Annotated in this window: 47 protein-coding genes (1 of these 47 running past the window's edge); 27 read left to right on the top strand and 20 right to left on the bottom strand. The window is 58.0% G+C overall.

Going from position 1 to position 57,671, the window contains the following annotated elements; translation table 11 throughout:
• Nucleotides 1–39, bottom strand: partial view of a PhoH family protein gene (locus ACIPY9_RS00975; RefSeq protein ID WP_400696359.1) — the start only. The gene continues 1,356 nt to the left of window position 1, outside the view; only the first 39 of its 1,395 coding nucleotides appear in the window; the start codon lies at nt 37–39; its stop codon lies off the left edge, out of view.
• Nucleotides 40–314: 275 nt separating this feature from the next.
• Nucleotides 315–1,511: a polysaccharide deacetylase family protein gene (locus ACIPY9_RS00970; RefSeq protein WP_400696358.1), complete on the bottom strand. Its 1,197-nt coding sequence runs from the start codon at nt 1,509–1,511 to the stop codon at nt 315–317.
• 169 nt (nt 1,512–1,680) lie between these two features.
• Here ACIPY9_RS00970 and yaaA point away from each other — a divergent pair, with 169 nt between their 5' ends.
• The 13 genes from yaaA to ACIPY9_RS00905 all read left to right on the top strand — a co-directional run bounded on the left by yaaA (nt 1,681) and on the right by ACIPY9_RS00905 (nt 19,696).
• The gene (gene yaaA / locus ACIPY9_RS00965) at nt 1,681–2,460 is read left to right on the top strand and encodes a peroxide stress protein YaaA (protein ID WP_400696356.1); all 780 of its coding nucleotides are present in this window, start codon (nt 1,681–1,683) and stop codon (nt 2,458–2,460) included.
• A gap of 793 nt (nt 2,461–3,253) precedes the next feature.
• Complete coding sequence (locus tag ACIPY9_RS00960; RefSeq protein WP_400696354.1) at nt 3,254–4,570, top strand: nucleotide sugar dehydrogenase; 1,317 nt, start codon at nt 3,254–3,256, stop codon at nt 4,568–4,570.
• Between the two features lie 101 nt (nt 4,571–4,671).
• Complete coding sequence (alg8, locus tag ACIPY9_RS00955; protein WP_400696352.1) at nt 4,672–6,153, top strand: mannuronan synthase; 1,482 nt, start codon at nt 4,672–4,674, stop codon at nt 6,151–6,153.
• A gap of 41 nt (nt 6,154–6,194) precedes the next feature.
• A complete protein-coding gene (locus tag ACIPY9_RS00950; protein ID WP_400696351.1) occupies nt 6,195–7,367 on the top strand; it encodes a PilZ domain-containing protein in 1,173 nt (390 codons plus the stop codon).
• Between the two features lie 2 nt (nt 7,368–7,369).
• Nucleotides 7,370–8,779 (top strand): alginate biosynthesis TPR repeat lipoprotein AlgK, encoded by a 1,410-nt coding sequence (gene algK, locus ACIPY9_RS00945; RefSeq protein WP_400696349.1) that lies wholly within the window; start codon nt 7,370–7,372, stop codon nt 8,777–8,779.
• Nucleotides 8,776–10,284: an alginate export family protein gene (locus tag ACIPY9_RS00940; RefSeq protein WP_400696347.1), complete on the top strand. Its 1,509-nt coding sequence runs from the start codon at nt 8,776–8,778 to the stop codon at nt 10,282–10,284. The genes algK and ACIPY9_RS00940 overlap by 4 nt, the downstream gene beginning before the upstream one ends.
• Before the next feature lie 27 nt (nt 10,285–10,311).
• Entirely contained in the window at nt 10,312–11,913 is a 1,602-nt protein-coding gene (gene algG, locus ACIPY9_RS00935) for a mannuronan 5-epimerase AlgG (protein WP_400696346.1), read from the top strand.
• Between the two features lie 14 nt (nt 11,914–11,927).
• Complete coding sequence (locus ACIPY9_RS00930; RefSeq protein ID WP_400696344.1) at nt 11,928–13,367, top strand: alginate biosynthesis protein AlgX; 1,440 nt, start codon at nt 11,928–11,930, stop codon at nt 13,365–13,367.
• An 8-nt stretch (nt 13,368–13,375) separates the two neighbouring features.
• Entirely contained in the window at nt 13,376–14,509 is a 1,134-nt protein-coding gene (locus ACIPY9_RS00925; protein ID WP_400696343.1) for a mannuronate-specific alginate lyase, read from the top strand.
• Between the two features lie 192 nt (nt 14,510–14,701).
• The gene (locus ACIPY9_RS00920) at nt 14,702–16,252 is read left to right on the top strand and encodes an MBOAT family O-acyltransferase (protein WP_400696341.1); all 1,551 of its coding nucleotides are present in this window, start codon (nt 14,702–14,704) and stop codon (nt 16,250–16,252) included.
• A 10-nt stretch (nt 16,253–16,262) separates the two neighbouring features.
• Complete coding sequence (locus ACIPY9_RS00915; RefSeq protein WP_400696340.1) at nt 16,263–17,438, top strand: alginate O-acetyltransferase; 1,176 nt, start codon at nt 16,263–16,265, stop codon at nt 17,436–17,438.
• Between the two features lie 14 nt (nt 17,439–17,452).
• Nucleotides 17,453–18,121 (top strand): alginate O-acetyltransferase AlgF, encoded by a 669-nt coding sequence (locus ACIPY9_RS00910; RefSeq protein WP_400696339.1) that lies wholly within the window; start codon nt 17,453–17,455, stop codon nt 18,119–18,121.
• A gap of 123 nt (nt 18,122–18,244) precedes the next feature.
• Nucleotides 18,245–19,696 (top strand): mannose-1-phosphate guanylyltransferase/mannose-6-phosphate isomerase, encoded by a 1,452-nt coding sequence (locus ACIPY9_RS00905; protein ID WP_400696338.1) that lies wholly within the window; start codon nt 18,245–18,247, stop codon nt 19,694–19,696.
• Between the two features lie 142 nt (nt 19,697–19,838).
• Here ACIPY9_RS00905 and ACIPY9_RS00900 read toward each other — a convergent pair whose 3' ends face one another.
• Nucleotides 19,839–22,646, bottom strand: a complete 2,808-nt coding sequence (locus ACIPY9_RS00900; RefSeq protein ID WP_400696336.1) for an RHS repeat-associated core domain-containing protein — start codon at nt 22,644–22,646, stop codon at nt 19,839–19,841.
• A 230-nt stretch (nt 22,647–22,876) separates the two neighbouring features.
• Entirely contained in the window at nt 22,877–25,654 is a 2,778-nt protein-coding gene (locus tag ACIPY9_RS00895) for an RHS repeat domain-containing protein (protein WP_400696334.1), read from the bottom strand.
• Between the two features lie 290 nt (nt 25,655–25,944).
• On the opposite strand from ACIPY9_RS00895, the gene ACIPY9_RS00890 reads away from it, so the two are divergent.
• Both ACIPY9_RS00890 and ACIPY9_RS00885 read left to right on the top strand, forming a co-directional pair.
• Nucleotides 25,945–26,409, top strand: a complete 465-nt coding sequence (locus ACIPY9_RS00890; protein WP_400696332.1) for a multidrug transporter — start codon at nt 25,945–25,947, stop codon at nt 26,407–26,409.
• A gap of 11 nt (nt 26,410–26,420) precedes the next feature.
• Nucleotides 26,421–27,233, top strand: coding sequence for an SDR family oxidoreductase (locus ACIPY9_RS00885; protein ID WP_400696330.1), 813 nt, complete (start codon nt 26,421–26,423; stop codon nt 27,231–27,233).
• 77 nt (nt 27,234–27,310) lie between these two features.
• Here ACIPY9_RS00885 and vapC read toward each other — a convergent pair whose 3' ends face one another.
• The 6 genes from vapC to ACIPY9_RS00855 all read right to left on the bottom strand — a co-directional run bounded on the left by vapC (nt 27,311) and on the right by ACIPY9_RS00855 (nt 32,781).
• Complete coding sequence (gene vapC / locus ACIPY9_RS00880) at nt 27,311–27,715, bottom strand: tRNA(fMet)-specific endonuclease VapC (RefSeq protein ID WP_400696329.1); 405 nt, start codon at nt 27,713–27,715, stop codon at nt 27,311–27,313.
• Nucleotides 27,715–27,945: a type II toxin-antitoxin system VapB family antitoxin gene (vapB, locus tag ACIPY9_RS00875; RefSeq protein ID WP_400696327.1), complete on the bottom strand. Its 231-nt coding sequence runs from the start codon at nt 27,943–27,945 to the stop codon at nt 27,715–27,717. The genes vapC and vapB overlap by 1 nt, the downstream gene beginning before the upstream one ends.
• 79 nt (nt 27,946–28,024) lie before the next feature.
• Entirely contained in the window at nt 28,025–28,885 is an 861-nt protein-coding gene (locus ACIPY9_RS00870) for an efflux RND transporter periplasmic adaptor subunit (RefSeq protein WP_400696325.1), read from the bottom strand.
• 23 nt (nt 28,886–28,908) lie between these two features.
• Nucleotides 28,909–29,109 (bottom strand): DUF1656 domain-containing protein, encoded by a 201-nt coding sequence (locus tag ACIPY9_RS00865; RefSeq protein WP_400696324.1) that lies wholly within the window; start codon nt 29,107–29,109, stop codon nt 28,909–28,911.
• Nucleotides 29,099–31,282 carry an FUSC family protein gene (locus ACIPY9_RS00860; protein WP_400696322.1) on the bottom strand — a complete coding sequence of 728 codons (2,184 nt, stop codon included), beginning with the start codon at nt 31,280–31,282 and terminating at the stop codon, nt 29,099–29,101. The genes ACIPY9_RS00865 and ACIPY9_RS00860 overlap by 11 nt, the downstream gene beginning before the upstream one ends.
• 65 nt (nt 31,283–31,347) lie before the next feature.
• Nucleotides 31,348–32,781, bottom strand: a complete 1,434-nt coding sequence (locus tag ACIPY9_RS00855; protein WP_400696320.1) for an efflux transporter outer membrane subunit — start codon at nt 32,779–32,781, stop codon at nt 31,348–31,350.
• Between the two features lie 184 nt (nt 32,782–32,965).
• On the opposite strand from ACIPY9_RS00855, the gene ACIPY9_RS00850 reads away from it, so the two are divergent.
• Both ACIPY9_RS00850 and ACIPY9_RS00845 read left to right on the top strand, forming a co-directional pair.
• Complete coding sequence (locus ACIPY9_RS00850; RefSeq protein WP_400696318.1) at nt 32,966–33,913, top strand: LysR family transcriptional regulator; 948 nt, start codon at nt 32,966–32,968, stop codon at nt 33,911–33,913.
• 89 nt (nt 33,914–34,002) lie between these two features.
• Complete coding sequence (locus ACIPY9_RS00845; RefSeq protein ID WP_400696317.1) at nt 34,003–34,977, top strand: 2-hydroxyacid dehydrogenase; 975 nt, start codon at nt 34,003–34,005, stop codon at nt 34,975–34,977.
• A gap of 106 nt (nt 34,978–35,083) precedes the next feature.
• Here the strand turns inward: ACIPY9_RS00845 and ACIPY9_RS00840 are convergent, their stop codons facing one another.
• Nucleotides 35,084–35,989 (bottom strand): DMT family transporter, encoded by a 906-nt coding sequence (locus ACIPY9_RS00840; protein WP_400696315.1) that lies wholly within the window; start codon nt 35,987–35,989, stop codon nt 35,084–35,086.
• A 133-nt stretch (nt 35,990–36,122) separates the two neighbouring features.
• Here ACIPY9_RS00840 and ACIPY9_RS00835 point away from each other — a divergent pair, with 133 nt between their 5' ends.
• Nucleotides 36,123–36,998 carry a helix-turn-helix domain-containing protein gene (locus ACIPY9_RS00835; protein ID WP_400696313.1) on the top strand — a complete coding sequence of 292 codons (876 nt, stop codon included), beginning with the start codon at nt 36,123–36,125 and terminating at the stop codon, nt 36,996–36,998.
• A 292-nt stretch (nt 36,999–37,290) separates the two neighbouring features.
• Here ACIPY9_RS00835 and ACIPY9_RS00830 read toward each other — a convergent pair whose 3' ends face one another.
• The 6 genes from ACIPY9_RS00830 to ACIPY9_RS00805 all read right to left on the bottom strand — a co-directional run bounded on the left by ACIPY9_RS00830 (nt 37,291) and on the right by ACIPY9_RS00805 (nt 43,677).
• Nucleotides 37,291–39,669 (bottom strand): TonB-dependent siderophore receptor, encoded by a 2,379-nt coding sequence (locus ACIPY9_RS00830; protein ID WP_400696312.1) that lies wholly within the window; start codon nt 39,667–39,669, stop codon nt 37,291–37,293.
• 168 nt (nt 39,670–39,837) lie between these two features.
• Nucleotides 39,838–40,821, bottom strand: a complete 984-nt coding sequence (locus ACIPY9_RS00825) for a FecR family protein (protein WP_400696310.1) — start codon at nt 40,819–40,821, stop codon at nt 39,838–39,840.
• The gene (locus ACIPY9_RS00820; protein WP_400696308.1) at nt 40,818–41,417 is read right to left on the bottom strand and encodes an RNA polymerase sigma factor; all 600 of its coding nucleotides are present in this window, start codon (nt 41,415–41,417) and stop codon (nt 40,818–40,820) included. Before ACIPY9_RS00820 ends, ACIPY9_RS00825 begins: the two co-directional genes overlap by 4 nt.
• 9 nt (nt 41,418–41,426) lie before the next feature.
• Complete coding sequence (locus ACIPY9_RS00815) at nt 41,427–41,759, bottom strand: DUF3325 domain-containing protein (RefSeq protein ID WP_400696306.1); 333 nt, start codon at nt 41,757–41,759, stop codon at nt 41,427–41,429.
• A complete protein-coding gene (locus ACIPY9_RS00810; protein ID WP_400696831.1) occupies nt 41,759–43,318 on the bottom strand; it encodes a PepSY-associated TM helix domain-containing protein in 1,560 nt (519 codons plus the stop codon). Before ACIPY9_RS00810 ends, ACIPY9_RS00815 begins: the two co-directional genes overlap by 1 nt.
• Nucleotides 43,319–43,338: 20 nt before the next feature.
• The gene (locus ACIPY9_RS00805; RefSeq protein WP_400696305.1) at nt 43,339–43,677 is read right to left on the bottom strand and encodes a DUF3649 domain-containing protein; all 339 of its coding nucleotides are present in this window, start codon (nt 43,675–43,677) and stop codon (nt 43,339–43,341) included.
• 200 nt (nt 43,678–43,877) lie between these two features.
• On the opposite strand from ACIPY9_RS00805, the gene ACIPY9_RS00800 reads away from it, so the two are divergent.
• The 4 genes from ACIPY9_RS00800 (at nt 43,878) to ACIPY9_RS00785 (ending at nt 48,649) form a co-directional block, all read left to right on the top strand.
• Nucleotides 43,878–44,381 carry a sigma-70 family RNA polymerase sigma factor gene (locus tag ACIPY9_RS00800; RefSeq protein ID WP_400696829.1) on the top strand — a complete coding sequence of 168 codons (504 nt, stop codon included), beginning with the start codon at nt 43,878–43,880 and terminating at the stop codon, nt 44,379–44,381.
• Between the two features lie 2 nt (nt 44,382–44,383).
• Nucleotides 44,384–45,355, top strand: a complete 972-nt coding sequence (locus ACIPY9_RS00795; RefSeq protein ID WP_400696303.1) for a FecR domain-containing protein — start codon at nt 44,384–44,386, stop codon at nt 45,353–45,355.
• Between the two features lie 223 nt (nt 45,356–45,578).
• A complete protein-coding gene (fecA, locus tag ACIPY9_RS00790) occupies nt 45,579–47,939 on the top strand; it encodes a TonB-dependent Fe(3+) dicitrate receptor FecA (RefSeq protein ID WP_400696301.1) in 2,361 nt (786 codons plus the stop codon).
• 281 nt (nt 47,940–48,220) lie between these two features.
• Nucleotides 48,221–48,649 (top strand): HPF/RaiA family ribosome-associated protein, encoded by a 429-nt coding sequence (locus ACIPY9_RS00785; RefSeq protein WP_400696299.1) that lies wholly within the window; start codon nt 48,221–48,223, stop codon nt 48,647–48,649.
• A gap of 67 nt (nt 48,650–48,716) precedes the next feature.
• On the opposite strand, the gene ACIPY9_RS00780 is transcribed toward ACIPY9_RS00785, so the two are convergent.
• Nucleotides 48,717–49,676 carry a FecR family protein gene (locus ACIPY9_RS00780; protein ID WP_400696298.1) on the bottom strand — a complete coding sequence of 320 codons (960 nt, stop codon included), beginning with the start codon at nt 49,674–49,676 and terminating at the stop codon, nt 48,717–48,719.
• Nucleotides 49,673–50,221 carry a sigma-70 family RNA polymerase sigma factor gene (locus tag ACIPY9_RS00775; RefSeq protein ID WP_400696297.1) on the bottom strand — a complete coding sequence of 183 codons (549 nt, stop codon included), beginning with the start codon at nt 50,219–50,221 and terminating at the stop codon, nt 49,673–49,675. Before ACIPY9_RS00775 ends, ACIPY9_RS00780 begins: the two co-directional genes overlap by 4 nt.
• A gap of 163 nt (nt 50,222–50,384) precedes the next feature.
• On the opposite strand from ACIPY9_RS00775, the gene ACIPY9_RS00770 reads away from it, so the two are divergent.
• From ACIPY9_RS00770 to ACIPY9_RS00755, 4 genes are all read left to right on the top strand, one after another.
• Entirely contained in the window at nt 50,385–50,726 is a 342-nt protein-coding gene (locus ACIPY9_RS00770) for a DUF3509 domain-containing protein (RefSeq protein WP_400696296.1), read from the top strand.
• Nucleotides 50,727–51,168: 442 nt separating this feature from the next.
• Nucleotides 51,169–51,381, top strand: coding sequence for a DUF6124 family protein (locus tag ACIPY9_RS00765; RefSeq protein WP_400696828.1), 213 nt, complete (start codon nt 51,169–51,171; stop codon nt 51,379–51,381).
• A gap of 450 nt (nt 51,382–51,831) precedes the next feature.
• Nucleotides 51,832–52,044, top strand: coding sequence for a DUF6124 family protein (locus tag ACIPY9_RS00760; protein WP_117167009.1), 213 nt, complete (start codon nt 51,832–51,834; stop codon nt 52,042–52,044).
• A 1,169-nt stretch (nt 52,045–53,213) separates the two neighbouring features.
• Nucleotides 53,214–56,342 (top strand): SIR2 family protein, encoded by a 3,129-nt coding sequence (locus ACIPY9_RS00755; RefSeq protein ID WP_400696294.1) that lies wholly within the window; start codon nt 53,214–53,216, stop codon nt 56,340–56,342.
• A gap of 225 nt (nt 56,343–56,567) precedes the next feature.
• On the opposite strand, the gene ACIPY9_RS00750 is transcribed toward ACIPY9_RS00755, so the two are convergent.
• Nucleotides 56,568–57,056, bottom strand: coding sequence for a phosphate-starvation-inducible protein PsiE (locus tag ACIPY9_RS00750; RefSeq protein ID WP_400696293.1), 489 nt, complete (start codon nt 57,054–57,056; stop codon nt 56,568–56,570).
• 258 nt (nt 57,057–57,314) lie between these two features.
• Between ACIPY9_RS00750 and ACIPY9_RS00745 the strand changes: the two genes are divergently transcribed.
• A complete protein-coding gene (locus ACIPY9_RS00745; RefSeq protein ID WP_400696292.1) occupies nt 57,315–57,572 on the top strand; it encodes a YebG family protein in 258 nt (85 codons plus the stop codon).
• The last annotated feature ends 99 nt before the right edge of the window (nt 57,573–57,671 follow it).

Raw genomic sequence — 57,671 nt, 5'->3', positions numbered from 1 at the left:
AGGCTGGTTAGTGGAAGGGTTGCGTCCGTGATCATCCATACTCGCTCACCTTTATAGAAGCCAGGCGGCGCAGAACACGACAAGGCTGCGCCACGAAAAGGCCGCCGGTATCTTCCCTTGAGGCAGGAAAGAAGGTTGCTCAAGATGGGTCGTTGAGGACGCCACCTGTGTTGCAGGTTTCGGCGGTCTGTTGTCGTAATACAGCAAAACCGATGACAGAAAAAAGCTCTTTGACAGTTTTTTGAAGTTTATTTCACAGTATGACGAATAGCGCTTGGCGAGCGCTCTCTGCACGTTTACAGTCCGAAGTCATCTCAAGGCGAATCAGCCTCGGGAACCTGCTCCTCTCCCTCCTCAATCACCGTCGGCTCCCCTTGTTCTTCGGGGTTTTCAGAGAGATTCCGGCAGTCATCCCAGATCAGCTCACTTTGCGCCGTCCTGGCCAGCAGCAACGGCAGCGCCGATTGCGCCTTGTTGCCCTGATCGTGAAACACCACCGTTCCCTTGCGCCAGAGCAGCATGAGCGTCAACACGCGATCCCCCACCTGCTCGGCAGACAGCCGTCCGGTGGCATCCTGGGCATCGATGTTCCACAACGACACACGCAGGTGCTGTGAACGGAAAAACTCACCGCTGTCGGCCCGACGGTGGCCATAGGGCGGACGGAACAGCGGGACGAAGTTATCCGGCAGAACCCGCTCCACCAGCCCGACACTGCGTTGCACCGAATCCTGCCAGTCGACCCAGTTGCTGTGCGAACGGTATTCCCACCCCTGCACACCCACGCATTGCTGGCGATAGAGGGCTTGCAGGCGGCTCGCCGAACTGCTTTCAAGGCGCGCCTGCAGGTTTTTGCCCAGCACGAAGAAGGTGGCCGTCATTTTCTGCTGGCGCATGAAATCGGCCAGCCAGTCCGTATTGCCATCCACCGGACCGGGACCGCTGTCGAAATTGAGCATGAACGTGCGATCAGGCATTTCATCGCCACTCATCTCATCGGAGTTGTAGCGTTCGATTTCACTGCTGGTCTGGGGGAACAGGGCCGCCATGTACAGCAGCTCAGTCAGGTAGCGCTCATGGAAGGCCGCGCTGGGGGCTGCCCAGGCCGCATAAAACGAGTCGTTCGAGACCTTGTACTCCTCGGCTCGCTGACGGAGCTGATCCATGTCTTCGACCAGCACACAGAAGTTGGCGTCCTCGTCGCAGCTTTTCTGCGCCGCCTGATAGTTCTCCAGCAACCGCTGCCACAAGCGATGGCGAACCACATTCAGTGACGACACATTGATATAGCGCAGTCCCAGCCGCTGCTTGAGCCCCTCCTCGCCCTGCGTCTCGCTGACAGACAAGGCATGGGCGAAAGCCAGAATCTCTGCGCGGGAGGCGACATCGAACAAGGCAGGCGTTTCAAGTTGCTCGGGCCATACACTGCGATCCATCGTCGCGATCTCAGGCATCGCGGCATGAGCCTCAAACCAGAACAGACACGCGCAAACTGCTAAAACGATACGCAAAACCAATGCCCTCTCGATCCAATGCCAACGTCATCGCCCGGCACTATAGCCGATCCGGCTGCCACGCCTCATGTCCGGACAGATACAAAGCGGGTCTCTATCGCCACCATAGCTGGAGTCATCTGCCATCACCCCATAGAATCGCCCGACGACTAAAGGAGACGATTTCATGCTGATGGTGATTTCCCCAGCGAAAACCCTCGATTACGAGACCCCGCCCACCACCGAGCGCTTCACCCAGCCGCAATACCTGGATCACTCTCAGGAGTTGATCACTCAATTGCGCGAGCTGACCCCGGCGCAGATCGGTGAACTGATGCACCTGTCCGACAAACTCTCGGGCTTGAACGCGGCACGTTTCGGCAGCTGGACACCAGCCTTCACACCGGAAAACGCCAAACAGGCGCTGCTCGCCTTTAAAGGCGATGTGTATACCGGCCTGCAGGCCGAGACGCTGACGGACGCTCAGCTCTCCTACGCCCAGGAGCATCTGCGCATGCTCTCGGGTCTTTATGGTCTGCTGCGCCCCCTGGACCTGATGCAGCCCTATCGCCTGGAAATGGGCACGAAGCTGGCCAATGCCCGTGGCAAGGACCTGTATGCCTTCTGGGGCACGCGCATCAGTGAATGGTTGAATCAGGCACTGGCCGATCAGGGTGACGACCTGCTGCTGAACCTGGCCTCCACCGAATACTTCTCGGCGGTCAAACGCTCGGCCCTCAAGGCCCGCATCATCGATACAGAGTTCAAGGACCTGAAAAACGGCCAGTACAAGATCATCAGTTTCTATGCCAAGAAAGCCCGCGGCATGATGAGCCGTTTCGTGATTACAGAACGGATCAATACCCCGGAAGCACTGAAGGCATTCGATGTGCAGGGCTATCGCTACAGCAGCGAGCAATCCAGCCCGGACAAACTGGTCTTCCTGCGCGACAGCCCCCAGGAGTAGTGGCGTCAAGACTGCGTGGCGCCCCGGCGCTACGCAGCACAGATGCTCTATCTCAACCCCGAAACGACGACTTTATGGCGTCAAATAAACACCAATAAAAATCACGTGTATTTTTTCAGGTACTTTTCTCAAAAAAATAACATTTTTTTGAGTGATGGCACTTTGAATTTTTTCCGTGATAGCAAAAAAACACCCTCTCGTTTAAAGCCCTCTACAACTAAGGGCTCCGCGCTAGTTGCCATCACTTTGCAACCATCCGCGTTTTCAACCTTTTTAAAAAAACTCTCAAAAAGAGGACGAGTGGCCCGGAACTAATCGGGAACACGTACGCTCCTACATCCCGTAACAATTCTCGACAAGCCTGTAAGAGATCACTTACATCGCTACGAGAGTAAAAGGAAGTTACCCAAAACAAGTTTGAATTTTTCGGTTCAACAGACTGGGTACTGAAATCAAAACTCACATCACTAGTTGAAGTAGGTAGACAAGCGGAACATCCGAAGGATGTTTAGAGCAGGGCTTCAGGGTCTTCCAGACCAGAAACTGCCAGGGATCGCTAGACAGGAAGTGGTTTGCCACATCCAAGAGAGCATGAGCCTGCCCAGTAAGGACAGGACACTTGCCACTTGTGCTTAGTGTCATTTGAGTTCGCCTCGTTTATTTGGGCGCTCATTCATTAAATATGCCTGCGTTAGTTACAGGGCTTTAACAAGCCTGAATGACTGCGTGTGACATCTGCTGGCCAAAATTAATATCCAGCCAACTTATGGCGTGAAAAATCGAGGAGAGTACGATGCGTATCAGCATCTTTGGTTTGGGTTACGTCGGTGCAGTATGTGCCGGTTGCCTTTCTGCACGGGGTCATGATGTTGTTGGTGTGGATATCTCCAGTACCAAGATCGACCTCATCAATAACGGCAAATCGCCTATCGTTGAACCGGGCCTGGAAGACCTCCTGAGCCAGGGTATCCGCAACGGTAAACTGCGTGGCACCACGGACTTCTCCGAAGCCATCCGTGCCACGGACGTGTCGATGATCTGCGTGGGCACGCCCAGCAAGAAAAACGGCGATCTGGAACTCGACTACATCGAATCGGTATGCCGCGAAATCGGTTACGTCCTGCGCGACAAGACCTCCCGCCACACCATCGTGGTCCGCAGCACCGTACTGCCGGGCACAGTCGCCAACGTGGTCATCCCGATTCTGGAAGACTGCTCGGGCAAGAAAGCCGGTGTCGATTTCGGCGTAGCCGTGAACCCTGAGTTCCTGCGCGAAAGCACCGCGATCAAAGACTACGATCACCCGCCAATGACCGTTATCGGTGAATTCGACAAGGCTTCCGGTGACGTTCTGCAATCCCTGTACGAAGAACTGGACGCACCGATCATCCGCAAGGACATCGCCGTTGCCGAAATGATCAAGTACACCTGCAACGTCTGGCACGCCACCAAGGTCACCTTCGCCAACGAAATCGGCAACATCGCCAAGGCGGTCGGCGTCGATGGCCGTGAAGTGATGGAAGTGGTCTGCCAGGACAAGCAACTGAACCTGTCCCAGTACTACATGCGTCCAGGCTTCGCCTTCGGCGGTTCCTGCCTGCCGAAAGACGTTCGCGCCCTGACCTACCGTGCAGGCAGCCTGGACGTGGAAGCACCGCTGCTCAACTCCCTGATGCGCAGCAACGTGTCCCAGGTCCAGAACGCATTCGACATCGTGGCCAGCCACGACACTCGCAAAGTCGCCCTGCTGGGCCTGAGCTTCAAGGCCGGCACCGACGACCTGCGCGAAAGCCCGCTGGTAGAGCTGGCCGAGATGCTGATCGGTAAAGGCTTCGACCTGAGCATTTTCGACAGCAACGTCGAATACGCCCGCGTCCACGGTGCCAACAAGGATTACATCGAATCGAAGATCCCTCACGTGTCGTCCCTGCTCAACTCGGACTTCGACAAGGTCATCAACGATTCCGACGTCATCATCCTGGGCAACCGCGACGAGCGCTTCCGCTCCCTGGCCGACAAGGCCCCGGCTGGCAAGCACGTTGTCGACCTGGTGGGCTTCATGTCCAAGACCACGGGTGAAAGCGGTCGGGCCGAAGGTATCTGCTGGTAAATCAGCCGCAAGCACCAAGCTCAAGCACCAAGCCACAAGCTCAAGCCTAATGCTTGCAGCTTGGGGCTTGAGGCTTGCAACTGACTTTGGGATACGAATTTATGGACAGGCTAAAACACGGCCTATTAGAGGCCGCCGGTTGGCTGTTTTATTTATGTTTGTTGATGGGCATCGCCACGGCATTGCCCACCAGTATCTTTGACTCCCAGTCAAAGAACTTTATTTTCCTGATTGGCGCCGTCGGTATCTGGCGTTACTCCATGGGCATCACGCACTTCATCCGCGGGATGCTGTTTCTGTACATCGTCTACCCGCACCTGCGTCGCAAGTTGCGCAAGCTGGGCAAGTCGGCCGATCCGTCGCATGTGTTCCTGATGGTCACCAGCTTCCGGATCGATGCCCTGACCACCGCCCAGGTGTACAGCTCGGTCATCCGTGAAGCGATCAACTGCGGCCTGCCGACCACTGTCGTCTGCTCGCTGGTGGAAATGTCCGATGAGCTGCTGGTCAAGAGCATGTGGGCAAGGCTGAACCCGCCTGACCGGGTCAAACTGGACTTCGTCCGTATTCCCGGCACCGGCAAGCGTGACGGCCTGGCCTACGGTTTCCGCGCCATTTCCCGCCACCTGCCCGACGAGCGCGCAGTCGTGGCCGTGATCGATGGCGACACCGTGCTCAACGAAGGCGTCGTCAGCAAGACTGTTCCGTGGTTCCAGTTGTTCGAGAATGTCGGTGGCCTGACCACCAACGAATTCTGTGAAGTGCGTGGCGGCTACATCATGAGCGAATGGCACAAGCTGCGTTTCGCCCAGCGCCACATCAACATGTGCTCCATGGCCCTGTCCAAGCGCGTGCTGACCATGACCGGTCGCATGTCGGTGTTCCGCGCGGCCGTGGTCACCGACCCGGAATTCATCGCCGACGTGGAAAGCGACTCGCTCAAGCACTGGCGTCTGGGGACGTTCAAGTTCCTGACCGGCGACGACAAATCGAGCTGGTTCAGCCTGATGCGCCTGGGTTACGACACCTTCTACGTGCCCGATGCCGCGATCAACACCGTCGAGCACCCACCTGAAAAGAGCTTTTTCAAGGCCAGTCGCAAGCTGATGTACCGCTGGTACGGCAACAACCTGCGTCAGAACTCCCGCGCACTGGGCCTGGGCATCCGTCGCCTCGGGCTGTTCACCAGCGTGGTGCTGTTCGACCAGCGCGTGTCGATGTGGACATCCATTCTGGGCCTGACCGTCGCCATCATTGCCAGCTTCAAGTACGGCGGCGCATTCATCCTGATGTACCTGCTGTGGATCGGCATGACCCGCCTGATCCTGACACTGCTGCTGTCCTGCTCGGGACACAGGATAGGGCCTGCCTACCCCATCATTCTCTATTACAACCAGATCGTCGGCGCCCTGATGAAAATCTACGTTTTCTTCCGCCTGGACCGACAGTCCTGGACCCGCCAGGACACGAAACTCAGCCGTGACATGGCCAGCTTTCAGGGCTGGTTCAACACCTGGTCGTCCCGAACCATGACTTTTTCAGCTGGCACCATCTTCATCGCAGTACTGCTGACGATGGTTTGACCGGGCCAATGAATCAATCGATTTAAGTAGGAAAAATAGCCATGAATACAGCCGTGAATGCGAACGTCGTCCATGAATCCGAAGCCCAGCGCCAGCACGCCCGGGTCAAGATTCCCGCCAAGCTGCGCCTGCTCACCGGTGAGCAGAATGCTCCTCTGGTCCGTATCGAAGACCTGTCGGCCGGTGGCCTGAGTTTCATTGCTCCCAGCCAGATCAAACTGACCACCGGCGAAGTGATCAAGGGACGCCTGCAGTTTCTGATCGACAACCTTGGCCTGGCCATGGACGTTGAACTGCAGATCCGCTCCGTGAATCCTTCCAATGGCCGTGTCGGCTGCCAGTTCCAGAACCTTGAAGCCCAGGACATTGCGACCCTGCGCCACATCATCACCTCCCACCTGAGCGGCGACATCGTCAGCATGGGTGAGGTGCTGGCCACCCTGCAGCGCGACAACTTCACCAAGGCTCGCAAGACCAAGGGTGAATCCGCGGGCATGAGCACTCTGGGTCGCCTGCGCGCCGTGACATTCAGCCTGGGGATCTTCGTCGTCGGTCTGGCCGCCTTCGGTTTCATCTTCAAGACCGTCTACGGTCTGTACTTCGTCAGCCACGCTTCGGCAGGCCTGGTCTCGGTACCGAGCATGGAGGTCACCATGCCTCGCGAAGGAACCGTGCAAAGCCTGGTAACCGTCAATGGCGAAGCCGTCAAAGGCGCACCGCTGGCGACCTTCAACACCAGCATGCTGGACATGCTCAAAGGTGGCCTGGCCGGTGAAGACCTGCAGCCAGCCAAGATCGAAGAGCTGTACGGCAAACAATTGAGCGGCACCATGACCAGCCCGTGCGATTGCGTCGTTGTCCGCCAATTGGTGGCCGACGGTCAGTTCGCGTCCAAAGGTCAGGTGATCTTCCAGCTGGCACCACGCAACGCGCCTGCCACCGTTGAAGCACGCTTCACTTATCGCCAGTTCAACGACGTCAAGCCAGGCACCCGTGTCAGCTTCCAGATCGCCGGTGAAGATCAGGTGCGTACCGGTCAGATCATCAGCAGCGCCAACCTGAGCGATGCCGACCTGTCCACTGACATTCGCGTACAGATCAAACCCGACGAAAGCCTGAGCAGCTCGCTGGCCGGTCGCCCTGTCGAAGTCGTCAGCGACCGTGGCCCGTCCGTGAACTGGCTGATCGATAAAGCCATGGCTGCGGGTCTGTAATCATGAACAGCCCATTACGACGCCTGTCGACCCCCACGCTATTGAGCCTCGCCGTTGCGATCGGCCTGAGCGGCTGTGCCGGCCTGCCCGATCAACGCCTTGCCAATGAAGCCCTGAAAAACGGCGATATCGCATTGGCACAGCAGAACTATCGGCAACTGGCGGACCTGGGCTACAGCGATGCACAAGTCGGCCTCGCCGACCTCCAGGTCACAACGGGTGACCCAGCCCAGCTCAAAGAGGCAGAAGCCACCTACCGCGCCGCCGCTGAAACGTCTCCTCGGGCGCAATCGCGTCTGGGGCGTCTGCTGGCGGTCAAGCCCGATGCGACGGAAGCCGAGCATCACGAAGCCGAAGCCTTGCTCATGAAGGCTTTCGCCAACGGCGAGTCCGGCACCCTGCTGCCATTGGCCATGTTGTATCTGCAATACCCGCACAGCTTCCCGAATGTGGATGCACAGCAGAAGATCAACCAGTGGCGCGCCACGGGTTATCCGGAAGCCGGTCTGGCCCAGGTGCTGCTGTATCGCACCCAGGGCACCTACGACCAGCATCTGGACGAAGTCGAAAGCATCTGCAAACAGGCGCTCAACAGCACCGATATCTGCTACGTCGAGCTGGCCACGGTCTACCAGAAACGAGGCCAGACCGAACAACAGGCCGCGCTGATCAAACAACTGCAAAGCGCCCACGCTTCCGGTCGTGTCAGCGCCCAGCGGGTCGATGGCGTGGCCCGTGTACTGGGCGACAGCCAGATCGGCACGCCGGACGAAAAGACGGCTCAGCAACTGCTGGAAGATATCGCGCCCGGCTACCCGGTTTCCTGGGTCACCCTGGCCAAGCTGCTCTACGACTTCCCGGAGCTGGGTGACGTCGACAAGATGATGGAGTACCTGGACAACGGCCGTGCCGCGGACCAACCCCGCGCCGAACTGCTGCTGGGTCGCCTCTACTACGAAGGCAAATGGGTGCCGGCCGACGCACAGAAAGCTGAAGAACACCTGAAAAAAGCCGCACCGACCGAAATCTCCGCCCATTACTACCTGGGTCAGATCTATCGCCGGGGCTACCTGGGCGAGGTCCACTCACAGAAGGCCGTGGACGAACTGCTGATCGCCGCCCGTGGCGGCCAGAACAGCGCCGACTTCGCCATGGCGCAACTGTTCTCCCAGGGCAAGGGCACCATGCCCGATCCAGTCAACGCCTGGGTCTTCGGCCAACTGGCCCTGGCTCAAGGCACACCTCAAGCCACGGAACTTGCACAGGAACTCGACGCCCAACTACCGCCTGAAAAGCTCGCCGCCGCCAAGGCGCTGCTGCAACGCGAGCAAAAGATCCGGGGTCTCAGCGCCAGACAGAACGTACTGGTCCAGACCCTGACAGAAGAAAAAGACGGTGAGGAAGCACTATGAAGTTGAATCCCTTGATGGCCGCCGGCATGGGCCTTGGCTTCACCCTGCTCTGGGCCTGCCCGACACTGGCAGCCCTGACTGAAGAACAGAACTTCGGCCTCGAAGTGAAAATCAGCGCACAGGCTGAGAACGACCGCGATCTGGGCACCCGCTCGGGCGGCGACGTCAACGGTCTGGGTCTGGATCTGCGCCCATGGGTGTATGGCGAACGTGGTAACTGGAGCGCCTATGCCATGGGCCAGGTGGTGACCGCCACCGACACGATCCAGACCGACCCGCTGGAACAGACCACCACCAGCACCGCTGGCGAAACCGGCACCCAGATTTCACGCGGCAATGCCAGCGAACGCGAAGTCGACAAGACCTATGCAGCCCTGCGCGAGTTCTGGGTCGGCTACAGCGGCTTCACACCCTACCCTGGCGAAATCCTCAAGGTGGGCCGTCAGCGCCTGCGCAACGATGATGGTCAGTGGCACGACACCAACATCGAAGCCATCAACTGGACCTTCGACACCACCTTGCTGCGCGCCGAACTGGGTGTTGCAGAACGCTTCAGCGAATACCGTACCGACCTGACCGAACTGGCCGCGGACGACGAAGACCGCATGCACGTGTTCGGTTCGGCCAGCTATCAATGGACCCCCGGTCACTGGGCAGGCATTCGTGCCCACTACAGCCATGACGACGGCAAGCTCAAGAACCAGAACGAAGTGCTGGACGATCTGGACAAGACGTCCACCGGCGACCTGACCTGGCTGGGCCTGCACGCCGACAGCGATGCCTACAACTACCGCAACACCAACCCGATCAACTACTGGGGCAGCCTGACCTGGCTGACCGGCGATCGCGATGAAATCGGCGCGAACTACAACAGCGCGACCGACCAGTACCTGGCCGGCGAGAAGAACAGCCGCGACCTCAACGGCTGGGCGACCGACCTGGGCGTGAGGTTCCGTCTCGATCCGCAATGGCAGGTCGGTGCCGCCTACTCCCGCGCCAGCAAGGACTACGTCCAGAACGGCCTGGAGAGTAACCGCTCCAACTGGACCGGTACCCGTTCGCGCATCCACCGTTTCGGTGAAGCTTTCCAGGGCGAAATGGCCAACGTGGAAACCGGCACGCTGTTCGCTTCGTGGCGCATGAACGACGAGTACGACGCCTCCCTGATCTACCACAAGTTCCGTCGCGTGGACGGCAACTCCGGTATCGGCGGCGCGGGCATCAACCCTGTCCGGGAACTCACAGACACCAACGGCGTACCGACCAACACCTTCAGCTCCCTGCCACTGGAAGACGGTCGCAAGGACCTGGGTCAGGAGATGGATCTGGTCGTCACCAAGTATTTCAAACAGGGCCTGCTGCCTGCCGCAGTCAGCCAGTCGATCGACGAACCTTCGGCACTGGTGCGCTTGCGGGCAGGTGTCTTCAAGCCCGGCGACGCCTACCACAGCGACGTGGACAGCTACATGCACCGCGCCATTGTCGACGTCATCTGGCGCTTCTGATGCGAACCGCCAAAGGAGTGCGATGAGATGAACAGTCAATCAAGCAATGTGCGCAACCGCGCCTGGCCTCACGCCCTGCTCGAAAGCGCAGTGCTGAGCAGCGCGCTGTTGCTGACCAGTCATGCGGCACTGGCCAACACTGCGCCGGTCGCTCCTGCCGCCGTCAAGGAACTGCAACAGGCCAAGAGCTACACCGTCAGCAGCGCGCCGATCGAACCGCTGGCCATGGAAAAACCTGTGCTGCCCGACCTCAGCGGTTACACCGCCGAGGCGGCCCTGAAAAAGATCGACCGCAGCAAGCCAGGCAAAGTCACCGTGGCCCGCATGATGGAGGAAACAGGCCTGAAGGAGTTCATCGGCGGCGATAACAAGATGGCCGAGTGGGTGGCCCGCCAGCGCGGCATCCCGCAAGCCATCATGATCTCCGACGGCTATGTGAACATGCAGGACCTGGAGAAAAAGGTGCCCAAGCAATTCCTGAGCGAAGTGTCGCCGGGGGTCTATGTGGCGCGCCTGCCGATTCTGGTCAAGGAAACCGGCATCTTCGAGATCGACAAGCAGACAAAGGAACTGCGTCTTTCTCAGGAGAAAGGGTCATTCATCGTCAGCGAAGGCAAGATGCTGATCACCCACACCAAGGTCGATGCCTGGAGTGAAACCCGTAACGGCCTGGCGCTCTACCGCAAGCCCGACGAATTCCGGCCGTTCGTGCTGACCTGGGGTGGCTCCGAAACCTGGATCGCCAACACCAGAATGTCGAGCATGGGCTACGACCAGAGCAAGTCCTACGGCATCAGTATTTCCCAGTACACGCCCAACACCGCGAAGATCCTGAACCGTCCCGAGCCGACCGGCTGGATCATCGACTCGGAGTTCGCGGACATGTGGTACGGCTTCTACTGCTACGAGACACGCGACTTCGTGATCAAGGGCAATACCTACAAAGACAACATCGTCTACGGCATTGACCCCCACGACCGTTCGCACAACCTGATCATTGCCGAGAACAACGTCTACGGAACCAAGAAGAAGCACGGGATCATCATTTCCCGGGAAGTCGACAACAGCTTCATCTTCCGCAACAAGAGCCACAACAACAAACTCTCCGGCGTGGTACTGGACCGTAACAGCGTCAACAACATCGTCGCCTACAACGAGATCTACCAGAACCACACCGACGGCATCACCCTGTACGAAAGCGGCAACAACCTGCTGTGGGGCAACCGCGTCATCGCCAACCGCCGCCACGGCATCCGCGTGCGCAACAGCGTGAACATCAAGCTCTACGAAAACGTCGCCACGGCCAACGGCCTGATGGGCGTCTACGGCCACATCAAGGACCTGACCGATACCGACCGCGATATCGACCTGGACCCGTTCGACGCCGAGGTGTCGCTGATCCTGGTCGGTGGCGAGCTGTCCAGTAACGGCTCCGGCCCACTGTCCATCGACTCCCCACTGAGCGTGGAGCTTTACCGCGTATCGATGCTGGCCCCCACCAAACCCGTCGGCATCAGCCTCAACGGTGTGCTGGGCGATCGTCAGGACGAAATCCTCGACTTGCTGGTACGCCAGAAGAAAGCCGTATTGATCGACCCCGTCGAAAGCCAGACCGAGCTGCGGGAATGAGGAAAGGTATTTTTATGCACGCACATCTGATCAAACTACTGAGCCTCTCCAGCCTGACCATGGCCCTGATGGCGGCCGCCGGAGCAGCCCGCGCAGACGACTCGCAGGCACCGACCTTCACGGCCGAGCCATGCTGCAGCCTGTGCCCTGCCGCCCATGACGCGAAGAACTACACCACGCGCTATCAGCAGAACTTCACCACCCTGATACAGGCTCAGGGCGACTGGCTGTTCCGTACCCAGGAAGACCTGCGCACCGAGTTCGACACCACGCCAGCCGGCTACCGCCGCCTGCAGGAATTGCACGATGCCTTCAAGAGCAAAGGTGTGGAACTGGTGGTGGTCTATCAACCGACCCGCGGCCTGGTGGATCGCAACAAACTGTTTCCGGCCGAGCGCGCCAAATACGACTACGACAAGGCCCTGAAAAACTATCAGGCCATGCTCGGTCGCTTCAGCAAGATGGGTTACTGGGTGCCGGATCTGTCGCCCCTGACCAACGAGCAACAGGCCCATGATTTCTACTTCCGCGGCGACCAGCACTGGACGCCATACGGCGCACAGCGCACCGCGAAAATCGTCGCCGAAACCGTGAAAAAAGTGCCGGGCTACGCCGACATTCCGAAGCGTGAATTCGAGAGTCACAAGTCCGGCCGCATGGGCAAGACCGGAACCTTGCACAACATGGCAGGTCAATTGTGCGGCACCAGCTACGCGATCCAGTACATGGATCAGTTCACGACCGAACCCAAGGGCGAAGCGGCTGACGGTGACCTGTTCGGCGATTCCGGCAACCCGGAAATCACTCTGGTCGGCACCAGCCACAGCGGCAAGAACTACAACTTCGGCGGCTTCCTTCAGGAGTACATCGGGGCTGACGTGCTGAACGTGGCGTTCCCCGGTGGTGGTCTGGAAGGCGCGATGCTGCAGTACCTGGGCAGCGAAGACTTCCAGCAGCGTCCACCGAAGATTCTCATCTGGGAATTCTCGCCGCTGTATCGCCTGGATCAGGAAACCATCTACCGCCAGATGATGGCGCTGCTGGATAACGGTTGCGAAGGCAAACCGGCTGAATTGAGTGCCAGTACCACGCTCAAGCCGGGCAACAACGAAGTGCTGGTCAACGGCAAGAACGGTATCAAGGACATCCGTAACAGCAAGAGCCAGATCGACATCCGGTTCGATGACACCTCGGTGAAAGTGCTTCAGGCCAGGCTCTGGTACATGAACGGGCGTCACGAGGACCTGAAGATCGAAAAACCGGACACCGCCGATACCGACGGACGCTTCGCCTTCGAATTGCGCGAAGACGAAGACTGGGCCAACCAACAGTTGCTCGCCCTTGAAATCCAGGGACCGGAAGCCGGTACAGCACCACAGAAAGTCGAAGCCAAAGTATGCAAACGCAACGTGTTCCCGAGCGCTGCGCAACACACCGCGCAAGCCGGACTATGAGGTGACTTATGCAGACTCCGAAACTGATACGCCCTACCCTGCTGTCGATGGCAATCCTGTCATCGATGGCATGGGCAACAGGTGTATCCGCCGCCACGACACTGGTCCCGCCACAGGGCTACTCCGCACCCATCGAGAAAATGAAGAGCGGCAGTCATGACTTCAAATGCGAAGCCGTGCCCAGGCCGTACACCGACAAACTGGTGTTTCGCAGCAAGTACGAAGGCTCCGACAAGGCTCGCGCCACGCTCAACGAAGAGTCCGAGGAAGCCTTTCGCGATGCCACCAGAGACATCACGACTCTGGAACGCGGTATCAGCAAGGTCGTCATGCAATACATGCGTGACGGTCGTCCCGAACAGCTCGACTGCGCACTGAACATGCTGACCACCTGGGCCCAGGCCGATGCGCTGGAGTCCCGCGAGTTCAACCACACCGGCAAATCCATGCGCAAGTGGGCGCTGGGCAGCATGGCATCGTCCTACCTGCGCCTGAAGTTCTCCGAGTCGCATCCGCTGGCCAATCGTCAGCAGCAGGCCCAGGTCATCGAAGCCTGGTTCAGCAAGCTGGCCGATCAGGTGGTCAGCGACTGGAGCAACCTGCCCATGGAGAAGATCAACAACCACTCGTACTGGGCTGCCTGGTCGGTGATGGCGACCGCTGTCGCGACCAACCGCCGTGACCTGTTCGACTGGTCGGTCAAGGAGTTCAAGGTGGCCGCCTATCAAGTCGACAAGGACGGCTTCCTGCCCAACGAAATCAAGCGTCGTCAGCGCGCACTGGCCTACCACAACTACGCCCTGCCACCACTGGCCATGATCGCCAGTTTCGCTCAGGCCAACGGCGTCGATCTGCGTCCCGAAAACAACGGCGCACTCAAGCGCCTGGGTGACCGGGTGCTGGCCGGTGTGAAAGACCCTGACGATTTCGCCTCCCGTGGCGGAGAAAAGCAGGACATGGAAGACCTGAAAAAAGATCCGAAATTTGCCTGGCTCGAACCGTTCTGCTCGCTCTACACCTGCAGCCAGGACGTGATCGAACACAAGCACCAGATGCAACCGTTCAAGACATTCCGTCTGGGCGGCGACCTGACCAAAGTCTACGACCCGTCCCATGACAAAGGTGACAAGGGCGGTTCCTGACTTGACCCGGCAGGAGCGGATTCATCCGCGAAGACGGATTCAGACGCAGCCGAAGTGCTGGAGGTACTGGCCTTTTCGCGAATGAATTCGCTCCTACGAGAAAGGTAACGTGAGTGATTTACCCCCCGATTTTTCATGGGGGGTTTGGGGGGGCTTTGAGCCCTTGGATGTTGGACAAACGGAGAGATCAGGATGGTTTTCTCATCCAACGTGTTCCTGTTTCTGTTCTTGCCGATTTTCTTCGGCCTGTACTACATAAGCGGGCAACGCTATCGCAATCTGCTGTTGCTGATTGCCAGTTACATCTTCTACGCCTGGTGGCGAGTGGACTTCCTGACGCTGTTCATCGCCGTCACGGTCTGGAACTACTGGATCGGCCTGCGAATAGGCGCCTCCGGAGTCAGGACCAAAACAGCGCAACGCTGGCTGTTGCTTGGCGTGGGTGTCGACCTGTGCATTCTGGGCTACTTCAAGTACGCCAACTTCGGCGTGGACAGCATCAATGCGGCCATGACTTCGATGGGCCTGGAGCCATTCATCCTGACCCACGTGCTGTTGCCGATCGGTATCTCGTTCTACATCTTCGAGTCCATCAGCTACATCATCGACGTCTATCGCGGCGATACGCCGGCCACTCGCAACCTGATCGACTTCGCGGCATTCGTGGCGATCTTCCCGCACTTGATCGCAGGTCCCGTGCTGCGTTTCCGTGACCTGGCCGACCAGTTCAACAACCGCACCCACACCCTGGACAAGTTCTCCGAAGGCTGCACCCGCTTCATGCAGGGCTTCATCAAGAAGGTCTTCATCGCGGACACCCTGGCCGTGGTCGCTGACCATTGCTTCGCCCTGGAAAACCCGACCACGGGCGATGCCTGGCTGGGTGCGCTGGCCTACACCGCGCAACTGTACTTCGACTTCTCCGGTTACAGCGACATGGCCATCGGCCTGGGCCTGATGATGGGTTTCCGCTTCATGGAAAACTTCAAGCAGCCTTACATCAGCCAGTCGATCACCGAGTTCTGGCGCCGCTGGCACATCAGCCTGTCCACCTGGCTGCGTGACTACCTGTACATCACCCTGGGCGGCAACCGTGGCAGCAAGTTCGCGACCTACCGCAACCTGTTCCTGACCATGCTGCTGGGCGGCCTGTGGCACGGTGCGAACGTCACCTACATCATCTGGGGTGCCTGGCACGGCATGTGGCTGGCGATTGAAAAAGCGCTGGGCATCAACACCAAGCCTTACCACTTCAATCCGATCCGCTGGGTACTGACCTTCCTGCTGGTGGTCATCGGCTGGGTGATCTTCCGTGCCGAAAACCTGCACGTGGCCACCCGCATGTACAGCGCCATGTTCAGCTTCGGCGACTGGAACCTGTCGGAACTCAACCGCGCCAGCCTGACCGGCCTGCAAGTGGCAACGCTGATCCTGGCCTACGCAACCCTGGCGTTCTTCGGTCTGCGCGACTTCTACCAGAACCGCTCGGAAAGCGACAAACCCAAGGCCGACGGCCCGGCGACCGCACAGCCCGGCACCATCAAGGCTGTTCCTGGCGATGCACCCGGCAGCATCAACCTGCCTGGCTACACCGTTGGCAGCAATGCCCAGGTGCAACCGGCCTACTGGACCGTCGACTGGTCCCGCTACGCCATGCGTGCGCTGATCCTGCTGCTGTTCGTGGCGTCGATTCTCAAACTTTCGGCGCAGAGTTTCTCGCCGTTCCTTTACTTCCAGTTCTGAGGAGCCTGACATGACCCGTTCATTACGCATCCTCTACGTCAGCCTGTTCATGACTCTGCTGCTGGTCCTGGGAATCTGGTCGCTGCGCAGCTTCAGCGGCTTCTCGACCTCGGCCGAGACCACCGTGCTCAACGGCAAGTGGACCAAGGCGGTGGAGACTCATTACGACGATGAGTTCCCGATCAAACGCCTGGGCACCAACCTCTGGGCCGCCCTGGACTTCAAGCTGTTCAATGAAGGCCGCCCTGGCGTGGTACTCGGCAAGGATCAGTGGCTCTACACCGACGAAGAGTTCGACGCCATCGCCAATGGCGAGAAGAACGAAGCGGACAATCTGGCGTTGATCCAGGGCGTGCGCGACGCGCTTCAGAAACAGGGAACACAGCTGGTTCTGGCCATTGTTCCAGCCAAGACCCGTCTGTATCCCGAGCACATCGGCGATAACAAGCCGGCCAGCCTGCACACCGATCTGTATCAGCAGTTCCATGCTCAGGTCGCACAGGCCGGCATCTTCGCTCCCGACCTGCTGGCACCGTTGCAGGCTGCCAAACAGCAAGGTCAGGTGTTCCTGCGCACCGACACCCACTGGACCCCGCTGGGTGCAGAGGTTGCCGCGCAGCAATTGAGCGTCGCGATTGCCGGGAAAACACCGTTGAACGGTGAACCCGAGCAATTCGTTACCCAGGCCAGGGACGTCACGCCTTACAAGGGCGACCTGACCAACTTCCTGCCGCTGGATCCGCTGTTCAGTAATTTGCTTCCGAAGCCGGACGACTTGCAACAACGCAGCACAAATCCGGTCGAAGGAACAGCCGCGGGTGATGACGCCCTGTTTGCAGACACTGAAATCCCGGTTGGCCTGGTCGGCACCAGCTACAGCGCCAACCCGAACTGGAACTTCGTGGGCGCTTTGAAACAAGCGTTGCGCAGCGACGTCGTCAACTACGCAGAAGACGGTCACGGGCCGATTCTGCCGATGCTCAAGTACCTGCAAACCGATGCGTTCAAGACCACGCCTCCACAAGTGGTCATCTGGGAATTTCCGGAGCGCTATCTGCCCGCTCACAACGACCTTGGCGAGTTCGATCCACAGTGGATCGCCGAGCTGAAGAAATCACGTGATAGCCAAGAGAACCTGGCCCTTAACACCAAACAATCCGAGTCGCCCAACCAGGCGCAAAACTGAGAAGGACTGAAATCATGACCTTACAGCACACTCCAAATCGTTCGGCCAAGAAAAGCCTGTTCAAAACCTGCGCCCTGGCCGCAACCCTGGGTCTGATGTCCCTGCAAGCCTTTGCCGGTGACTCCGCACTCTACGGCCCGACTGCTCCGAAAGGTTCGACCTTCGTGCGTGTCTACAACGCCAGTAACACTGAAATCAGCGCCAGTGTCGGCAACACCAATCTCAACGAAGTCGCGCCGCTGGGCAGCACCGCATTCAGCTTCATGCCGCAGGGCGATTACACCGCCAAGCTTGGCAGCCAGTCCGTACCGGTGAAGCTGGCCAGCGACCGCTATTACACCCTGGTGAACAACGCCAGTGGCAAACCGCAGTTGGTAGAAGAAGCACCGTTCAAGAACAAGCAGAAGTCTCTGGTTCGTGTACAGAACCTCAGTGACCAGTCACTCACCCTGAAAACGGCCGACGGCAAGACCGAAGTGGTCAAGCCCGTGGCAGCCAAAGGGACAGGTGAGCGTGAAATCAACCCAGTGAAAGTCAGCCTGGCTCTGTACGACGGCGACAAGAAAGTCACCGATGTCAAACCCGTGGCCCTGGAGCGTGGCGAAGCCGCCGTGCTCTACATCACCGGCAGTGGCAGCAGCCTCTCGCCAGTGTGGGTCAAGCCACCGGTTGCTACCCGCTAAATGGATTGAATCGTCCGGCTCGCGGCCGCTGTCTGCTGCGAACCGGATGATGCGGTACAAAAACAAGACAGAAACGACAGAAACCGACGTACAGCCCATATTGAATGCTATTGGAGAAACAAAATGATTCCAGTGATCTTGTCAGGTGGTAGCGGTTCACGACTCTGGCCGCTTTCGCGCAAACAATTCCCTAAACAGTTCCTGGCCCTGACCGGTGAACACACCTTGTTCCAGCAAACCCTGGAGCGTCTGGTATTCGAGGGCATGCAGGAACCCATCGTGGTCTGTAACAAGGAGCATCGTTTCATCGTAAACGAGCAACTGGCCGCCCTGAATCTGGATACCCAGGGCATTCTGATGGAGCCTTTTGGCCGTAACACAGCACCGGCTGTCGCCCTGACAGCGATGATGCTGGTCAACGAAGGCAACGACGAGCTGATGCTGGTGCTGCCGGCCGACCATGTGATCGACGATCAGAAAGCCCTGCAACGCGCTCTGGCCCTGGCCACTGTTGCAGCTGAACGTGGCGAAATGGTCCTGTTCGGCGTACCGGCCAACAAACCGGAAACCGGCTACGGCTATATCAAGTCCACCGCCGATGCCCTGCTGCCGGAAGGCGTCAGCCGCGTGTCGCACTTCGTTGAAAAACCCGACGAAAAACGTGCCACCGAGTTCGTCGAAGCCGGTGGTTACTACTGGAACAGCGGCATGTTCCTGTTCCGTGCCAGCCGCTTCCTGGAAGAACTGAAAAAGCACGATCCGGACATCTACGACACCTGCCTGCTGACCCTCGAGCGCAGCCAGCAGGATGGCGGCGCTATCGATATCGACGCAGCCACCTTCGCCTGCTGCCCGGACAACTCCATCGACTACGCCGTCATGGAAAAAACCCAGCGCGCCTGCGTCGTGCCACTGTCGGCCGGCTGGAGCGATGTGGGTTGCTGGTCGTCGCTCTGGGAAGTGCATGAAAAAGACAACAACGGCAACGTCACCAAAGGCGACGTCGTTATCCAGGACAGCCGCAACTGCATGATCCATGGCAACGGCAAACTGGTTTCGGTGATCGGCCTGGACAACATCGTGGTCGTCGAAACCAAGGACGCCATGATGATCGCCCACAAGGACAAGGTCCAGGGCGTCAAGCAGATGGTCAACACCCTCAACGAGCAGGGCCGCAGCGAAACCCAGAACCATCTGGAAGTCTATCGTCCGTGGGGCTCCTACGACTCGGTGGACATGGGCGGCCGCTTCCAGGTCAAGCGCATCTCGGTCAAGCCGGGTGCCAGCCTCTCGCTGCAGATGCACCACCACCGCGCCGAGCACTGGATCGTGGTATCCGGCACCGCTCAGGTGACCTGTGACGAGAACGTGTTCCTGCTCACCGAGAACCAGTCCACCTACATCCCGATCGCATCGGTCCACCGCCTGAAAAACCCGGGCAAGATCCCGCTGGAAATCATCGAAGTCCAGTCCGGCAGCTACCTGGGCGAAGACGATATCGAACGCTACGAAGACGTCTACGGTCGTTCCGGTGCGCTGGAAGCGGGCGTGAAGACTCAGACGATTGCAAGATAAAAGGTAGCTGCAAGCCTCAAGCTACAAGCTTCAAGCCCTACAGACTTGTGGCTTGTAGCTTGCCGCTTGCTGCTCAAAGAGCAACAGGCCCTTGGTAACATTCTGCGTATCCCCATCCGCAGAATGTTGCCGGGGGTTTTCATCACTGGCTAGGTCGCCGCCCTCGAAGCGCCTCGATTTTCCTTAGATGATCATTGAATGAAGAGTCGTTCCTTCCACCCGCGGCTGGATTGAAACGGTCCACGGACATCCTGTGCAAACCCTCGTATTCATCGGGTGACGTCTGGCTTCCGATATAAAAACTCCAGAAATCCGCATTATGAGCCAGCCATATTTCAAATGACCTGAATCCATGAGCCCAGGCTCTGTAGCCCTTGCGCATCGCAACGTTCTCTTCAATCGCCCTCTCCTTATAGCGGCTTACGTCACCCTCCGTATATTCGGCAGGAAAATCAGCAGGCGTAGCGAACCCGTCATAATAGAAACTATCATGGGTATCCAATACAGAGTGCGACAGCTCATGTATCAAAGTCGTTATACGCCCCATGATATTTTCCTTTCTGAAAATCGGACCGAAAAACATGCGACTCTTCGAATCGTGAGCATGAACAAACGCTGTGGTATCTGAAAAATTACTCCCCTGCTTAGGTTCAAAGAAGACGAGTTGTTCACGTAAATCTCCGCCGGCCTGATATCGAGACAGTCCCTTGATGAGTTCTTCATAACCGGCGATCACATAAGTCGCGAACGTGTCTTGATTATCAGCCTTGTCTGGAGGCGTTCCCCCCACAAACTCATAGAGTGCGGCCACATCATTTCTTTTCAAACGCTCCACTTCACGATTCATCATTCGCAAACTTTCACTGATGGCAACATCAAGGGTAAATACTAAGGGGTGCTCACCCGCCTTCTGCATCTCCTCAATGCCACGGTATTTGATATCCACTTTCCCATAATATTTAAGAGACATTTCAAGCCAGTCATTGAGGCCTTCATAACCCCGACCATCATTATCGAAACCGCTGCATGGGTTATTCCGGACAAAACGGAACAGATTCAACCCGTCCTCCTCGCCCGCAGGATCGGGATTGATCCACCTTTGCAGCCACGGCGCGTAATAACGCAGACCGTAGTAGTACAACCCCGTCGCATCCCGTTCCTTGCCGGAGTAACGCACAGTCTTGTAGCTGGCCTCGATAGCATTTCGCCCTGCCCACCATGACGTCCCACCAAAGGGGTAATAACTTTCCTGGCTGATGACCTGTGCCTGTGCATCCAGCTCCAGCGTGCTGGAGCCCAAGTGATCGGTCAGGCTGTAGCGGTATTGATCGTTGTCAAGCTCATCAGGCTTGCCCTCTTGCCAACGCAGTATCCGGACGCTGTTGCGACCGGCCTGAGCGGTGATGGCATACAGGATTTCACCGGTCGCGGTATCGGTACGAACTTCCAGCCCCGGCAGATAACGCACTTCAGCCACATGAGTGACGGCCTTGGCCTGGGTGGTCCGCACCTTGCGCAGGCGCTGACCGCTGGCGTCATAGACATAACGCTCGCTGTCGTCTTCACCGGACTCACGCACCACCGGTCGCACCTCTTGCAACTGGTTGCGAAGGTCCCAGTTCAGGGTTTGCCCGGCTTGCAGTTGCAGCGAGTTACCGTTGGCATCAAAAGCCGCGGCAATGTCTTCTTCAGTGGGTGGCTGATCATTTTCTACTAATAGGCTGCGGTTACTCTGCCTGGCGGTCACGAGCGTTCGAGAGTGATTTTGTGATCCGACATGGGTCAACTGCTGCAGATTGCCGCCCGCGTCGTAGTGGTAGGTTTGCGTGTAATTGGCCAGTTGCGTCGGGTCTGGCGGACTCTGGAAATCAGGCAATACCGGCCCGTGATTGACTGTGGCCAATTCCCGCCCTGTGGCTTCAATCAACTGGTACAGCGTGTCGTATTGATAAGTCGAAACCGGCTCGATGCGCTGATTGGCAAAGTGTCGAGTGGGTTGGGCAAGATCTTCAATACGAATGACATTGCCCACCGGGTCATAGCCGCAGGTCAGATCCTGCAATAACTCTCCACCACTACGGATAGCCTTCAATTCAAGCAAACGACCATCTTCCGCACCATAGCGGGCACTGCCAAGCACGCCATTACCTGCCGTCTCGGACTCGACCCGGCCTTGGGCGTCGTAACGAATATTACTGACCAGCACTTGTTCTGGCTGGCCATCGAGCTGCAAAAAACAGGCATCCAGTTGGCCTGCAACTGTGTGAGCAAAGCGTTGGGCATTGCCTTGTGCATCGGTCTGCTTGAGGGGATCACCCAACGGATTGAGATACCAGCGCGAGGTAGCACCCTGCCCAGGCTCCAACAAGGCATCACGTTCGGCTTCCGGCTCTGGCCAGTCGGGGCCAACAAGGTCCTTGGTAAAATGCTGCGTCTGCTCGATCACGGCCCCGGTCAGGCTGAACTCAGTATTCAGCCGCGTGCCCGCCGGATCGTCGTGACGAATCAACTGGCCACACTGGTTATGGACCGCCGAATCCACGCCGCCATAGGTCAGGCGCTCGGCACACTGTTCATTTTCAAACACGGCTGTCGGCCTGAGCAGTGCATCGTATTCGATGCGTCGGACCGTATTTCGACCATCCCAGCCTTGCCGCAACTCCTGACTTTCACCCGGCAGAAAAACACGCCAACCGGCATCCACACTGTTGCGGACCAGCACCTGAGCACTGAGGGAATGGATATGGGTGAAATTGGCTGATTCAAGCCTGGGGTCCTGACTGCTCGTCAGCCGTCCCGCGGCGTCGAATACCGACCGGAGGATACGCGCAACCGGAACCTCAACGGCATGCCTGCGATGCCAGGCCAACACACGCACAGCCAGACCTCGTGGATCAACGACCGCAAGGGTCGGAGTATATCGATGCAAATCGATGGGCTGCCCATCCATGGCTCTACTCTCTGCGAGTCCCTGCTAAAAGCCTAGTCGAGTGCAACTTGCATAAATCCATGAACGACAATCAGTGACAAACTTCGGATAGGCGGCAGTGCCCGTTTCAAGAAAAACTCGAAAGGCCGTTCCCCCAAAAAACCGACCTGTAATAAAAAAGTCTTCCCAACACTCTTTTGCATAGACATCCACAAAAGAGTGTTGAGTTTTTTGGACCACGCTCAAAGAGTTTATTTGGCTGCGCGAGCGTTTCGTTTGGCCATGATCCGCGATGGCAGTTTCGTGCCCATGACAAAGGAGGAGTATGTATCGGCATTACGCAACAGAATCGGCAGGCGTACAGCCGGGTCCTGAAATGCCTGAGCCGAGCTTTCAGGCGTTACTTGATGCCCGGACCGTTCGTGAATAGTTGTCTCATAGAGATCAGTGATGGTTGAGGGGTGGGGACCATGCTTGCTGATATCGGCAAAAATGGCGTGGAAATGAGTTGACCACTGTTTGATCGTTTCATCCGTAACCTGAGAGGGCAGGAAGCCAATCGGTAAATAGTAATAGTCCACCGTATTACCGACAGCATGACTGACTTCATGGATGAGTGTCTTGGCTATTTCCAGTGGGTGGAGGTCCAGCACTTTGGCGCTCAGAGAAACCGTTTTCATCGGCGCAGACTCGGTTACACGCGAGGTTCTGCCAGCGACAGTTGTATCTGTGACAAACAGGCTGATTTTCCATTGGGCATCGGTTTTCAATGACCGTATAAACGCTCTCTGTTCAGTAAATGCCTTTGTCAATTCCTCGATCACTTGCTCCGTGTGTACAGCATGCAGATCGCCAAATGCACGGATCATCCTGGCAACACCCTGCCTTGGCGTTGACTTTGGCAGCTCACCCAGAATGCCTTTTAACAACTTGTCGGCAAGCCTGGCGCCCGATTTGAAAGCACGCGCCTGTTCAGCATTGAACGCCTGCAGACCTCTCGCCGTTATCCTCAAACCAAGCCGCTCCAGAATGTCCATTTCCTGTTCATCCAGTACGTCATAGGGCGCATCCCCCTCTGCATCGATAAACCGCAAAGGTGAATTGCGTACAAAACGAAACAGGTTCAACCCATCCACCTCTCCTGCCGGGTCCGGATTGATCCAGCGCTGCAACCAGGGTGCGTAATAGCGCAGGCCGTAGTAATACAGCCCCGTCGCATCCCGCTCCTTGCCGGAATAACGCACGGTTTTATAACTCGCTTCAACGGCATTGCGACCTGCCCACCATGACGTTCCGCCAAAGGGGTAATAACTTTCCTGGCTGATGATTGCAGCGTCCTTGTCCAGCTCCAGGGTGCCGGAGCTCAGGTGATCGGACAGGCTGTAGCGGTATTGGTCGTTGGCCAGTTCATTCGGCTTTCCGGCCTGCCAATGCAGAATACGCACGCCATTACGGCCAGCCTGTGCCGTGATGACCTGCAAGGTTTCACCGGTCGCGGTATCAGTACGGATTTCCAGTCCCGGCAAGTAACGCACCTCAGCATTGTGTGTCACTACCTTGGCATGGGTGGTCCGCACCTTGCGCAGACGCTGGCCGCTGGCGTCATAGACATAACGCTCGCTGTCGTCGATGCCGGACTCACGCACCACCGGTCGCACCTCCTGCAACTGGTTGCGAAGGTCCCAGCTCATGGCTTGCCCTGCATGCAGCACCAGCAGATTGCCATTGGCATCAAAGGCCGCGGCGATGTCTTCTTCAGTGGGGGGTTGATCATTTTCGACTGGCAGGCTGCGATTACTGTGCGGAGCGGTAACCAGCGTTCGAGAGTGATTTTGTGATCCGACATGGGTCAACTGCTGCAGATTGCCGCCCTCATCGTAATCGTAGGTCTGGGTGTAATTGACCAGTTGCGTCGGGTCTGGAGGGTTCTGGAAATCAGGAAAGACCGGCCCATGATTGACCACCGCCAATTCCCGCCCTGTGGCTTCAATCAACTGGTACAGCGTGTCGTATTGATAAGTCGACACCGACTCGATGCGCTGATTGGCAAAGTGTCGAGTGGGCTGGGAAAGGTCTTCGATACGAATGACATTGCCCACCGGGTCGTACTCATAACTCAGATCCTGCAAGAGGTCCCCACCACTGCGAACTGAGTTCAGCGTTATCAGGCGACCGTCCTTCTCGCCATATACGGCGCTGCAAACCACACCGTTGCCCGCCGTTTCGGACTCGACACGGCCCTGGGCGTCGTAACGAATATTGCTGACCAGCACTTGTTCCGACTGGCCATTGAGCTGCAAAAAACAGGCATCCAGCTGGCCTGCAACTGTGTGAGCAAAGCGTTGGGCATTGCCTTGTGCATCGGTCTGCTTGAGGGGATCACCCAGCGGATTGAGATGCCAGCGCGAAACAGCGCCCTGCCCAGGCTCCAACAAGGCATCACGCTCAGTCTCGGATTCGGGCCAGTCGGGGCTGGCGAGGTCTTTGGAGAAACACTGCGCCTGCTCGAGCACGCCCCCCGTGAGACTGAACTCGGTATTCAGCCGTGTGCCCGCCGGATCGTCGTGACGAATCAACTGGCCACACTGGTTATGGACCGCCGAATCCACGCTGCCATAGGTCAGGCGCTCGGCGCACTGTTCATTTTCATACACCGCCGTCGGCCTGAGCAGTACGTCGTATTCGATGCGTCGGACCGTATTTCGACCATCCCAGCCTTGCCGCAACTCCTGACTTTCACCCGGCAGAAAAACGCGCCAACCGGCATCCACGCTGTCGCGGGCCAGCACCTGAGCACTGAGGGAATGGATAGTGACGAGGTTGTCCGGCCCTTCGTCCTCGCCCAGCCTGGGGTCCTGACTGCTCGTCGGCCGCCCCGCCGGGTCGAAGACCGAACGATGAATACGTGCGACCGGCGCATCAGCAGCCTGTCGACGAAACCAGGCCACCGAACGTACAGCCAGATGACGGGGGTCGATGACCGCCAGTGTCGGCGTATCACGATGCAAGTCTGCGGATTGCCCATCCATGGCATTGTCCTCTGCAAGCTCCTGCTTGAAGCCTAGTGTGTACAGCGCCATACACGGCGCCGGCTACAAAGCTTCGGATGGGCGGTACAACCTGCGCGCCTTATATATCTTTCCTTTCAGAGGATCTGAATATTCAGATTTATATACAGACGCTTATTCATATGGCTCGCCATCGAACATGAAATCGTTTGAGCAAGGTGCAACAAAACCCGATCAGGCGCGCAACGCATTGGTCAACCTCACCTGCCTTTCGGTACGATGCCAGCCTCTACGTTGAAGAGATGCCCATCATGCTGATCGGTATTGTGCTTATCCTGACCTGGCTCATCCTGCTGCTGCGCTATCCAGCCAAGGCCCTGCCCGTGTCTCTGGCGGCCGCCGCCGGCCTCGGGATCGTGGCCGCCGTCGTGATCTGGCAGGACAACCGCGAAACCCATCAACTGGAACGTCTGGGATTACGCCTGGACTATGCGCCTCAACAATGCCCGGCGGGCCAGCCGCTGCTGGTCCTGATCGACAACACCAACAAGGTTCCCCTTCGTGAGTTGCGCTGGCGCGTGGCGGCCTATGCCCCCGGCGACACCGTCAACCTGGCCGAAGACGCTTATGCCGCCCCCCATTACCGCGGCCCCGGCGCGTTGCAGCCGGGCAGCCAATGGCAAGATTGCATCCCGCTGCCGCCTCTGCGTCCCGGCTATCGCCCACAGACATTGATGTTTAGGGCCGAACACCTGCAAGGCAGTTTCTCTGACTAAGGAATGACAGCATGCCCACCGCACTGATCACCGGTTGTTCAAGCGGCATTGGCCGCGCCCTGGCGGATGTCCTCAAGAATGCGGGCTATCAAGTCTGGGCAACTGCCCGCAAGACCGAAGACGTCGCGGCCTTGAACGCTGCCGGTTTCAAGGCCGTGCAACTGGACGTCAACGATAGTGCCGCCCTTGAACGTCTGGCCGCCGGTCTTGAAGAGCTGGATGTCCTGATCAATAACGCCGGCTACGGTGCCATGGGGCCGCTGCTCGACGGGGGTGTCGAAGCCATGCAGCGACAGTTCGAGACCAATGTGTTTGCGGTGGTCGGCGTTACCCGGGCACTGTTTCCGGCCCTGCGCCGCAGCAAGGGGCTGGTAGTGAATATCGGCAGCGTCTCCGGCGTGCTGGTGACCCCCTTCGCCGGGGCCTACTGCGCCTCCAAGGCCGCCGTGCATGCCCTGAGCGATGCCCTGCGTCTGGAACTGGCACCTTTCGGCGTGCAGGTGATGGAAGTGCAACCCGGCGCCATCGCGTCCAGCTTCGCTAAAAACGCCACCCATGAAGCCGAACAACTGATCGGCGAACACTCCCCGTGGTGGCCCATCCGCGAAGGTATCCGCGCCAGGGCCAAGGCCTCGCAGGACAACCCCACCTCCGCAACGGATTTTGCCCACGGGCTGCTCAAGGCCATCCAGCAGAGCAAACCGCCCCGCCTGCTGCGCCTGGGCAATGGCTCGCGGGTCTTGCCGTTGATGTCGTGGCTACTGCCCAAGGGATTGCTGGAAAGCGGATTGAAAAAGCGTTTTGGGCTGGACACGAAGTTGTGAGGGCAAGGCAAAGGAGCATAAGACTTGCGCGCAGGAGATCGCTTTTTCGTTAGCAGACAAATGGTTGATGGATAAAATCAACGCTCAGTCCAGTCTTCAACCCGTAGTCCTGATACCCGGTCAAACTCTCGCCGGTTATTGGTGACCAGAACAAGCCCCTGAGAACGAGCATGCCCGGCGATCATCTGATCATAGGGACCAATCGGCGTACCGGCCCTGCCCAGTTCCGCTCGCAACTGCCCTGTATGTGCCGCTGCATTTTCGTCGTACTTCAATACTTCAAGTCGTGCCGCGAATCCTTCGACAACAGCCAGATTACGCTCAGGGCTGGCTGACTTTTCGGCCCCATAAATCAACTCCATCAGGGTCACGGAACTGATACACATCTGGCCGTGGTGACGGGTGAATACCTCGCGAACATGCTCTGGCCGATTTTTTATCGTGAAGATGCAAATATTTGTATCGAGCATGAATTTGAGCATTAAAAGGAATCCCGCTCCTGATCTGCCGGTTGTTCCCGCTCGGCCATAAAGTCGGCCGTGACACCCTCTCCCTCAAACCAGCTGTCCCATGACTCGCCAGCGGGCGTGATAATCCTGGTTCGGCCAATGGCAATAACATCAACGCGCTTGACATCGTCAGGTAGCGCTACAGCTTTGGGCAATCGAATGGCCTGGCTACGGTTACTTTGAAAAATCGAGCCTTGCTCCATGACACACCTCGGGATATGGCTAACGTATATCCCATAGTAGTTCTCACTCGGGATATGTCAACGGGATATCCAGCCTCCCCTACCCCTCACCCGGTTGCACAATCACCGTACACGTCATTCCCGCCGCCAGCAGCAGGCCATCGGGCACCTGATCCAGATGAATGCGCACCGGCACCCGTTGAGCCAGGCGGACCCAGTTGAACGTCGGGTTGACGTCGGCGATCAGTTCCCGGCTTTCGGGGTTGTCGCGGTCGTAGATGCCCCGGGCGATGCTTTCGACGTGGCCTTTCAGCACTTCGCCGCTCATCAATTGCATGTCGGCGGGGTCTCCCACGTGAACATGGGGCAGTTTGGTTTCCTCGAAGAAGCCGTAGACCCAGAACGAGTTCATGTCGACCACGGCCATCTTGGCTTCGCCCGCCCGCGCATAGTCGCCGCGATGCACGTTGAGGTTGGTAACGTAACCGTCCACGGACGCCAGCACCCGGGTGCGATTCAGGTTCAGCTCGGCCGCTTCCAGTTGCGCCTGGGCCAACTGGTAATCGGCCAGGGCTGCGGTGGCGATGTTGCTGGCGTCGTCACGGTTTTCGGTGGAGATCACCAGGTTGTCCATGTCGGCACGGCGCTTGGCGTTGAGCTTGCGCATCTCCCAGGTCGCCTTGCGTGAAGCCAGCAGTGCCTCTGCCTGCTTGACGGCAATCTGGTAATGCTCCGGATCGATCTGCATCAGCAGGTCGCCCTTTTTCACTTGCTGGTTGTCATGCACCGGCACATCCACCACCGTGCCGGACACCTCGGCCGCGACGTTGATGATGTCAGCCCGCACCCGGCCATCACGGGTCCAGGGGGTGTTCATGTAGTGAACCCACAGGGTTCGTCCGATAAAGATGGCCAGAGCCAAAACCAGCAACGTGGCGATCAGACTGAAGAGCTTTTTCATCCAGAGGTTCTCGAACCGGGGCTTCAACGATAAAGGGGCAGCGCCAGCGCGCCGAAAATGCAGGTGAACAGGCTCAGGCGCAGCAGCGCCGGGTGCCAGAAGAATCGATACAGGTCGAAACCGGACAGCAGCCGGTCCAGTGCCCAGGCCAGTACCAGCGCAATCAGGAACATCAGCGTGATGCTCGGTATGTAGAGGCCGTGGAAGGCGATTTCACGAGGCATGCACAAGTCCTTGCGGGCGGCGTTCGGGGGTGTAGACGGCCAGGGGCGATTGCGGGTCCAACAGTGAGGTGCGGATGAAGTGCAGGTAGCTCTTGACCCGACGCAGCACCGAGGTGTCGAAATGTGAAGCAAAAGGTTCGTCGGTCAGTTGCACGCGACTGATGGCATGATCGACCGCCACCAGACAGCGCTCCAGGTTGCTGGCATCGGGCTGAATGAACAATCGGATCAGCGAACGCCCCATCACCCGGATCGCAATGCGCCAGGACTGATGCTCGGCGTAGCTGGGATGAATCGGCAGGATGGCCTGCTCGCGGCGCAGTTCAATGATCGCGTGACCGATTTCCAGCACCGAAAACATCCAGCGCAACAGTTCGCGCTGCACCTCGGGCCTGCCCACTGCCAGGCCATAGGCCTGATGCATCAGGTCGCGGGTCTGGCTTTCAAAGCTGGACCCCAGCCGATTCAAGGGCGCGCTGATGGCGAACACCACTTGCCGACGCAAGTCGTCTTCGAGACGCTCCCACATCCAGCGGCTGTTGGGCGGCAGGATGATCGCGCCGGCCGCCGCGCAGAGCAGCATGCCGATCACCATGGCGATGTAATCGTTGATGAAGGTGTAAGGGTTGTAGACCGTCAGGTTGTCCGGCACCGAGCCGATGCAGAAGAAGATCAGCAAACCCAGCCCGTAACCGGCCCATTGTGGACGCGAAGCCAGAAAGGCCCCCACCACGAACACCGGCGCGAGAAACACGCACAGCAACGGGAAACCATCGATGTGCGGGAAGATGAAAAAGGTTTCGGTAAAGCCGAGGATCGCGCCCAAAAAAGTGCCACACGCCATCTGGAACGACATGCGCCGCGGGTTGTTGGTGGTGGATGACAGCGCGACCGTTGCGGCGGACGCCAATGTCATGATCGCACCACTGGGCCAGGCCGTAAGCACCCAATAGGCACTCAACACCCCCACCACCGTGGTCGCACGTATGCCGGCCGCCAGCGCGGTCATCCAGCTGGTACGGGGCACGAACGATTCTTCCCACTGTTCCCGCACATGGTTGTGCTCGGCCAGCGAGGCATGGGTCTGGGCGTAGTTGTGCAGGTCGCTGACGAAGCGATACAGCAACTCGAAAGCCGTGTGGAAATCCAGCAACTCGGCCTCGCTCGGGGCGGCCTGCTCCAGTTCGGCCCGCAGGCTGCGCACCTGCTCGGGCAACTCCGCCTTCCAGGCCTCCAGACGCTGCACCAGCCTGGCAGCATCCTCAATGGTCAACGCCCGGTCGGCAAAGGCATCGAGGAGTTCGATCAGCCCGACCATACCGGGATCGACCCGGCTCATGACCGAGACCACCTGATCGGTTCGCAGACGTTCCAGCAGTTGGTGCAGGGCGTTGAAGCGCGTGGTGATGGCCATGAACTCGCTGTTCAGGCGATTGAGCCGCCCGTTGCGCCGCCGCATGTGCGGGTCCTCGAACATCGTGACACTGCGCAATCCCTCCAGGCCGATGGCTTCCGCGACAAAACGCACGTTGCCGGTTTCAAAGGCTTCTCGTTCATTGATTCCGCGCAGGCCATCCGCGACAAAGCGCGCAAACACGCCAAAGCGCTGATACAGCGCGTTACGCATCGAGGCCCCGGAGCTTTGCGGCAGAATCGCCGCGGTGACGGCAGTGGAGCAGACAATCCCCAGAGCGATTTCCAGCACCCGCCAGACCGCCGCCATGAACGAACCTTCCGGATAGGCCAATGCAGGCAGGCCGGTCATGGCGGCGGTGTAACCGGCCAGCACAAAACCGTAGGCGCGAAAGTTGCGATAACGCGCCGCCCCCGCCGAACAGATCCCGACCCACAGCGCCAGACAGCCGAGAAACGGCACCGAGTTCTGCGCGAACAATGCCATCAGCAAGACCATCATGGCCGAACCCGCCAGGGTTCCGAGCAGGCGATAGAAACTCTTGGCGAACACATGCCCGCTTTGCGGCTGCATGACAATGAACACGGTAATCATCGCCGTGCGTGGCTGCGGCAACTCCAGACGCAGCGCCAGCCAGTAAGTGAGGAATGCAGCGATCAGCACCTTGAAGATGTAGATCCAGGTCACCCCGTCGCTGCGCGCCCAGCTATTAAACTCACGCCGCCAGGGTAACGCCGCCAACCGTAGGAGCGGATTCATCCGCGAAAAGGCTCTATCCGATTCATCCGGCCTGGCGCTTTCGCGAATGAATTCGCTCCTACGGGTCACAGGCCGCCACCGAGTGCGACGACCAGCCCCGCATACGCACTCAGGCGTGCAGCCTCGACCTGTTGCTGGATCTGTTGCTGACGAAACAGCAGCGTCTGGGCATTGAGCACATTCAGGTAATCGGTCAGGCCACGCTGGTAGGCAACCATGGCAATGTCATAGGTCTTCTGCGCCGAAGCCACGGATTCGGCAGCGAACACCTGTTGCTTGTCCACGGAGGCGCGGCGGATCAACTGGTCGGAAATGCTCTTGAGGGCCGTCACCAGTGTCTGGTTGTAATGGGCCACGGCCAGGTCATAACCCGCCACAGCCTGACCCAGCTCCGCCCGCAGGCGTCCACCGTCGAAGATCGGCAGGCTGATGGCCGGGCCGGCCTTATAGGTAAATTTGGTACCGGTCAGGAACTCCAGCATCCCGCCGCCGGTGGCCATGTAGCCCAGGCTGCCGACCAGATCGACGTTGGGATAGAAACCGGCATGGGCCACATCGATACCCCGCGCCTGAGCCTCGACACGCCAGCGGCTGGCAACCACATCGGGACGCTGGCCCAATAGTTGTGCCGGTAATGCCGAAGGCAGTTTGAGCGTGGTGTGCAGCGACAGACTCGGGCGTTGCAATGTTGCGCCCTCGCCCGGCCCCTTGCCCGCCAGCACCGCCAACTGGTTGCGCCCCAGCGCGATGGCCTCTTCCAGCGCGTCTATCTGCCGGTGGGTTTCCGGCAGCGGCGTCTCGGCCTGACTCACCTCGAAATGCGTGCCGATCCCGCCCTTCAGGCGACGCTGCGCCAGGTCGAGGATCTGCTTTTGCTGGGTGAGTGTGGCTTCGACGATATCCAGCCGGGCGTAATCCAGCGACAACTGGATATAGGCCCGGACGATGTTTTCCTGCAATTCGAGTTGTGCCTGACGCTGCTCGGCAACGCTCATGTGCGCCAAGTCAAGGGCTTGCTCGCTGGCGTTGCTTTCACGGCCCCAGAGATCAAGGGAATAGCTCAGCCCCAGTGACGCATTGTTGTCCCAGGTGCGACTATTGGCCAGTTCGCCAGGACCGTAGAATTGATCGGTCGGCCAATCGTGACGGGAGAGGCTGGCACTGCCATCGATATGCAAGGCTTCGGCGGATTCGGCAATTCCGGCCATCGCTTTCGCTTCGCGTACCCGCGCAGCCGCCATGGCCAGACTCGGACTGTCTTGAGTGGCCCGTTCGATCCAGCGGTCCAGTTGGGGGTCGCCATAGACACGCCACCACTGGGAGGCGGGCCAGTGGGCGTCGAGGGCAGCGCTCTGGATGGCCTGATCCGTGGCCAGGCTCTCGACCGGTAAAGCCCGGCCTTGTGAGGTGATTCCGTCGGTGCCGATACAGCCGCTGATAACTAACGATACAACCCAGACACTGAGGGGCTTGAACCCTCCGATGATGCGACGCGGCACAGCTGCGAATTCCCGACTGGAAGTAGAACGCCATTGAATGGCGCGATTCTAGGGGGCGGCCTGTGCGGCGATAAGCAGCTAAATATGTGATTCTTTATTACAGAAACGGTGATAATCCTTTGGTATAGATGACATGAGTCAGTAACTTCATGTCACAATTTGCTATGTCTTCAGAGAAATGCACATGGACACCCTGCAAAACATGCGCGCCTTCTGCTGTGTGGCGCAAGCGGGCAGCTTCACAGCGGCCGCAGCACAGCTGGACACCACCACGGCCAACGTATCGCGAGCCGTTTCCAATCTTGAAGCGCACCTGCAGACACGCCTGCTCAACCGCACGACCCGCCGCATCGCCCTGACCGAAGCCGGCAAGCGTTACCTGCTGCGCTGTGAGCAGATCCTGGCGTCTGTCGAAGAAGCGGAAGCCGAGGCCAGCGACGCCCATGCCCGACCGACCGGCCAGCTCAAGATGCATGCGATGCCCGGTGTCGGCCAGCATTACGTGATCGATGCCATTGCCCGCTACCGGCAGGGGCATCCGGATGTGTCTTTCGACCTGACCATGACCAACCGGGTGCCGGACCTGCTCGAAGACGGCTACGACGTGTCCATCGTGCTGGCCAGTGAACTGCCGGATTCGGGCTTTGTCTCACAGCGCCTGGGCATCACGTACAGCATCGTGTGTGCGTCGCCGGCCTACATCAAGACATTCGGCATGGCCTATAAACCTGCCGACCTGCTGAACCACGCCTGCCTGCGTCTGGTCAGCCCGGTCTTCCCCCTGGAGAAGTGGCTGTTCGACGGCCCCGATGGCCAGGAAATGGTCACCATCAACAGCTCGCCCTTGCTGGTCAATTCCGCTGATGCCATGCAGACCGCGATCTCCAGCGGCATGGGCATAGGCATCCTGCCGATCTACTCGGCCATCGACGGCCTGCGCAACGGCACGCTGATGCGGGTCCTGCCCGACTACCGCTCCCAGGAGCTGAACCTGTACGCCATCTACCCGTCGCGTCAGTACCTAGATGCGAAGATCAAGACCTGGGTCGAGTACCTGCGCGGTTCATTGCCGGAAATCCTCGCCGCCGACGAAGCCGATCTGCACATTCACTCGATGAAATCCCTGGCCTGATCGTGCACACCAGCAACACCGGGCTGCCCAAGCACGGTCAGGAATGTTAGCGTGCTACTCATTCAACCCGCTCAAGAGTGACTGCCACAATGAAAAAAACCGTACTCGCCTTCAGCCGTGTCTCCCCCGAAATGGCCGAACGCCTGTCGCAAGACTTCAACGTGATCGTGCCTGACCCGAAACTGGGCGACCTCAATGCCCAGTTCAACGAAGCGTTGCCTGAATCCCACGGCATGATCGGCGCAGGCCGCAAGCTGGGGCGCGAGCAGCTGGAAGGGGCTGGCAAGCTGGAGGTGGTATCGAGTATTTCAGTGGGCTATGACAACTATGATGTCGGCTACCTGAGCGAGCGCGGCATCATGCTCACCAACACACCGGACGTGCTGACCGAAAGTACCGCCGACCTGGGTTTCTCCCTGATCATGAGCAGCGCCCGTCGCGTGGCGGAACTGGATGCCTGGACCAAGGCCGGCAACTGGAAGCGCAGCATCGAAGCGCCGCACTTCGGCACCGACGTGCATGGCAAGACACTGGGTATCGTTGGCATGGGCAATATTGGCGCAGCCATTGCCCGTCGCGGTCGCCTGGGTTTCAACATGCCGATCCTGTACAGCGGCAACAGCCGCAAGAGCGAAGTCGAGCAGGAACTGGGCGCGCAATTCCGCAGCCTGGATCAGTTGCTGGCCGAGTCGGATTTCGTCTGTCTGGTGGTGCCGTTGAGCGAGAAGACCCGGCACCTGATCGGCCGTCGTGAACTGAGCCTGATGAAGCCGAGCGCCATTCTGATCAACATCGCACGCGGCCCGATCGTCGATGAACCTGCGCTGATCGAAGCCTTGCAGAACGGTACGATTCGCGGTGCCGGGCTGGACGTGTACGAGAAAGAGCCGCTGAGCGAATCGCCGCTGTTCAGCCTGAGCAACGCCGTGACCTTGCCCCATATCGGCTCGGCCACGACCGAAACCCGTCAGGCCATGGCGGATCGCGCCTGTCACAACCTGCGCAGCGCGCTGTTGGGTGAACGTCCGCAGGACCTGGTCAACCCGCAGGTCTGGAAAGGCTAACCCCGCAGGAGCGGATTCATCCGCGAAAACCGTATTTCAAACGACATATCTGTGTCGGATGTACGTCATTCGCGAATGAATTCGCTCCAACAGGGTTATGGACTGTTCATGCAGTCTTCGCGGATAAATCCGCTCCTACGGGGGTTTTGGGTTTTCTGAACACCAGCACATTGCCCAGCATCACCATGGCCAGCCCGAACAAGGCTGGCAATGTCCACTGGTAGCCCTCGACGAACGCCGAGATATTCAGCGCCACCACCGGGAACAACACCGTGCAGTAAGCGGCGCGCTCAGGCCCCATGCGGCCCACCAGTGTCAGGTAAGCGGTAAACGCAATCACCGAGCCCGGAATCACCAGGTACAGCAGCGAACCGATATAACGGGCGTTCCATTCAAAGGTGAACGGCGTACCGCTGAGCAGGCAATACACACTCAGGATCGTTGCACCGTAAAACATCCCCCACGCATTGGTGGTCAGCGGACGCAGACCGGCTTTCTGTTGCAGGCTCGACAGCATGTTACCCGCCGAGAAACACAAGGTCCCCAGCAGCGCCAGGCCAAGCCCGATCAGGGTTTCATGACTGGCACTGTGGCCGGAGAGTTCAGGCCAGAACAGGCATGCCAGGCCCATCAACCCCATCGCGCCACCGGTCAGAACATTGCTTGCCACCTTCTGCTTGAAGAAGATCCGCGCATTCAGCGCATTCCATAAGGTCGAGGTCGAGAACACCACGGCGATCAAACCGCTGGGGATCCATTGGCTCGCCGTGTAGAAGCACATGAAATTGATGCAGAACAGGCACACACCTTGGGCCATGCACAGCCACTGGCCGCGGCGATTGAGCGGTTGCAGCCGACCGCTGAGCACAAGCATCGCGAACAGGATCAAGGCCGCCAGGCCAAAGCGATAGACGATCGACACGGGGATGGCGACATCGCCCAGTTGCAGTTTCAGGGCAATCCAGGTCGTGCCCCAGATCAGGACCGTCAGCAGATACAGCGAGATGTTCATGATGCAGCTCCTCAATGAGCCTTGAGTCTGCTGCCCGTCAGCCGGTGCCGCTTGCACAATCTTGCGCATTTGATCGTGCCCCTGATGGCAACGAATCGTCTGACGGGTAGGATGCGAAGTCAGAGGAGTCGTTATGCCACCCATTGAATCCATCCAGGTCTTTCAGGTCTTGAACAGCTCGCCCCACGCCCGTCTGGAGCAGTATGCGACGCTGGGCGACGGTCTGATGGCGGCGCTATGGAACAACCGGCATGACTTGCGGGAATATCACGCCCCCAGCCATCACACGCTGTCGTGTTACATCGCCGATGGCACTGGCACCTTTCGCCGCGACCAGCCCGGTCACAAAGGGGCACCCGGCAAACTCTGTATCCTGCCGGCCGGTCACGAGTCGGCGTGGGTCATCAATGGCGAGATTCGCCTGGCCCATTTGTACGTCAGCCCGGAACAGTTTGCGCTGGGTTGCGTCACCCTGCTGGACCGTGAACCTCGCGAGATGCAACTGCACGAAAACACTTTTCTCGACGACGCCGAACAGGCCGGACTTTTTCAGAAGCTGATCCGGATGAACTGGGCCGAACCCGGCGAGCGCCTGCTGACCAGCAGCCTGGCCCATGAAATGCTCAGCCACGCGCTGCTCAATCAAGTCGGATTGCGGGACGGCTTACGCCTCAAGGGCGGGCTGGCACCGCACATGCGGCGTCAGTTGGTGGACTTCATTGAAACGCACCTGGCCGATCCATTGAGCCTCGGGCAACTGGCCGGAATCTGCGCACTGTCGGAATACCACTTTGCCCGCATGTTCCGCGAAAGCTTCGGCCTGCCGCCGCACCAGTACCTGCTGGCCCGCCGCCTGGCCCATGCCCGTCATCTGCTGCGCCACACCAGCCGGCCCTTGAGCGACATTGCGCTGGCCTGTGGTTTTGCCAGCGCCAGCCATTTCAGCAACCGGTTTCGTCAGGCCATGGGGGCCACACCGGGTGAATACAGAATGGCACTGGCCCCGTAGGAGCGAATTCATTCGCGAAGGCGGCATATTTTTTGCGGATGCACCGGCCTCTTCGCGGTTAAAACCGCTCCCACGGATTGAACTGGCCCCGTGGGAGCGAATTCATTCGCGAAGGCGGCATGCCTGCCCCGATATTTTTTGTGGATGCACCGGCCCCTTCGCGGTTAAAACCGCTCCCACGGATTGAACTGGCCCCGTGGGAGCGAATTCATTCGCGAAGGCGGCATGCCTGCCCCGATATCTCTTGCGGATGTACCGACCTTTTCGCGGTTAAAACCGCTCCTACGGGTTTTCAGAACTCCAGCGTCGTGGAAATCTGCACTTGCCGCGAATCCCCCATCGAGACGAAATACCGGTTAACGCTTGAGGTGTAATACACCTGATCGAAGAGGTTCTTGATGTTGAGCTGAAACCGGACTTTCTGCCCGTCGAGCCGGGTGTCGTAGGTCGCGAAAGCATCAGCCACGGTGTAGGCCGGCAGGTTGAAGTCGTTGGTGGGGTTACCCGCCCGTTCACTCACATAATGAGCGCCCGCCCCCAGCCGCAACCGGTCGCCGCCCAGCAGGCTGCCCATGTCGTAAACCGCCGACAGGGAGCCGCTGTGGCGCGGGACATTCTGCAAGCGATTGCCCTTGAGCAACGGGTCGTCAACCACGTAGGCATCGGTAAACGCATAGCCGCCGATGAGGCTCCAGCGCTCGCTCACCTGACCGCTCACGTCCAGCTCAAGCCCCCGTGAACGGACTTCGCCTGCCGAGCTGTAGACCGTGTTGGCCGTGGTCGCATCGAAATTGGCGACCAGCACGTTGCGCTTCCGGATGTCGTAGAACGCCAGCGTGGCCGTCAGCGCGCCCGGCGCCTCCCACTTGGCTCCCAGCTCCCAGGATTTGGCCTGTTCGGGCAGGGTTCCGGAGTCCACCACATAGCCGCCGGTCAACGGCGCAATGCTGGAGTTGGGTTTGAAGGATTCGGTGTAGCTGCCGTAGAACGACAACTGATCGGTGTAGCGATAGACCAGACCGGCACGCGGTATCCACTGGCGACCATTGGCGTCGGTGTTGGTGGTGAACGGCCGTCCCTTGCCTGCGACCTGATCAAAGGTCATGAAACGTGCACCGCCCACCAGAATCCAGTGTTCGCTCAGGTGGATGGCGTCCTGGAAGAACAGCGAGTTGCTGCGCAGGATATCGCTCTGGTTGCTGTCCGGTTCACTGGAGGTCGTACCTTCGACTTCCCGGCCATACACCGGGTTCAGGTAGCTGAACGTGGTCAGGCTTCTCTGGCGAATCAGGTCCGAGCGATAGACCTTGCGGTACTCATCGTCCAGCCCCATGAGCAGGTCGTGCTGCAACCCCATCCATTGCACATCGCCCGCCAGGGTCAGGACGGTATAGCGGTCCGTGGCCAGAGCTCCCGACGTACCGTCCATGGAGCGCGTCAGGGTGCCTGTGCCGGTATTGACCGCCGTCACCCGCACCTGGCTGGCATCGTAGGTTTCGCGGTTGTAGCTGTAGCCCAGGTGCCCTTTCCACTGCTCATTGAACGCATGGTCCGCCTCGACGCGATAAAGGTCAGAACGCCCTTCCATGTTGTTGAACGGTTCGTCCAGGCGGCGTGTGGCGGGGATGTCCAGCGGGTGATTGGTCACCGGGTCGATGGCGGTGCCACGGTCGAACGGGTAGATGAACTCCCGGTGCTCATAGGCAGCCACCAGTTGCGTGTCTTCGCCATACCAGGCCAGCGAAGGCGCCACCAGCGACTCGCGATGAACACCGAAGTTGCGCCAGTAGTCTTCGTCTTCATGATCGACAATCATTCGCCAGGCCAGGCCTGAATCCCCCACCGGGCCGGTGCTGTCCAGCGTCACGCCGCTGCCGTTCTTGCCCGCGCCATAACTGGAGCCGCGGGCCGTCAGGGTATTCGCGGCCTGCAATTGAGGGCGTTTGCTGACCACATTGATGACGCCGCCGGGGTCCTGGATGCCATACAGCAGAGAGGACGGCCCCTTGAGCACTTCAAGACGTTCGGCGGTGGCGTTCAGGTTGCGGCCCTGCACCACCGGCATGCCGTCGCGCATGATCGAACCGTCACGGTTATCGCCAAAGCCGCGCTTCATCAGGGTGTCCTGAGTGCTGCCCAACGTATTGCCCTGGGTGACTCCGCTGATGTTGCTCAAGGCATCGTCAAGGTTGCGCGGAACCTGATCACGCAACACTTGCGCGGGAACGACGCTGATGCTTTGCGGCGTCTCCAGCAAGGGCGCCGACGAGCGCAATACGGAACTGCTGGAAGGCGGCTGATAACTGCGCTCGGTCAGCAGGGAGTCGATATGGGTCGCAGCCAGATTGAGGGTGCCCGCTTCAGGCGGCAGGGTTTCCAGGGTAAACGTCTGGTCGCCAGCCCGGCGGTAGGTCAACCCCGAGCCGCGCAGCAAGGTGTCCAGAGCCTGCTCGGCACTGAATGGCCCGTTGAGCGCTGGCGCATCGAGGCGATAAGGCGTGTCCTGGGTGTAGATCACGCTCAGGCCGGTCACTCGGGTGAACTCACTCAAGGCTTGAGGCAAGGGTCTGGCCGGGATCGCGAAATCGAACGCCTGATCCGCCGCACAGGCGATACCAAACGAACAGAATCCCGCCGCCACCCACAGGGCCTTGCCCAGCCAACCGCTCATCGCATCAAGCCTCATCGCCGTGTACAACAAAACGCAGCATCATGATTTACAAGCCCCTCTGCAGGAGCGAATCGGGCGGCGATCCACTCATTCGCGAGAGGCCCGTGAAGCGCAAGAAAATCCATCGCCTTCAAGACGCATCGCGAATGAATTCGCGCCTACAGGGCTTCAGCGCAGCACAATGACGCGGCCCAGCATGCTGTACGTCTCGAACCCCACCACCGATTGCAAGGCTGTCAGCACGGCCTGCGGGTCCTTGCTGGGGAAGCTGCCGCTGATGCGTTTCGCAGCCAGTTGATCGTTGAGCACCACGATGCGTCCGGGGTAATAACGGCTCAGGTCATTGATGACGTCGGCCAAAGGCGTGCGGTAGTAATTCAGCCAGCCTTGTCGCCACGCCAACTGGCTTTCACTGTCGATGCCTTTCGGGGCGGTGGTGGTCTGTGCGTCGTAAACGACCTGCTGACCCGCTTCCAGAATCTCCTGCTTGCGACCGGCGGCCGCCTTGACGCCCACGCGGCCGGACAACACCGTCACCTGCGCGCCTTCAGGCTCCAGCCGCACCTCGAACTGCGTTCCCAGTACACGGGTTTCGCCAGCATGTGCATCGACTACAAAAGGCTCGCCGGTGTGGGTCACCTTGAAGAAGGCCGCGCCACGCCGAAGCTGCACATGGCGCTCGCCACCGCTGAAGTTCACGGCAATGGCACTGTCGGCATCCAGCGTGACCTGAGAATCATCGGCCAGGGTCACGGTGCGGACCTGACCCGGCGCAGACACATAATCCGCGCCGAAATCACTGGCCCAGCGCTGCGGCTGCCAGCCCACGCCCATGGAAATCATCAACAGCAGACAGGCCGCCATCGCCAGCCCGGCCGACCAGCGCGGGAGGCGACGACGTGGCGGTGGGGCATCCATGGCGCGCAGCAAGGCATCCAGTGCCACGGCGTCTTCACTGGCCAGCCGGGCGGCCGGGATTTCGCTCAACTCCCACAAGACCTGAGCCTTGCTGTAAGCCTCGGCATGGGCAGGGTCGGCTTGCAGCCAGTGGCTGAAGGCCCGTTGATCGGCATGACTGGGCTGATCGTGCAGCACGCTCAACCAGGCCAGTGCGGCCTCGTCCTGATCCGGGGTTGTCGGTGACGCCTTCATCGACGAGCGTCTCCTGGCTTCGTTCGGATGGGGCCTGCCGGGGTCGAGTCCTGTTCCAGGCTCGCCTTGCAGGCTTGCAAGGCGCGCATCATATGTTTTTCCACGGCACTTTGGGAAAGTCCCATGGCCTTGGCGATCTCGGCGTATTTGCGACCGTGAATGCGGTTGAGCAGGAAAATCTGTCGCGTCCGCTCGGGCAACCCGCGCAAGGCCGCTTCCACGTGGCGCAGATCGTTGCTTGCCTCCAGCGCCGCGCGGGGATCGTTGCTGACTTCGTCCTGCTCAGCCTCAAGGCTCTCGCTGATGCGGGAACGTGTGCCTTCGCTGCGCAGATGATCGATGGCGATATTGCCCGCGCAACGCAGCAGATAGCTGCTCAGTTCCTCGACCTGAACCAGAGGCCGCCGCCAGAACCGCACGAACAGGTCCTGCACCAGATCCGCCGCCGTGGCCCGACAGCCGACCCGGCGGCTGACCAGCGCTTCCATCTGCGGGCGCTGGGAAAGGAACACCCTCAGAAAATGCGCACGACCGCCCCGCCCCGAGGCGTCGGCATCAGGCCCGGAATCGGGCAGGTCAGGATCTGGGGGCGTCATCACAATCATCTAAACCGGGAACTGATCCATGGCTGCAAACGGGCAAAGCACCAGGCTGACACACGCCAGCATCAACACCCAACGAGGCCTGAAAGGCATCAAGAATACCAGCAGCACAGCGCTGCCCATCAAGACGGCGCACCATTGTGCCAGACCGACACCCCACCCCGCGTCATCGACAGCAACGAATGGAGAAAAGGTCAGTAACAACCAGCCTGCCCACTTGAGCATCCGGCTGCGACGCGCCGTCAACGGCCCGCTCAGCAACTCGCCGTAATGCCGGTTCATGGACAGGCACAAGGCGGTGAAACCTGTGTAGCAGAGCAACGCGGCCAGCAGCATCAGTTGATCTCCTGGCGGCTGACCGGCAAAGCCGGAGCGCTTGTTTTCGCCGCCTTGTGAACCGGTTTATCGGCACCCTCGGCCCGAAACTTCATGGCCGTCCAGCCGAGAAACAGCCCGGTACACAAGGCCGTCAGGTTGAAGGCCGGCAACACCCAACTGCCCTGTTGCAGCGCCGCGATCAGGTAATGACCTGTCAGCAGATCCAGCAGCGGCAAGGTCACGAACAGCAGCGCGCCCAGCCCCAGTTGCTCCCGCCATGCGTTTTGCCCGCTGCGCAGCACCGCATGCAGCAGCGACAGCCCCCAGGTGATGAAGAACACGTTCACTTCCCAGCCTTCGCGCCCGGCAAGCCCCACCGGCAAAACACGGTTGGACCAAAAGAACGCGGCTACCGCCAGCATCAGCCCGGACATGCTGGCGATGTTCAACACCTCCACCAGTCGCAACTCAAAGGGCAATACACCGCTCTTGGCATGCTTGAGACGACGCTTGCCCAGCCACATGACCAGACCGGTGCCGATCATTGCCGTACCGGCCACGCCGAAGATGAAGTACAGCCAGCGCAGGACCGGTCCGGCGTAATGCCCCACATGCAGGCCATACATGCCACTGGAAATCAGCATGGCAACCGGCCGTGCAGGCATTTCGTTCTGCAGGGCCCCGCTTGCACCGTTGAAGGTCAGCGCACCGCCGCGATCCGGCGTGATGCTGCCCTTGTCGTCCCGAGTCAGCAGTACCGACGCATTGATATCACCCGGATTGTTGACCAGAACCCGGCCCACCTGATCGCCATGCCAGCGCTCGGTGGCGGATTTCAAGAGCGGCGCAAGCGGCACCAGCTCAGCGGGCTGGCCTGCTGGCTTGGGCATGTTGGAGCCGGGAAACACTTCGCTGTAGAACGCCTGCATGTTGCCGTAGCTGCTCAGGATGCTGGCGGGCATGACCATCGACATGAAGATCACCAGGCTGCTGTAAGTGATCATCAGGTGAAACGGCAACACCAGCACGCCCAGGGCATTGTGGCCGTCCAGCCAGGAGCGCTGGCCCTTGCGCGGCCGGAAGGTGAAGAACTCCTTGAAGATCTTCTTGTGAACGATGATGCCGGTCACCAGCGTCACGAACATCACCATCGCGGCAATGGTCGCCAGCCAGCGACCCCACGGGTGCGGCATTTGCAACTGGTAATGGAAGCGATAGAAGAAGTCACCGCCGCGTGTGGCCCGGGCCTGCAATTCGGCACCGGTCTGGGTGTCCAGCACCTTGCGGACGAAGTTGTTGCGTTGGCCGGGCTTGCCTTCGGGCAACCAGCCGACCATCAGCCCCGGCGTGCGCTCGTCCGGCATGTTGATGAACCAGCGCGTGGCACCCGCCGCATGTTGTTGCAGGTAGCTTTGCGCAAGCCGGATATTGGCCTCGGCGTCCACCGGGCGGGCAGCAATCTCCGGCTGCATCCATTGGGTGACTTCATCCTTGAAGTAGGAAAGCGTGCCGGTCAGGAAAATCGCAAACAACAGCCAGCCGAAGACCAAGCCGACCCAGGTATGCAGCCAGGCCATCGCCTGGCGAAACCCTTCCTTCATAGCAGCCACCGGCCCACGGCATAGGCCGCACCCAGCACCGCACAGGGCACCAGCACACCCACCCATGCCTGCAACGCAGTACGACAGGCAAAACACCAGAGCACAGCGACCAGATACACCAGGAAGGACAGCATCATGCCGGTGACGACCGCTTCGGCACGGGGAATGGGCAGCCACTGGGCGACACAGATACTCGTGATGGACGCCAGCAGATAACCCGCAAAGATCGCCGCCAGCGCACGGGACGTGACAGCCAGTCGATAGGCAACCGATACATCCGTGCTTTTGGCAGGACGTTTGTTGACCACTGGAGTATTGAGGGCTGTGCCGTGCATCCGAGAACCTTTACCCGATCTTGAGAAGCCATGAAAAAGCATGAAACTGCCGGGCAAACGCCTGAATGCCGGTCTGCCAGGCCGATAATTCGCCTATGGGCATGAGAAAGAAACGCAATATTAATGATAAATATTCTCATATGCAAAAGAGTCTGCCAGAATCCACACCCTCAATGAGTCCTCGTGGATATCTCTACGTGATCCCCACCGCCCAGTCCGCTCTCAATCAGACCGTCGAAGGTCTGTATCAGGCCCACAACTCCTGGCTCACAGGCTGGTTGCGACGCCGGCTCGGCTGCCCGCACAGTGCGGCGGATCTGGCTCAGGACACCTTCGTCAAAGTGATGCTGGCCCGGGATACGCCGCAGATCATCGAGCCTCGCGCCTTTCTGACCACCATCGCCAAGCGCGTGCTGTGCAATCATTACCGGCGTCAGGATCTGGAGCACGCCTATTACCTGGCCCTGGCCGAACTGCCCGAATGCGTGGCGCCCTCCGAGGAAGACCGGGCGATCATCCTGGAAACCCTGGTGGAGCTGGATCAATTGCTCGACGGCCTGCCGATGCCGGTCAAGCGCGCCTTCCTGCTCTCGCAGGTCGATGGCTTGAGCCATGGCGAAATCGCCGCGCAACTGGGGATCTCCATCGCCACGGTCAAACGTCACCTGAACAAGGCCGCGCTGCGCTGCTATTTCGCACTCTGAACATGAATACCGAATCCCTGAACAAGTCAGACATTTCGCCCGCCGTGGCCCAACAGGCTGTCGGCTGGATGATCGAAATGCAGGAAGGCGGCCTGGATGCCCGTCGCCAGCAGGCCTGGCAGCAGTGGCTCAACGGCAACAGCGAACATCAACGCGCCTGGGCACATATCCAGCGGGTCAATCAGCGGCTGAGCGGGTTGTCTTCGCCCCTGGCCCATGCCGCCCTCAATGCGCCGAAATCCGGCACACGGCGTCAGGCCCTGAAACTGCTGCTGTTGCTGGGCGCAGGTTCGGTGGCGGGCTGGAGCATGCGCGATCAGATCGCCTTGCAACCGCTATTGGCCGACTTCCACAGCGGCGTGGGCGAACAGCGCAAGGTCGCCTTGAGCGACGGCAGCCAGGTGCAGCTCAATACCGCCAGTGCGGTGGATGTCGATTTCGGAGCCCAGCAGCGCCTCATCAAGCTGCTGGAAGGTGAAATCCTGATGACGACGGCGGCCGATTCGCGCCCCCTGAATGTGTTGACCGCCGAAGGCGTGGTACGCGCCTCGACCTCGGCCAGCCGCTTCAACCTGCGGCAGTTTGAGGGGCGAACGCAACTGGCGGTGTTGACCGGCTCGCTCGAACTCAGCCCCAGCAGCCATGTCGGCCCGGCCCTGCGCTTGCAGGCCAGCCAGCAGGTGACCTTCAGCCGCGATGCCTGGGACACCGTGCGCCCGATAGACGCCAGCACCGGCGCCTGGGCCGAAGGCATGCTGGTGGCGTCGCGCATGAAGCTGGCGGACTTCCTGAACGAGCTGGGCCGCTACCGTCGCGGACGGCTCAATTGCGATGCAAAAGTCGCCAACCTGCTGATATCCGGCAGTTATCCACTGGCCGACAGCGAACGCATCCTCGACATGCTGGAAGTCGCCCTGCCCGTTCGCGTGCAGCGTTTTACCCGTTATTGGGTGAATGTTCAGGCGAAAGCCTGAGCCCTTACGTGGGAGGGGGCTTGCCCGCGACGAGGGCCTTCCCGGCCTTGGCTTTTCGCGGATAAGTCCGCTCCCACACAAAAGATTTCATCCCTGTGGGAGCGAATTCATTCGCGAAAAAGATCACCCCACAAAAAAATTTCAAATCCCGTGAGCCGTTTTCAATCGCTCGCGTGACAGACAGGGAAAGCATCCTTAAATCCTCTCTTCACAGGACTCCCGTATGTCATCCCGAGCGCCCCAACTGTCTCCACTGGTTCGTACCCTGCGGCATATCATTTTCGGAGCCAGCCTGACGCTGGGCGGTCTGTCGATGGCTCATGCCGCCGACGCCAAGGCTTACCACATTGCCCCCAGCGAACTCGAAACAGCGTTGAACCAGTTCGGTCGGGAAGCGGGCGTGATGATTTCCTACGGCTCGCAAATCACCAGCGGCCTGAAAAGCCGGGGCCTGGAAGGTCAATACACCCCAGAACAAGGGCTGGCGGCACTGCTGGAAGGCACCGGCCTGCAAGCCACTGCCGACGGCAATAACGGCTTTACCCTGCAACCGGTAAGTACCGCAGGCAGCGGCCCTGTCGAGCTGGGCGCTTCGACCATCGTCGGCGACTGGCTGGGCGAAGCCCAACAGACCAACGTCTTCGAGCACCCCGGTGCCCGTGACGTGATCCGCCGTGAAGAGTTCGAGCGTGCCGGTGCCACCAGCGCCCGTGAAGTGCTCAACCGCATTCCGGGCGTCAACGCACCGGAAAACAACGGCACCGGCAGCCACGACATGGCGCTGAACTTCGGCATCCGTGGCCTCAACCCGCGTCTGGCGTCGCGCTCCACGGTCCTGATGGATGGCATCCCCGTGCCGTTCGCGCCTTACGGCCAGCCTCAGTTGTCCCTGGCCCCCATCAGCCTGGGCAACATGGACGCCGTGGACGTGGTACGCGGCGGCGGTGCCGTGCGCTATGGCCCGCAGAACGTCGGCGGGATCGTCAACTTCGTGACCCGCGCCATTCCTGACGAGCCAACCATGAAAGGCTCGGTCCAGACCGAAATCAGCCCGTCGTCCAGCCAGGACGGTTTCAAGAAAACCGGTAACCTGCTGCTCGGCGGCACGGCAGAAAACGGCCTGGGCGGCGCGATCCTGTATTCCGGTGTGCGCGGCAGCGACTGGCGCGAGCACAGCGATACCCAGATCGACGACCTGATCCTCAAGGGCAAATACCAGATCGACGACGCCAACAGCCTCAACGCCATGGCGCAGTATTACGAAGGCGAGGCCGAAATGCCCGGCGGCCTGAGCGTCGCGGCCTACAAGGAAGACCCGTACCAGTCGACACGCCTGAAAGACAAGTTCTGGGGCCGTCGCACCCTGGCCAACTTCGGCTATCGCTACGAGCAGGACGCCCGCGTCTTCACCGCCAACACCTTCTTCACCAAGACCCTGCGCAGCGGTTATCTGGAACAGACACAGGGCGGAACGAATATCGTCACCCTGTCGCCACGTGAGTACTGGGTACGTGGTTTTGAAACCCGTTTTTCCCAGGGTTTCTCACTGGCTGACAGCTGGCATGAAGTGGGTATCGGTTATCGCTACATCAACGAATCCGGCCATGAAATGCGCTACGCCGAAACGCTCGCCTCGCAGGTCATGCCCAGCACATCCAGCCCGGCAGACCGCGACACTCGCGGTTACACCGACGCCAAAGCGTTCTATATCGATGACCGCATCGATATCGGCAAGTGGACCATCACACCCGGCATTCGCTACGAGATGATCGACACTGCGCAATCCAACAACCGCACCAACGTCAAATACCAGGGCGACTACAACACCGCGCTGCCGGCCTTGAACGTGCTCTATCACGTGACAGACACCTGGAACCTGTACGCCAACACCGAAGGTTCGTTCGGCAGCGTGCAGTACAGCCAGATGCCCAACCGCATCAACCAAAGTGCAGTCGAGCCGGAAAAGGCGCGGACCTGGGAACTGGGTACCCGTTATGACAACGGTGCGCTGCGTGCCGAGATCGGTGCTTTCCTGATCAATTTCGACAACCAGTACGACACCAACCAGACGGACAACACCGTTGTGGCACGTGGCGAAACCCGTCACCAAGGCATCGAAAGCAGCATCAACTATGCCTTGAGCGACCTGAACCCGGCGCTGGACGGTTACGAGGTCTACGCCTCCTATGCGTACGTGGACGCCACCATCCGCGAAGACGGCCCGAACAAAGGCAACCGCGTGCCCTTCTCGTCCAAGCATAAAGGCACCCTGGGCGTGCGCTACACCGAAGGCCCATGGAAGCTGAACCTGGACAGCTCATACCAGAGCGACCAGTACGCCGACAACGCCAACACCGAAGCAGAAAGCGCCAGCGGCAACACCGGCCGGATCCCGGGCTACATGCTGTTCAGCGCCCGCGCCGCTTACGACTTCGGCCCGAAACTGTCCGACCTGAACGTGGCGGTGGGCGTGAAGAACATCTTCAACCACGAATACTTCACCCGCTCGTTCGACGACAACAACCGCGGCAAGTATGTGGGTGAACCGCGCACGCTGTATGTACAGACCTCCGTCGCGTTCTGATCGTATCAGGGCACATGTAGGAGCGAATTCATTCGCGAACACGCGCAGGCCTCTTCCCGGATGAATCCGGTCCCACAGAGGCAATGGGGGGCAAGCCATCGATGATGGATGAGCCCCCCATGCATTTGAATAATCTTTTTGCTGCGAAATATTTCTTCCACATTAGGGGTTGAATTGTTGGGTCATTGACGCCAACACTGTGACTGAGCGCAAACAAAATCGGGCTTCGCAAGGAGCCGATCCATGAGCCTCGCACGAGCAAGCCCTAATAAGGATTAACTATGCAAATCCAGGTCAATAGCGATAATCACATCGAAAGCAGTATCCGACTGGAGGAGTGGGTTCGTACCACCATTGAAAGCACGCTCGAACGCTACGACGAATATGTCACCCGCGTTGAAGTCCACCTCAGCGATGAAAACGGCGACAAGCCAGGTCCGCATGACATCCGCTGCCAGATTGAAGCCCGTCCAAAAGGACACCAACCGATTTCCGTCACCCAAAAGGCCGATACAGTGGATCAGGCCGTTGATGGCGCCGCAGAAAAACTCGATCACGCCCTTGAACATCTACTGGGCAAACTGCGCAGCAAACGTGGCGGCGCACCGCTGATCACCGATGAAGAACAGGATTCGGTCAGCCCGGACGCCCTGCTGGAAGAGGAATTTCTGGAAAAGGAACAAGAAAAGGAAGCCGCACGGCTGGCTTGATTCCCCCCTCTGACACCTTGATCACATAACGACAAAGGGCGGCCCGAAAGGACCGCCCTTTTTGTTTTCACGGCCTTGGCTTGACCAGAATCAGATAGTCCGTGAAGCGCTCGATCCGGATCGGCAGGTTATCGCTCAGTGCTGCCAGCGCCGCGTCGGTATCGTCCAGACGGAACAGCCCCGACACCCGCATGCCTTCAAGTTCCTGCGCATTGAAACGCACCAGACCGTGCCGGTAATCGGCCAGGGTTTGCAGCACTTCGACCAGAGGCCGGTCATCGACCTTGAGCACGCCTCGCGTCCACGCAGCCGGATCATCGCGACCGATCGAATGTGGCCTCTGGACCACACCATCCTTGAGCAAGGCCTGCTGGCCGGTGACGACCTTCACGGTGTCGCGGCTGTTAGCATTGGCCGCAATGGCCGACTCCAGCACACTGACCTGCGTCCCTTCCGGGCCGCGACGCACCAGAAAGCGTGTGCCCAGCGCCGTGATGGTGCCCTGATCGGTGCGCACCACAAAGGGTCGCTGTGCATCCTTGGCGACCTGAACCCAGACTTCGCCGCGCAGCAGATCGATCTCTCGTTGCCGTCCGTCGAATTTAACGTCCAGCGCCGAATCGCTGTTGAGCTGCACCTGACTGCCGTCGGACAACCGGAACTCACGGCGCTCGCCAACGCTTGTGTGCTGGTCCGCCATCCAGACCGGAAAGCGTTCGACGCTCATCCAGCCACCGATCAAAACGCCCAGCAGCCCCAGGACCTGCAACCCTCGAGAAGAGGTTTTTACCCCCGAACGCGTGAATGCCTGGCTCAATGCGGCCTGTGCCGGCTTGCCCGGCAAGGCATCGAGGCTGCCCCATAAAGACTGCATGCGTGCCAGCGCCACACCATGCAAAGGGTCGGCCTCACACCAGGCCTCGAACGCCTGGCGATCTGTCGAACTGACGCTTTCATCATTGAGCAACGCCAGCCAGGACGCGGCCTCGGAGATCATCCGGTCGTTGGGTTCACGCTCTTGGCTCATGAAACATGGCCCGAACCATGCAAGGTCTTGTAGCAATGCACCATCACGCTGGCCATGTACTGTTTGACCATGCTGGAGGACACCCCCAATTGAGTGGCTATTTCGCTGTAAGTCAGACCTTCAAGGCGGTGCAGCAAGAATGCCTGGCGCGGCCTTGGAGGCAGGCCGTCGAGCAATTGCGCGATCCGCTCCAGCACCTGCAACGCGGCATGAATGGCTTCAGGTCCGGGAAGGCAGGCGTCGTCCGCATGCACCGCCAGCGCATCGAGGTAAGCGCGCTCGATCTTGCGACGTCGGGAGCCATCGATCAGCAGACGTGTCGCGGTCGTGGCGAGAAACGCCCGAGGCTCCTTGAGGTTGAGGGGTTCGGTCAGCATCAGGATGCGGATGAACGCATCGTGGGTCAGATCGGCCGCACGTTGCGAGCAGCCGATTTTCTTGCGCAGCCAGTTCTGCAACCAGAGATGGTGGTCGCTATAAAGCTCCGTCATTTGCTGCCGACGACTCGTAATGAGGTCGTCATCCGTTGCAGAAAAGTCGCGCATGTATCAATGCTTCTCAAACACGAAAAATTATCATTAACGCGCAAGGTTACAGCAAAACCTGTCATCGGCAAGCACAAGCGAAGATTGCCGATGGTCAGCCACCGAGAACTAAAGGGACTAATACCCGGTCAACTTATGCACTGCACATAGACAGGTAGACGATATGGACAATCCTTTTCAGATGATCACTGATACCTTTCACCCCGATTACCGGGTGAATCTGAGCATCCAGGGACTGGATGGCAGCATCATGCTGACACTGTCGAACGAAAAAGGCGTCGTCGCCAAGCGCCTGATCAGCGCCGCCCAACGCAACGACCCCGAGCGCCTGCGCCGCCTCATTGAAAGCGTGCAATTCGGCATCGCCATCGAACGCGGCGACTGCGCCCTGAAAATCCTCACGGCCATGACCGAAGGCGTCACCCTCAGCCAGGTACCGATTCTTACCAGCGGCAACTGGCAACCGAAACGACCTGACCGTTCGAACCGGGCGATGGGGCTTTGAGCCGGTATCGGCAGGCTGCGTCTACAGCCTGCCAACCCTCAACGCCAATGTAGGAGCGCGCTTGCCCGCGACCCACTGCTAGCGGTGTCCTCTCTACGCAAAATGCGGCGTATCGATGTAACTTCAGCTAACGAAAATGCCCCGTTTGCAGGCCGATTCTTACGGACCCGTCTCTATCATCTGCACGAACTTTCCTAGAAAATCCTGTGCCCTTGCGTGGGCGTTTTTGCCTCTCTAGGCTGTGTCGGTCACTGCACATCAGTGATCGGGTTTAGCAGCCTGAGGACAAATCATGCGCAAGGTAACGCTTATGGCGGCTTTGCGTGGGGCACCTTCGGGTGCGCCGGTTTTTGGTGATTTTCCCGGTCTGCTAACCCGCGACAAAGCCGCCACCCTCAATCGTTTAGCAGCGATTGTCCGGTGGCCCCATGAGGAAATCACTGTGAAAAAATTAACACCCGATCCACCTCCCCCATCGCTCGAAGAATCCCTGCTACACATCTCCGAACTGCTGCGCTGCGCAGCCGCCACCGCCTACGAATCCGGCGACAGCCTCAATGGTCCGAAACGGGATCTGGCTTTTTCTGTTGTGCATTTGATTGGCATGGCCAGGAGAGAGCTGGATCGGTCGTTGGAGCGGGTGGAGGTGCGGTAAAAACTGCAGATACCGTCTTGCCCGCGACAAATTCATAAAAGGTTAATGAGCGCGCTTGCCCGCGACCAATTTCTGCGAACGGCAGGTAGTCCCCTGTCTACGCAAAATGCGGCTTATCGATGTAACTTCAGTTAACGAAATGCCTCGTTTGCAGGCCATTTCTTACGGACTTGTCCCTTTCATCCGCGTGAAGTTTCCTAGAAAATCCCATCCCCTTGCGTGAGCGTTTTTGGCTCTCTAGGCTGTGTCGGTCACTGCACATCAGTGATCGGGTTTAGCAGCCTGAGGGATGACTAGCCACGCAAGAAACGCCCTTATGGCGGCTTTGCGTGGGGCACCTTCGGGTGCGCCGGTTTTTGGCTAGTTTCCCCGGTCTGCTAACCCGCGACAAAGCCGCCACCTTCATTCGTTTAGCAGCGACTGTACGGTGGCCCCATGAGGAAACTGGTTATGAAAAAGTTAACACCCGATCCACCTGCTCCGTCCCTTGAAGAATCCCTGCTACACATCTCCGAACTGCTGCGCTGCGCAGCCGCCACCGCCTACGAATCCGGCGACAGCCTCAACGGCCCGAAACGGGATCTGGCTTTTTCTGTTGTGCATCTGATTGGCATGGCCAGGAGCGAGCTGGATCGGTCGTTGGAGCGGGTGGAGGTGCGGTAAGGTTGTGGAGGTTGTTTGGGGCCGGATGGGCGGTGTTTGGCTTGTCCGGTTCTACGATGAACAAGCTGGGGATATGCGGACTTCGATCTGATCTCACGGGATGATCAAATTTCTTTCTTCTCTTTCTGGCCTCGGTGTTCACCTTGGATAAAGCGCTTCATGGGCTATCCCCGCGATAAAATTCTCATAAATCCTAGCAAGGGATCACGGAGTCGTTTCTACATACGCTATATGCTGAGGCAATCAAAAACACCAATGGATGCCCCATATATGGACGGTTTGGGGCGCAGCGACTCTGATTGCTCAAGCCTTAGGCTCCGAGATACCCTTTTGTCTCCTGACAGATAGACACCGCCAACAAATTATGTCTGCTTGCTATTCCATTCAAATCACGCCGGAAGGACCATTACCGGCCTTCTATTGCATTGCTGAACATCTATGGGGAACCGGATGCGATGTTGACTCTGACGGCGACTGCGCAGGTTCAGATGATCACCAATGGACGGAGCTGACATTGTCGCTTCGCGGCACATCAGGAGAACGCATCGACATTGACCCGCTCTCGTTCATGCCTCTTACCCTGGTAATCCGTTCAACGCACTCCATCCTCTGCCAAAGAGTGGCCGACTACATCGTATCTGTTTCCGGAGGCATTATTGGCGCAGTTGCTAACGTCAAGACCGTATGAGTGCGGGGACACAAGGCTTATAGATTTCCGACAGGTGAACCTAAAAGTAAGATCCATGACGTTTTTACACACTCTGGACCCAAAGCTGACGGTCGCGACGGGCAGTAATCGGCCAATAGCAGCTATTCAAATATTTTGATGCGAAGAGCGATTGATGTGCAGAAAGCGAGAGCGACGTCCTGCTGAACCCGAGCACAACTTCCCAGTGGTAAGATGCGAGATTTTTTTCAAAATGCGCCCCTGTACCAAGCAACGCTTATATCGTAAGCGGTTCCGTAGTCGAAAATTTTTCATGCCATAAACACTTGAGGCATAAAAATACTATTCTTATCAAGAACTTAGTGCGTGAAAAACTTAATAAAACCTCCGGATGCGGGTCGCTTTGTCATGAACACGTGCATGATGGCATTTCGATTTCTATGCATGGTGTGTATTGTTAGAAAAATACACATCGATCAATTGTAGTCGCCAGGGAGGCCTTATGGCCGAAAGCATCAGTTTGTCGCCAAGGATCATAGATCAGATAAAAGAAGGTAAGGCGATACTTTTTCTAGGAGCTGGCGCTTCCTACGGATGTACTTCTATCAATGGAGAACGGAAAGCGTTAACGGGAGCACAGTTAGGTGTCGCAATTTCTGAAAAATTTTTGGGTGGCAAGCGAAGCGCAGAGGCTCTTGCCAAAATCGCCGATTACGCCACGTCAGATAGCTCCGTACTAGACGTTCAAAACTTTATAAAGCAGACTTTCGAGTCAATAGAGCCTCAGGAATTTCACAAGCTTATACCATTATTTAAATGGAGGGCGATTGTTACAACCAATTATGATCGAGTTGTAGAGAAAGCGTACGAGCAAACCCAGGCTAGAATTCAAAATCCTTTAGTGATTATTCAAGATGGTGACTTAAGAGCCATCGAAGACACTATAAATGCAGTTCCGATATTTAAGATTCACGGGTGTACTAGTCGAGTGGCCGACACCAATATCCCGTTGATTATAGCCAACGAACAGTATGCAAAATATCAAGATGGAAGAAGTAGATTGATCACCGCTTTCAAAGAAATGGCGAAGGATCATCCAGTAATTTTTTGTGGGTATGAGATTGCAGATCCGCATATCGCACAAATTTTGTTTTCCCTTGAAAATGGTTTTCAGGACAGGCCCTCTTATGCCGCTATCAACCCCAGATTTGATGATCTAGATAAAAGATACTGGGGTAGGTTTAAAATGGAGACTGTATCTGCAACATTTGAAGAATTTTTAACTCATATCGATCAGCAAATTGATTCTAAAAGCAGACTTCTTGGATCTGTTTTAAATCGACCCGCTGGAGCCATGTCTCGCTGGCTAAAAACTAATGCGATGCCGAGCCACAATTTGCAGGCTGTTATAGGCGGCAGGCTGATTCACGTGCATCATGAAATGCTCATAGAGAACCCCAATCCTATCAATTTTTATCGTGGTGACTCCGCAACGTGGGCTCCGATAAAGAGCGGATATGATTTTGACCGAAATATCACATCTCAGATTTTAGCAAATATACAATCTCCCAACACCGAGCCAAAATTGGTATTAATAAAAGGCCATGCGGGAGCTGGCAAAAGTGTTACTTTAAAAAGAGTAGCGTGGGAGCTTAGTGGATCAAACATTAATGCCTTCTGCTTCTTCTGTGATACATCTCTAAAAGGTGTGCGCGATATCCTAGACGAGCTGTACGAGCTTTCAGGGGAGCGGATATTCATCGCTGTAGATAACGGATTGTTTGATGCTGCGGCCTTAAATGAGTGCTATGTAGCGGCGAAGAAAAAGCAGATACCTGTTACATTTATCGTTGCGGTACGTACTAATGAATGGAACTCCACTAATGGGACGATGAAACTAATTCCTGCTGAAGAGTATTCGCTAGGTGACTTATCCAATGATGAAGCAGACATGCTCTGCACATTACTTGATGAGCACGGATGTCTCGGCGAACTAAAACATTTAGCTCATAAGGAACGTGTTGATACTCTTATGAGCAATCATGAGCGCCAGCTACTAGTTGCTTTGCACGAGGCTACGCTTGGAGCGGATCTTCGGAAAATATTGCGGGATGAATACAGAAACATCTCCCCTCTCGAAGCCCAAATACTCTATCTAGACATTTGCTCTCTACACCGTCTAAATGTTCCAGTGAGAGCAGGTTTGGTTTCAAGAATGAGTGGTACAAATTTTATACAGTTTGAGGAGCGATTTTTTTCACCCTTGGAGAAAGTGGTGAGCGCATACTCAGATTGGAGATCTAAAGATTTCGCTTATAAAACTAGACATACGGAAATTGCACAAATTGTTTTTGATGAGGCTTTTCCGACCCCTGTCGACAAAGCCAATCAATTAGTAAGAATACTATCAGTGCTGAATTCCGACTATTCAAGCGATTCCGAAGCCGCTTCAAAGATTTTAAAAGGGCGGGTTATTGCAGATGATTTTGCGGACAGATCGCTAGCTGAAAGAATTTTTGAATCTGCCGAGCAAGCCGGCATCGATCAAGGATTTGTATTTCAGCAACGAGCATTGTTTGAATTGAAGCATCCAGGCGGAAGTGCCATTCGGGCTTTGAAGTTTATTGATCAAGCCCTAGAGTTACCGCGCGGTCAAACAAACTCCATTCATCACACAAAAGCGGTAGTTCTCAGGGATCTAGCGCGAGGTAAAGACATGGAGCCATCCTTAGCAGTCAGATATCAAGAGAACGCACTCGCCGAAGTAAAAGATCATGGTCTGCTCAAGACCTCTTACGGCGTAGTTACATACTGTGAAGTATTGATGGATCAAGTAAAGACGAGGATTGAGAGTGGCCCTGACCTCTCGCAGAAGCTTTCAGAGGAAGTTGCCGTTCGAAAAATGAGCGAACTTGAGAGAAATATTGCGGAAGGGCTCCAGCGCTGGCCAGATGACACGTATTTAGTAAGTCTCAGGCATCAGCTTTTTACTGTATTGAATGAACATCCTCAAGCGTTGTTGATGTTGCGAAAAGCATATATTAAAACACCTGCCAATGAATTTGTTGTGCTACGTCTATCTCGACAACTTATGGATAGCGACGACCCTATTCAAATCGCAGAGGCCAAGAAAATTTTGCACGGAGCAGTATCTCAAAATGCAAGCTCAAAGGCTCTCAATTTTCAACTCGCAAGACTGTTAATTAGAGAGGAGGAATCAACGAACGCTCAAGAAATTTCCAAACTTCTTCGGAGAAGTTTTACTGATGGTGATACCCACTTTGAGGCTCAATTCTATAGTGCTCGCCATGAATTCCTGTTCGGTAGCCGTGAGAGAGCAAATCAGATCTACTCTCAACTGAACTCTGGCCCTGTACCATATGGGGGACCAAACGAAAAGCGAGGCACAGTGCGAGATTCGAGCGGTGCATACACCGAATTTGAGGGAAGCATAAAAACACTGAAAGGTGACTTCTGCTTTGTTGAGTGTCCATCTCTTGGGAGCGCAATATTTTTGAGTCGGAATGAACTTAAGGGTGCCAGTTGGTCTAATTTGCGCCCTGGCGACTCGCTAAAATTTAAAGTGGCATTTTCCTACAGAGGCCCTTGTTGCATAGACGCTCATGCCTAACGTAATTGCCGAATTTATTGGCAAAAAAAGCAAAATTAACTGAATAGATTATTCCGTAAATCGAAGCTCAAAAGAAAGGGGCGTTCAACCCAATCTAAACCGGATAGGTGAATGACTCCTTTTGGCCGAAAGTTGCCAGTCATAAATGACCACATCAAACCAAAAGCTGAAGTACACCAAGCCCAATGAAACCGGAGCGCTCCCCGCTCCGGCTCCACAAAACCCTCAAACCTCCCCCTTCTCCTCCGTAACCGCCCCTTTCACAGTACTGGAGTGATCCGGAATCTTCGCCGACGGGTATTTGTACGACGCATACCGCACCACCAGAATCGACAGCGCCAGCAGCAGGATGCCGCCGCACAGGTAGATGATGCCCATGTCCGGCGGGTTGTGGTGTGAGACGTCGGAGATCAGCAGCCGGGTCAGTGCCGTGATGGCGACATAGATCAGGAAGCGGACGGGCATGTGGTTGGTTTTGAAGTAAATCCCCGTCATCGCGCCCAGTTCGAGGTAGATGAACAGCAGGAGGATGTCATCGACCGTGATGTTGCCTTTTTCGACCATGCCCAGAAAGGCGACGACCGAGGCCCAGGCCGTGATGGCGCCGATGGCGAACAGTGCCAGGAAGTGGAAGCTCTCCACACACAGGTTTCCCAGCGATTCGGCCTGCGAATGCACTTTTTGCCGCATCTTTTCAGCCCATTTGTTTCCCATGACGCGCTACCTCTAAACCTGAATTTTTGCCAAGCGGATGATGCTGCATGCACATGACACTCTGCACCGCTGCTTTTTAAAGCAGGAACAGGGCCATAGGCTATGGTTGAGAGCGCGACGGGTTGTCGCAAGGCACACGTGATCGAGAAAAAAGAGGGTTTGAAGCCACTGTTCAAGGGGAGTGGATTGGCTTATGCTTGGCACTGTATAAAAAAACAGTATCTGTTAACTTTATCGCAAGGGCATGTGAGGTAGTGAATGGCCGTCGAAGTGGTATACCGCAGCAGCCGAGATCTGGAGCGTTTGTTCATGGATAAAGCCGAAGCTGATCGTCATGACAAGATGCTTGAACTCGCTGAGTTGCTGGCAACAGTTTTGAATAAAGCCGTGCCGTCGCTGACGGAAGCCCAGGTTGAAGAAGCCGGGATCTACATGGCGAAAAACCGCGACATCTTCGCCCGCGCCTTCAAGAGCCAGCCGGATGCGCTGAATGAGTTGTTGAGCGAGGCTGAGTGAGTCGGGTTCGCGAATGAATTCGCTCCTACGGGTCCGCGGTAGGAGCGAATTCATTCGCGAAAGCCCCTTACACCATCACTCCGGCTTCTCCAGCTCATC

The organism is Pseudomonas sp. NPDC089734 (assembly GCF_044748865.1).
In the GTDB taxonomy this organism is placed as follows: domain Bacteria; phylum Pseudomonadota; class Gammaproteobacteria; order Pseudomonadales; family Pseudomonadaceae; genus Aquipseudomonas.
This window is presented reverse-complemented; position numbering and strand designations above follow the sequence as displayed.

Coding starts and splice junctions, on each gene's coding strand:
- yaaA (WP_400696356.1), top strand. CDS start 1,681: ATGCTGATGGTGATTTCCCCAGCGAAAACCCTCGATTACGAGACCCCG.
- ACIPY9_RS00775 (WP_400696297.1), bottom strand. CDS start 50,221: ATGCGCGACTTTTCTGCAACGGATGACGACCTCATTACGAGTCGTCGG.
- ACIPY9_RS00820 (WP_400696308.1), bottom strand. CDS start 41,417: ATGACGCCCCCAGATCCTGACCTGCCCGATTCCGGGCCTGATGCCGAC.
- ACIPY9_RS00840 (WP_400696315.1), bottom strand. CDS start 35,989: ATGAACATCTCGCTGTATCTGCTGACGGTCCTGATCTGGGGCACGACC.
- ACIPY9_RS00910 (WP_400696339.1), top strand. CDS start 17,453: ATGACCTTACAGCACACTCCAAATCGTTCGGCCAAGAAAAGCCTGTTC.
- ACIPY9_RS00810 (WP_400696831.1), bottom strand. CDS start 43,318: ATGGCCTGGCTGCATACCTGGGTCGGCTTGGTCTTCGGCTGGCTGTTG.
- ACIPY9_RS00770 (WP_400696296.1), top strand. CDS start 50,385: ATGGACAATCCTTTTCAGATGATCACTGATACCTTTCACCCCGATTAC.
- ACIPY9_RS00905 (WP_400696338.1), top strand. CDS start 18,245: ATGATTCCAGTGATCTTGTCAGGTGGTAGCGGTTCACGACTCTGGCCG.
- ACIPY9_RS00890 (WP_400696332.1), top strand. CDS start 25,945: ATGCTGATCGGTATTGTGCTTATCCTGACCTGGCTCATCCTGCTGCTG.
- ACIPY9_RS00835 (WP_400696313.1), top strand. CDS start 36,123: ATGCCACCCATTGAATCCATCCAGGTCTTTCAGGTCTTGAACAGCTCG.
- ACIPY9_RS00815 (WP_400696306.1), bottom strand. CDS start 41,759: ATGCTGCTGGCCGCGTTGCTCTGCTACACAGGTTTCACCGCCTTGTGC.
- ACIPY9_RS00950 (WP_400696351.1), top strand. CDS start 6,195: ATGAATACAGCCGTGAATGCGAACGTCGTCCATGAATCCGAAGCCCAG.
- ACIPY9_RS00900 (WP_400696336.1), bottom strand. CDS start 22,646: ATGGATGGGCAGCCCATCGATTTGCATCGATATACTCCGACCCTTGCG.
- ACIPY9_RS00915 (WP_400696340.1), top strand. CDS start 16,263: ATGACCCGTTCATTACGCATCCTCTACGTCAGCCTGTTCATGACTCTG.
- ACIPY9_RS00885 (WP_400696330.1), top strand. CDS start 26,421: ATGCCCACCGCACTGATCACCGGTTGTTCAAGCGGCATTGGCCGCGCC.
- ACIPY9_RS00865 (WP_400696324.1), bottom strand. CDS start 29,109: ATGCCTCGTGAAATCGCCTTCCACGGCCTCTACATACCGAGCATCACG.
- ACIPY9_RS00825 (WP_400696310.1), bottom strand. CDS start 40,821: ATGAAGGCGTCACCGACAACCCCGGATCAGGACGAGGCCGCACTGGCC.
- ACIPY9_RS00925 (WP_400696343.1), top strand. CDS start 13,376: ATGCAGACTCCGAAACTGATACGCCCTACCCTGCTGTCGATGGCAATC.
- ACIPY9_RS00830 (WP_400696312.1), bottom strand. CDS start 39,669: ATGAGCGGTTGGCTGGGCAAGGCCCTGTGGGTGGCGGCGGGATTCTGT.
- ACIPY9_RS00755 (WP_400696294.1), top strand. CDS start 53,214: ATGGCCGAAAGCATCAGTTTGTCGCCAAGGATCATAGATCAGATAAAA.
- ACIPY9_RS00860 (WP_400696322.1), bottom strand. CDS start 31,282: ATGAATCCGCTCCTACGGTTGGCGGCGTTACCCTGGCGGCGTGAGTTT.
- ACIPY9_RS00920 (WP_400696341.1), top strand. CDS start 14,702: ATGGTTTTCTCATCCAACGTGTTCCTGTTTCTGTTCTTGCCGATTTTC.
- ACIPY9_RS00795 (WP_400696303.1), top strand. CDS start 44,384: ATGAATACCGAATCCCTGAACAAGTCAGACATTTCGCCCGCCGTGGCC.
- ACIPY9_RS00745 (WP_400696292.1), top strand. CDS start 57,315: ATGGCCGTCGAAGTGGTATACCGCAGCAGCCGAGATCTGGAGCGTTTG.
- ACIPY9_RS00760 (WP_117167009.1), top strand. CDS start 51,832: ATGAAAAAGTTAACACCCGATCCACCTGCTCCGTCCCTTGAAGAATCC.
- algG (WP_400696346.1), top strand. CDS start 10,312: ATGAACAGTCAATCAAGCAATGTGCGCAACCGCGCCTGGCCTCACGCC.
- ACIPY9_RS00785 (WP_400696299.1), top strand. CDS start 48,221: ATGCAAATCCAGGTCAATAGCGATAATCACATCGAAAGCAGTATCCGA.
- ACIPY9_RS00930 (WP_400696344.1), top strand. CDS start 11,928: ATGCACGCACATCTGATCAAACTACTGAGCCTCTCCAGCCTGACCATG.
- algK (WP_400696349.1), top strand. CDS start 7,370: ATGAACAGCCCATTACGACGCCTGTCGACCCCCACGCTATTGAGCCTC.
- ACIPY9_RS00780 (WP_400696298.1), bottom strand. CDS start 49,676: ATGAGCCAAGAGCGTGAACCCAACGACCGGATGATCTCCGAGGCCGCG.
- ACIPY9_RS00850 (WP_400696318.1), top strand. CDS start 32,966: ATGGACACCCTGCAAAACATGCGCGCCTTCTGCTGTGTGGCGCAAGCG.
- ACIPY9_RS00750 (WP_400696293.1), bottom strand. CDS start 57,056: ATGGGAAACAAATGGGCTGAAAAGATGCGGCAAAAAGTGCATTCGCAG.
- alg8 (WP_400696352.1), top strand. CDS start 4,672: ATGGACAGGCTAAAACACGGCCTATTAGAGGCCGCCGGTTGGCTGTTT.
- ACIPY9_RS00870 (WP_400696325.1), bottom strand. CDS start 28,885: ATGAAAAAGCTCTTCAGTCTGATCGCCACGTTGCTGGTTTTGGCTCTG.
- fecA (WP_400696301.1), top strand. CDS start 45,579: ATGTCATCCCGAGCGCCCCAACTGTCTCCACTGGTTCGTACCCTGCGG.
- ACIPY9_RS00845 (WP_400696317.1), top strand. CDS start 34,003: ATGAAAAAAACCGTACTCGCCTTCAGCCGTGTCTCCCCCGAAATGGCC.
- ACIPY9_RS00960 (WP_400696354.1), top strand. CDS start 3,254: ATGCGTATCAGCATCTTTGGTTTGGGTTACGTCGGTGCAGTATGTGCC.
- ACIPY9_RS00805 (WP_400696305.1), bottom strand. CDS start 43,677: ATGCACGGCACAGCCCTCAATACTCCAGTGGTCAACAAACGTCCTGCC.
- vapB (WP_400696327.1), bottom strand. CDS start 27,945: ATGGAGCAAGGCTCGATTTTTCAAAGTAACCGTAGCCAGGCCATTCGA.
- vapC (WP_400696329.1), bottom strand. CDS start 27,715: ATGCTCAAATTCATGCTCGATACAAATATTTGCATCTTCACGATAAAA.
- ACIPY9_RS00895 (WP_400696334.1), bottom strand. CDS start 25,654: ATGGATGGGCAATCCGCAGACTTGCATCGTGATACGCCGACACTGGCG.
- ACIPY9_RS00940 (WP_400696347.1), top strand. CDS start 8,776: ATGAAGTTGAATCCCTTGATGGCCGCCGGCATGGGCCTTGGCTTCACC.